Source organism: Actinoalloteichus sp. GBA129-24 (assembly GCF_001941645.1).
GTDB classification, from domain to species: Bacteria; Actinomycetota; Actinomycetes; order Mycobacteriales; family Pseudonocardiaceae; genus Actinoalloteichus_A; species Actinoalloteichus_A fjordicus.
In genome coordinates, this window is sequence record NZ_CP016077.1 from 7,142,380 (window position 1) to 7,200,050 (window position 57,671).

General features: G+C 69.0%; 49 protein-coding genes (2 of these 49 only partly in view). 27 read left to right on the forward strand and 22 right to left on the reverse strand.

Going from position 1 to position 57,671, the window contains the following annotated elements; genetic code table 11:
* A protein-coding gene (locus tag UA75_RS30705; protein ID WP_075743186.1) for a deoxyribonuclease IV crosses the window boundary here: on the reverse strand, positions 1-513 show its 5' portion. 258 nt of this gene lie to the left of the window's left edge; 513 of the gene's 771 nt are visible here — the first part of the coding sequence; its start codon is at positions 511-513; the stop codon falls past the left edge of the window.
* Between the two features lie 182 nt (positions 514-695).
* Here UA75_RS30705 and rpsF point away from each other — a divergent pair, with 182 nt between their 5' ends.
* The 11 genes from rpsF to UA75_RS30760 all read left to right on the forward strand — a co-directional run bounded on the left by rpsF (position 696) and on the right by UA75_RS30760 (position 10,674).
* Positions 696-992 carry a 30S ribosomal protein S6 gene (rpsF, locus tag UA75_RS30710; protein ID WP_083683848.1) on the forward strand — a complete coding sequence of 99 codons (297 nt, stop codon included), beginning with the start codon at positions 696-698 and terminating at the stop codon, positions 990-992.
* A gap of 18 nt (positions 993-1,010) precedes the next feature.
* Positions 1,011-1,517 carry a single-stranded DNA-binding protein gene (locus UA75_RS30715; RefSeq protein WP_075743188.1) on the forward strand — a complete coding sequence of 169 codons (507 nt, stop codon included), beginning with the start codon at positions 1,011-1,013 and terminating at the stop codon, positions 1,515-1,517.
* A 77-nt stretch (positions 1,518-1,594) separates the two neighbouring features.
* Positions 1,595-1,843, forward strand: a complete 249-nt coding sequence (gene rpsR / locus UA75_RS30720; RefSeq protein ID WP_069853009.1) for a 30S ribosomal protein S18 — start codon at positions 1,595-1,597, stop codon at positions 1,841-1,843.
* 17 nt (positions 1,844-1,860) lie between these two features.
* A complete protein-coding gene (rplI, locus tag UA75_RS30725; RefSeq protein ID WP_075743189.1) occupies positions 1,861-2,316 on the forward strand; it encodes a 50S ribosomal protein L9 in 456 nt (151 codons plus the stop codon).
* A gap of 706 nt (positions 2,317-3,022) precedes the next feature.
* Positions 3,023-4,387: a replicative DNA helicase gene (gene dnaB, locus UA75_RS30730; RefSeq protein WP_075743190.1), complete on the forward strand. Its 1,365-nt coding sequence runs from the start codon at positions 3,023-3,025 to the stop codon at positions 4,385-4,387.
* A gap of 175 nt (positions 4,388-4,562) precedes the next feature.
* Positions 4,563-5,081, forward strand: a complete 519-nt coding sequence (locus tag UA75_RS30735; RefSeq protein WP_075743191.1) for a YlcI/YnfO family protein — start codon at positions 4,563-4,565, stop codon at positions 5,079-5,081.
* Between the two features lie 72 nt (positions 5,082-5,153).
* Positions 5,154-5,999, forward strand: a complete 846-nt coding sequence (locus tag UA75_RS30740; protein WP_075743192.1) for a DUF4097 family beta strand repeat-containing protein — start codon at positions 5,154-5,156, stop codon at positions 5,997-5,999.
* 8 nt (positions 6,000-6,007) lie between these two features.
* Entirely contained in the window at positions 6,008-6,967 is a 960-nt protein-coding gene (locus UA75_RS30745) for an ATP-binding cassette domain-containing protein (protein WP_075743193.1), read from the forward strand.
* A complete protein-coding gene (locus UA75_RS30750; protein WP_075743194.1) occupies positions 6,964-7,794 on the forward strand; it encodes an ABC transporter permease in 831 nt (276 codons plus the stop codon). Before UA75_RS30745 ends, UA75_RS30750 begins: the two co-directional genes overlap by 4 nt.
* A 334-nt stretch (positions 7,795-8,128) precedes the next feature.
* Entirely contained in the window at positions 8,129-9,355 is a 1,227-nt protein-coding gene (locus UA75_RS30755; protein ID WP_075743195.1) for a cytochrome P450, read from the forward strand.
* A 281-nt stretch (positions 9,356-9,636) separates the two neighbouring features.
* On the forward strand, positions 9,637-10,674 hold the full coding sequence (locus tag UA75_RS30760) for a MerR family transcriptional regulator (RefSeq protein ID WP_232237568.1): 1,038 nt from the start codon (positions 9,637-9,639) through the stop codon (positions 10,672-10,674).
* A gap of 284 nt (positions 10,675-10,958) precedes the next feature.
* Here the strand turns inward: UA75_RS30760 and UA75_RS30765 are convergent, their stop codons facing one another.
* Positions 10,959-11,912 (reverse strand): oxidoreductase, encoded by a 954-nt coding sequence (locus UA75_RS30765; protein WP_075743197.1) that lies wholly within the window; start codon positions 11,910-11,912, stop codon positions 10,959-10,961.
* Between the two features lie 53 nt (positions 11,913-11,965).
* On the opposite strand from UA75_RS30765, the gene UA75_RS30770 reads away from it, so the two are divergent.
* Both UA75_RS30770 and UA75_RS30775 read left to right on the forward strand, forming a co-directional pair.
* Positions 11,966-12,385, forward strand: a complete 420-nt coding sequence (locus tag UA75_RS30770; RefSeq protein ID WP_075743198.1) for a MerR family transcriptional regulator — start codon at positions 11,966-11,968, stop codon at positions 12,383-12,385.
* A 280-nt stretch (positions 12,386-12,665) separates the two neighbouring features.
* The gene (locus UA75_RS30775; RefSeq protein WP_075743199.1) at positions 12,666-13,709 is read left to right on the forward strand and encodes a fatty acid desaturase family protein; all 1,044 of its coding nucleotides are present in this window, start codon (positions 12,666-12,668) and stop codon (positions 13,707-13,709) included.
* A 34-nt stretch (positions 13,710-13,743) separates the two neighbouring features.
* Here UA75_RS30775 and UA75_RS30780 read toward each other — a convergent pair whose 3' ends face one another.
* The 3 genes from UA75_RS30780 to UA75_RS30790 form a co-directional block, all read right to left on the reverse strand.
* A complete protein-coding gene (locus tag UA75_RS30780; RefSeq protein WP_075744415.1) occupies positions 13,744-14,544 on the reverse strand; it encodes an alpha/beta fold hydrolase in 801 nt (266 codons plus the stop codon).
* A 64-nt stretch (positions 14,545-14,608) separates the two neighbouring features.
* Positions 14,609-15,868 (reverse strand): MFS transporter, encoded by a 1,260-nt coding sequence (locus UA75_RS30785; RefSeq protein WP_198042884.1) that lies wholly within the window; start codon positions 15,866-15,868, stop codon positions 14,609-14,611.
* Between the two features lie 219 nt (positions 15,869-16,087).
* Positions 16,088-17,161, reverse strand: coding sequence for a hypothetical protein (locus UA75_RS30790; RefSeq protein WP_075743200.1), 1,074 nt, complete (start codon positions 17,159-17,161; stop codon positions 16,088-16,090).
* A 376-nt stretch (positions 17,162-17,537) separates the two neighbouring features.
* Here UA75_RS30790 and UA75_RS30795 point away from each other — a divergent pair, with 376 nt between their 5' ends.
* Complete coding sequence (locus UA75_RS30795; RefSeq protein WP_075743201.1) at positions 17,538-18,395, forward strand: GGDEF domain-containing protein; 858 nt, start codon at positions 17,538-17,540, stop codon at positions 18,393-18,395.
* 485 nt (positions 18,396-18,880) lie between these two features.
* Here UA75_RS30795 and UA75_RS30800 read toward each other — a convergent pair whose 3' ends face one another.
* From UA75_RS30800 to UA75_RS30810, 3 genes are all read right to left on the reverse strand, one after another.
* Positions 18,881-20,698, reverse strand: coding sequence for a hypothetical protein (locus UA75_RS30800; RefSeq protein ID WP_157434527.1), 1,818 nt, complete (start codon positions 20,696-20,698; stop codon positions 18,881-18,883).
* A gap of 507 nt (positions 20,699-21,205) precedes the next feature.
* Positions 21,206-22,207 carry a hypothetical protein gene (locus UA75_RS30805; RefSeq protein ID WP_075743203.1) on the reverse strand — a complete coding sequence of 334 codons (1,002 nt, stop codon included), beginning with the start codon at positions 22,205-22,207 and terminating at the stop codon, positions 21,206-21,208.
* A 287-nt stretch (positions 22,208-22,494) separates the two neighbouring features.
* Positions 22,495-24,765, reverse strand: a complete 2,271-nt coding sequence (locus UA75_RS30810) for a hypothetical protein (RefSeq protein WP_075743204.1) — start codon at positions 24,763-24,765, stop codon at positions 22,495-22,497.
* Positions 24,766-24,841: 76 nt separating this feature from the next.
* Between UA75_RS30810 and UA75_RS30815 the strand changes: the two genes are divergently transcribed.
* Complete coding sequence (locus UA75_RS30815; RefSeq protein ID WP_083690961.1) at positions 24,842-26,059, forward strand: AI-2E family transporter; 1,218 nt, start codon at positions 24,842-24,844, stop codon at positions 26,057-26,059.
* Between the two features lie 106 nt (positions 26,060-26,165).
* Here the strand turns inward: UA75_RS30815 and UA75_RS30820 are convergent, their stop codons facing one another.
* Positions 26,166-27,362, reverse strand: coding sequence for a diguanylate cyclase (locus tag UA75_RS30820; protein WP_075743206.1), 1,197 nt, complete (start codon positions 27,360-27,362; stop codon positions 26,166-26,168).
* Positions 27,363-27,573: 211 nt separating this feature from the next.
* Between UA75_RS30820 and macS the strand changes: the two genes are divergently transcribed.
* From macS to UA75_RS30835, 3 genes are all read left to right on the forward strand, one after another.
* Entirely contained in the window at positions 27,574-28,773 is a 1,200-nt protein-coding gene (macS, locus tag UA75_RS30825; protein ID WP_075743207.1) for a MacS family sensor histidine kinase, read from the forward strand.
* Positions 28,770-29,426 (forward strand): response regulator, encoded by a 657-nt coding sequence (locus UA75_RS30830; protein WP_075743208.1) that lies wholly within the window; start codon positions 28,770-28,772, stop codon positions 29,424-29,426. Before macS ends, UA75_RS30830 begins: the two co-directional genes overlap by 4 nt.
* Before the next feature lie 67 nt (positions 29,427-29,493).
* Positions 29,494-30,057, forward strand: a complete 564-nt coding sequence (locus UA75_RS30835) for a DUF1707 domain-containing protein (protein WP_198042885.1) — start codon at positions 29,494-29,496, stop codon at positions 30,055-30,057.
* Here the strand turns inward: UA75_RS30835 and UA75_RS30840 are convergent.
* On the reverse strand, positions 30,054-31,754 hold the full coding sequence (locus UA75_RS30840) for a putative PEP-binding protein (RefSeq protein ID WP_083683853.1): 1,701 nt from the start codon (positions 31,752-31,754) through the stop codon (positions 30,054-30,056). The two genes, UA75_RS30835 and UA75_RS30840, sit on opposite strands and share 4 nt — an antisense overlap.
* Here UA75_RS30840 and UA75_RS35010 point away from each other — a divergent pair.
* Entirely contained in the window at positions 31,753-31,884 is a 132-nt protein-coding gene (locus UA75_RS35010) for a hypothetical protein (protein ID WP_257787492.1), read from the forward strand. The genes UA75_RS30840 and UA75_RS35010 overlap by 2 nt on opposite strands.
* A 2-nt stretch (positions 31,885-31,886) precedes the next feature.
* Here UA75_RS35010 and rbsD read toward each other — a convergent pair whose 3' ends face one another.
* The 8 genes from rbsD to UA75_RS30875 form a co-directional block, all read right to left on the reverse strand.
* Positions 31,887-32,276: a D-ribose pyranase gene (gene rbsD / locus UA75_RS30845; protein WP_075743210.1), complete on the reverse strand. Its 390-nt coding sequence runs from the start codon at positions 32,274-32,276 to the stop codon at positions 31,887-31,889.
* Positions 32,273-33,292 carry a ribokinase gene (locus UA75_RS30850; protein WP_075743211.1) on the reverse strand — a complete coding sequence of 340 codons (1,020 nt, stop codon included), beginning with the start codon at positions 33,290-33,292 and terminating at the stop codon, positions 32,273-32,275. The genes rbsD and UA75_RS30850 overlap by 4 nt, the downstream gene beginning before the upstream one ends.
* Positions 33,293-33,299: 7 nt before the next feature.
* Complete coding sequence (locus UA75_RS32325) at positions 33,300-34,250, reverse strand: substrate-binding domain-containing protein (protein ID WP_083683855.1); 951 nt, start codon at positions 34,248-34,250, stop codon at positions 33,300-33,302.
* Positions 34,251-34,311: 61 nt separating this feature from the next.
* On the reverse strand, positions 34,312-35,295 hold the full coding sequence (locus UA75_RS32330) for an ABC transporter permease (RefSeq protein WP_083690963.1): 984 nt from the start codon (positions 35,293-35,295) through the stop codon (positions 34,312-34,314).
* On the reverse strand, positions 35,292-36,827 hold the full coding sequence (locus UA75_RS30860) for a sugar ABC transporter ATP-binding protein (RefSeq protein WP_157434528.1): 1,536 nt from the start codon (positions 36,825-36,827) through the stop codon (positions 35,292-35,294). Before UA75_RS30860 ends, UA75_RS32330 begins: the two co-directional genes overlap by 4 nt.
* Positions 36,824-37,795, reverse strand: a complete 972-nt coding sequence (locus UA75_RS30865; RefSeq protein WP_232251140.1) for a LacI family DNA-binding transcriptional regulator — start codon at positions 37,793-37,795, stop codon at positions 36,824-36,826. Before UA75_RS30865 ends, UA75_RS30860 begins: the two co-directional genes overlap by 4 nt.
* Positions 37,796-38,517: 722 nt before the next feature.
* Positions 38,518-38,781 carry a glutaredoxin family protein gene (locus tag UA75_RS30870; protein WP_075743212.1) on the reverse strand — a complete coding sequence of 88 codons (264 nt, stop codon included), beginning with the start codon at positions 38,779-38,781 and terminating at the stop codon, positions 38,518-38,520.
* Complete coding sequence (locus UA75_RS30875) at positions 38,778-41,048, reverse strand: MMPL family transporter (protein ID WP_083683858.1); 2,271 nt, start codon at positions 41,046-41,048, stop codon at positions 38,778-38,780. The genes UA75_RS30870 and UA75_RS30875 overlap by 4 nt, the downstream gene beginning before the upstream one ends.
* A gap of 141 nt (positions 41,049-41,189) precedes the next feature.
* Here UA75_RS30875 and UA75_RS30880 point away from each other — a divergent pair, with 141 nt between their 5' ends.
* On the forward strand, positions 41,190-41,918 hold the full coding sequence (locus tag UA75_RS30880; protein WP_075743214.1) for a TetR/AcrR family transcriptional regulator: 729 nt from the start codon (positions 41,190-41,192) through the stop codon (positions 41,916-41,918).
* Between the two features lie 144 nt (positions 41,919-42,062).
* Entirely contained in the window at positions 42,063-42,275 is a 213-nt protein-coding gene (locus tag UA75_RS30885) for a hypothetical protein (protein WP_075743215.1), read from the forward strand.
* 258 nt (positions 42,276-42,533) lie between these two features.
* Here the strand turns inward: UA75_RS30885 and leuS are convergent, their stop codons facing one another.
* Positions 42,534-45,425, reverse strand: coding sequence for a leucine--tRNA ligase (gene leuS, locus UA75_RS30890; protein WP_075743216.1), 2,892 nt, complete (start codon positions 45,423-45,425; stop codon positions 42,534-42,536).
* A gap of 287 nt (positions 45,426-45,712) precedes the next feature.
* On the opposite strand from leuS, the gene UA75_RS30895 reads away from it, so the two are divergent.
* Positions 45,713-46,222 carry an SdpI family protein gene (locus UA75_RS30895; RefSeq protein ID WP_232237570.1) on the forward strand — a complete coding sequence of 170 codons (510 nt, stop codon included), beginning with the start codon at positions 45,713-45,715 and terminating at the stop codon, positions 46,220-46,222.
* Between the two features lie 90 nt (positions 46,223-46,312).
* Here UA75_RS30895 and UA75_RS30900 read toward each other — a convergent pair whose 3' ends face one another.
* The 3 genes from UA75_RS30900 to UA75_RS30910 all read right to left on the reverse strand — a co-directional run bounded on the left by UA75_RS30900 (position 46,313) and on the right by UA75_RS30910 (position 49,358).
* Positions 46,313-46,894, reverse strand: a complete 582-nt coding sequence (locus UA75_RS30900) for a YqgE/AlgH family protein (RefSeq protein ID WP_075743217.1) — start codon at positions 46,892-46,894, stop codon at positions 46,313-46,315.
* 227 nt (positions 46,895-47,121) lie between these two features.
* Positions 47,122-47,772, reverse strand: coding sequence for a hypothetical protein (locus tag UA75_RS30905; RefSeq protein ID WP_157434529.1), 651 nt, complete (start codon positions 47,770-47,772; stop codon positions 47,122-47,124).
* Between the two features lie 59 nt (positions 47,773-47,831).
* Positions 47,832-49,358: a CCA tRNA nucleotidyltransferase gene (locus tag UA75_RS30910; RefSeq protein ID WP_075743218.1), complete on the reverse strand. Its 1,527-nt coding sequence runs from the start codon at positions 49,356-49,358 to the stop codon at positions 47,832-47,834.
* A 122-nt stretch (positions 49,359-49,480) separates the two neighbouring features.
* Between UA75_RS30910 and UA75_RS30915 the strand changes: the two genes are divergently transcribed.
* The 5 genes from UA75_RS30915 to sigM all read left to right on the forward strand — a co-directional run.
* The gene (locus UA75_RS30915) at positions 49,481-50,029 is read left to right on the forward strand and encodes an NUDIX hydrolase (protein ID WP_075744421.1); all 549 of its coding nucleotides are present in this window, start codon (positions 49,481-49,483) and stop codon (positions 50,027-50,029) included.
* Positions 50,026-52,803, forward strand: a complete 2,778-nt coding sequence (locus tag UA75_RS30920; RefSeq protein WP_075743219.1) for a DUF6049 family protein — start codon at positions 50,026-50,028, stop codon at positions 52,801-52,803. Before UA75_RS30915 ends, UA75_RS30920 begins: the two co-directional genes overlap by 4 nt.
* 102 nt (positions 52,804-52,905) lie before the next feature.
* The gene (gene murJ / locus UA75_RS30925) at positions 52,906-55,149 is read left to right on the forward strand and encodes a murein biosynthesis integral membrane protein MurJ (protein ID WP_232251142.1); all 2,244 of its coding nucleotides are present in this window, start codon (positions 52,906-52,908) and stop codon (positions 55,147-55,149) included.
* A gap of 233 nt (positions 55,150-55,382) precedes the next feature.
* Positions 55,383-56,999, forward strand: coding sequence for a protein kinase family protein (locus UA75_RS30930; RefSeq protein WP_075744423.1), 1,617 nt, complete (start codon positions 55,383-55,385; stop codon positions 56,997-56,999).
* A 112-nt stretch (positions 57,000-57,111) separates the two neighbouring features.
* A protein-coding gene (gene sigM / locus UA75_RS30935) for an RNA polymerase sigma factor SigM (RefSeq protein ID WP_075743220.1) crosses the window boundary here: on the forward strand, positions 57,112-57,671 show its 5' portion. It continues 58 nt past the right edge of the window; 560 of the gene's 618 nt are visible here — the first part of the coding sequence; the start codon lies at positions 57,112-57,114; its stop codon lies beyond the right edge, outside the window.

Here is a 57,671-nt window from a genome sequence, read left to right on the forward strand (position 1 = left end):
GAAGGCATGGCAGGTGTCCAGGCAGAAGCCGGGGTCGAACTCGCCGATGGCGTCCCACAGCCGGTCGAGTGCGTCCAGGCCTCGGGCCATCGCGCCGTCGCCGCCTGCGGTGTTCTCGATCAGCACCGGCACGCCGAAGCCGCCCTCGGCGGCCTGCCGGGAGAGGAACTTGTGCCAGTTGGCCACGCCGACCGCCGGGTCCTCGCCCTGCCGGACGTGACCACCGTGCACGATCAGCCCGAGAGCGTTCGTCTCGGCGGCGGCCTTCGCCTGCGCGATCACGGCCTTGCGCGACGGGATGCGAATCCGGTTGTTGGTGGATGCCACGTTGAGCACGTAAGGGGCATGGATGAAGACCGCGACGCCCGCCGCACGCAGTTCTGCCGCCTGCGGATGGGGGGTGGGGGACTTCCAGGTCTGCGGGTCGGACAGGAAGAACTGCACGACCTCCGCCCCTCGTTCACGGGCGGTGCCGAGCGGATCGTCGGCGTCGACGTGCGCACCGATAGGCATAGCGGTGAGGGTAACCAACAGACGGCGTGCAAGTGAGGTCTGCGGTGGCCTCATGTGAGCTGGCGGCAGGGGCCGAACGGCGATCGGACCCGACGCTGCTAACGTAGTTCCGTTGTCGACGCGACGACCCTCCTGCCACGGACAGCCCGTGGCCGATGAGACCACAGGAGGTGAGGTCTGTCATGCGTCATTACGAGGTAATGGTCATCCTCGACCCCAGTCTCGACGAGCGCACCGTCGCTCCGTCCCTGGACACGTTCCTCAACGTCATCCGCACTGCGGGCGGCAATGTGGAGAACGTCGACGTCTGGGGCAGGCGCCGGTTGGCCTTCGAGATCGACAAGCACGCCGAGGGCATCTACGCCCTGCTCAACGTGCACGCCGAGCCGGACACGGTGAAGGAACTCGACCGTCAGCTCTCGCTGCAGGAGACGGTGCTGCGCACCAAGGTCCTGCGGCGCGACGCCGTCTCGAAGTGATCGGGCGGAGGTGCACTGATGGCTGGTGAGACGACAATCACCGTGGTCGGGAACCTGACCGCAGATCCAGACCTCCGCTTCACCTCATCAGGTGCGGCGGTGGCGAACTTCACCGTGGCCTCCACCCCACGCACCTTCGACAGGCAGTCGGGCGAGTGGAAGGACGGCGAAGCGCTGTTCCTTCGTTGCAGCCTCTGGCGTCAGGCGGCCGAGAACGCGGCCGAGTCCCTGAGCCGGGGTATGCGCGTCGTCGTGCAGGGCAGGCTGCGCCAGCGCTCCTTCAAGACCAAGGAAGGCGAGGACCGGACCGTCGTCGAGCTTGAGGTCGACGAGATCGGCCCCTCGCTGCGGTACGCGACCGCCAAGGTCAACAAGGTGAGCCGGGGCAGTGGCGGCGGAGGCGGCGGCTACGGAGCAGGCGGCGGTGGCGGCAGCGCTCCCGCCGACGACCCGTGGGGCTCCGCGCCCCCGGCGGGCCCGAGTGGCGGCTCCGGCGGCGGATACAGCGACGAGCCTCCGTTCTAGACGGCACGGCCACCGGCGGTTCCGGCCGACGAGGGACGATTCGCGGCCGATGAGGATGACAACCAGGAGTAAGACCAATGGCTAAGCCACCCGTACGCAAGCCGAAGAAGAAGGTCTGCGTCTTCTGCAAGGACGCCCGGAAGGGCCACCCGCAGAACATCGACTACAAGGACACCACGCTGCTTCGGAAGTACATCTCCGACCGCGGCAAGATCCGGGCTCGTCGAGTGACCGGCAACTGCAGCCAGCATCAGCGGGACGTCGCCGTCGCGGTGAAGAACTCGCGAGAGATGGCGCTGCTGCCCTACACCTCGACCGCTCGCTGAGAGGGTAAGGAGCGAAGATGAAGCTCATCCTCACCGCTGACGTCAGCGGTCTCGGCGGCCCCGGCGACATCGTCGAGGTCAAGGACGGCTACGGCCGCAACTTCCTGGTGCCGCGCGGCCTGGCCATCCTGGCCACGCGTGGCGCGGAGAAGCAGGTCGCCACGATCCGCCGCTCGCAAGAGGGCAGGCGGATCCGCGACCTCGACCACGCCAAGGAGATCAAGTCGAGCCTGGAGGGCCTCGGGGCCGTCCGGCACCGGGTCCGCGCCTCGCAGGACAGCGGCAAGCTGTTCGGCTCGGTGACCACGGCCGACGTGGTCACCGCGGTCAAGGCCGCAGGCGGCCCGCTGCTCGACAAGAGGGCGATCCAGCTTCCCGGTCACATCAAGAAGACCGGCAGGCACCCGGTGAACATCCGGCTCCACCCGGAGGTCACCGTCGCGATCAACCTTGAGGTCGCCCCGGCCGAGTGATCGGCTAAGACGACTGCTGCATTCGGCCGCGGCGTCGCTCCTGTCTCGACAGGGCGGCGCCGCGGCCGTCTGTTTCAGGCCCGATCGGAGCGTGAAGACCACGCGGAGCCGACACTCGGTCGCGTGATCCGCTGTGCCTCGTGCGGGTCGATCGCCTTGCCGAGGGTGACGAATCGAGTGCCGAACAGCCCGCCCCAGGCGGGTCGCTCGGCTCAGTGTTATCACTCAGAAGCACTAGTGGACAGCTGGCCCGGTCCCTGTGGATCATTTCGCCCGACCGGCTCGAACGACACGCCGAAGGGGCGCTTTTCGCGACACGCCGAAGGGTGTCGCGAGTAGTTTCCACACATTTTGTCCACAAGGCCTGACCTGCTCTTCTCATCAAGCCTACCCAAGTTATCCACAGGTTGTCCCCAGGCTTGCCGCAGGCTGTGGTCAGTTCACCACCCACATCCCCAGGTTATCCACAGGCACGTCCACAGGAGTGTTTGCCTGCTCCAGAAGAGGGATCTAGCGTTCGGTCTCCAGGAGCCGGTGTCGACGGCCCGGCAGACGGCAGAATCGGCCGGATCAAGCGGGCAGGCGGGACGTCCTCGGGCATATCGGCCCAGACGCATCGGCCAGGCGATTCGGCTCGGTCGAACCCGGCTCGGTCGAGTCGAGAAGCGGCGGCAGTGAATCGCGGAGCAAGGACCGGAGGGAACAGGTGGCTCTGACCGACGATCGCGGAGCGGCGACGGAGAACGCGTTCGACCGCCAGCCGCCGCAGGATCTGGCCGCCGAGCAGTCCGTTCTCGGCGGGATGCTGCTCAGCAAGGACGCCATCGCCGATGTCGTCGAGGTGGTCCGCCCGGACGACTTCTACCGACCGGCGCACCAGGCGATCTACGACTGCATCCTGGACCTGTACGGCCGAGGCGAGCCCGCCGACGCCATCACGGTGTCGGCCGAGCTGGAGCGACGCTCCGAGCTGCCTCGGATCGGCGGGGCCCCGTACATGCACACCCTGATCGCCACCGTGCCCACGGCGGCCAACGCCGGGTACTACGCCGAGATCGTCGCGGAGAAGGCGGTGCTGCGACGCCTCGTCGAGGCGGGCACCCGGATCGTCCAGCTCGGCTACCACGGCTCGGAGGGTGCCGCGATCGATGAGGTCGTCGACCGGGCGCAGGCAGCCATCTACGAGGTCACCGAGCGCCGGACGAGCGAAGACTACGTCGCCCTCGAACATCTGCTCCAACCGACGATGGACGAGATCGACGCCATCGCCTCCCGTGACGGCCAGTCGCTGGGCGTGCCGACCGGCTTCGTCGATCTCGACGCCGTCACCAACGGCCTGCATCCGGGCCAGATGATCATCGTCGCGGCGCGGCCGGGTGTCGGCAAGTCGACCCTCGGACTGGACTTCGCGCGCTCGTGCTCGATCAAGCACGGGTTCAGCAGCGTCATCTTCTCGCTGGAGATGAGCAAGACCGAGATCGTGATGCGGATGCTCTCGGCCGAGGCACGCATCCGCCTCGGCGACATGCGCGGCGGGAAGATGACCGACGACGACTGGACCAGACTGGCCAGACGAATGGGCGAGGTCAGCGAGGCCCCGTTGTTCGTCGACGACTCGCCGAACCTCACGATGATGGAGATCCGTGCCAAGGCGAGAAGGCTCAAGCAGCGCAACGACCTCAAGCTCGTGGTGGTCGACTACCTCCAGCTGATGAGCTCCGGCAAGCGCGTCGAGTCACGCCAGCAGGAGGTCTCCGAGTTCTCCCGGCACCTCAAGCTCCTCGCCAAGGAGCTGGAGGTGCCGGTGGTGGCGATCAGCCAGCTGAACCGAGGCCCGGAACAGCGCACCGACAAGCGGCCGATGCTCTCCGACCTTCGTGAGTCCGGCTCGCTGGAGCAGGACGCGGACATGGTGCTGCTGATCCACCGACCGGATGCCTTCGAGCGCGACGACCCCAGGATGGGCGAGGCGGACCTGATCCTGGCCAAGCATCGTGCGGGACCCACCGCGACCGTCACGCTGGCCCATCAGCTCCACTACAGCCGCTTCGTCGACATGGCCCAGAGCTGAGATGAAGCCGTAGGTCTCGCTGCTGACTTCGGCTTCGCACCGCCGACTTCCTCCCGACTTCCGACGCGAGGCTGACCAGCACTTTTCCACCAACGACGGCATGCTGAGCCAACTTGGCATCACGTGTGAGCCAGTTTTCCTTGTACTGGAGCCACTTTAGTGTCATTGTTGTGCCATGGACTTGACCTCGCAGGTGAGCAACCTCGGACGGGAATTCGCCGCGCTGGCCGAAGTAGGCGGCGACGAGGCTCGTGCGCTGGTCGAGCGCCTGAGCGGGCCACTCGAGTCGGCCATCCGGATGACGTTGCTGGACGCGCTGTCCGCAGCCGCCGACGAGATCACCAGCGACCTGGCCCCCGGCTCGGTGGAGCTGCGCCTGCGCGGCCGCGATCCGAACTTCGTCGTGACCGCACCGCCCGCCGAGCCGCCGCCCGCCGCCGCCCAGGACGATCCGGCGGCCGACGGCGGCGCGCTGATCGCCGAGGACGGCCCCAGCTCGCGGATCAACGTGCGACTCCCGGAGCAGCTCAAGGCCGCGATCGAGGAGGCCGCAGCCAAGGAGGGCCGCTCGGTCAACGCCTGGCTGGTCCGCGCGGCCTCGACCGCCCTACAGCGTTCCGACCGCGACCAGTTCGCCGAGCAGCACACCGGCGGCCGACGGAGCAGGCAGCACCTCACCGGCTGGGTGCGCTGACGCACCACCTTCCACCACATCACGCCCCTGAACTGCGGGGATGCTTCACCGATCCATGACGAGGGGACAGCCATGCCTGAATTCGCCACACCCGAACCGATCTCCGCCACGCTCGAACTGGGCGTCGGCACCGTGCGGATCAGCGCGAGCGACCGCGCCGACACCATCGTCGACGTGCGTCCGAGCGATGAATCCGATGAGTCGGACGTGCAGGCCGCCCGCGACGTCCGGGTGGACTACGCGAACGGCGTGCTCCGCATCACCGGGCCGAAAGCGCCCCTCTTCGACTTCTCCCGCAAGACCAGGTCGGTGGACGTGTCCATCGTGCTGCCCAGCGGCTCGCAGCTCTCCGGTGACGTCCAGGTGGGCAGCCTCAACGGCACCGGTCTGCTGGGGAAGTGCCGGTTCAAGACCTCCGCCGGAGACGTCCGGCTGGAGCGGACCGGTCCGCTGCGGGTGGACACCGCAGCCGGTCACGTCACCGCAACCCGCGTCGCGGGCGACGTCGAGATCCACACCGGATCAGGGAAGGTCCGCATCGGCAAGGTCGAAGGCTCCGTGGCCGTCAAGAACTCCAACGGCGATACCGAGATCGAGGCCGCCGACGGCGACGTGCGGGTGCGCTCGGCCAACGGCGGCATCTCCATCGAGCGGGCAGGCGGGGGTGTCGATGCGAAGACGTCCAACGGCAGCGTTCGCGTCGGCGAGGTGGCCCGAGGCTCCGTCGAACTCGGCTCCGCGATGGGCGATCTGGACATCGGCATCGCCGAGGGCACCGCCGCGTGGCTCGAGGTGCACACCAAGTTCGGGCAGGTGCACAACCTGCTGGACACCGCCGCCCGGCCCGAGGAGTCCGACGAGACCGTCGAGGTGCGCGCGCGTACCTCGTTCGGCGGCATCACGATCCGACGTTCGTAAGGAGAGCCATGACCACCACACGATCTACGCCTGCAATCGTGGTGACCGGGTTGCGCAAGTCGTTCGGCGACCAGGTCGTACTCGACGGCATCGACCTCACCATCCCACCGGGAACGGTCTACGCACTGCTCGGGGCGAACGGCGCAGGGAAGACCACCACGGTCAAGATCCTGGCCACGTTGATCAGTGCCGATGCCGGTGACGTCCGCATCGCAGGCCACGACCTGGCAGGCGAACCCGGTGCGGTGCGCGCCGCTATCGGTGTCACCGGCCAGTTCTCGGCGGTGGACAACCTGCTCACCGGCCGGGAGAACCTGCTCCTGATGGCGGACCTGCACCACCTCGCCAAAGGCGAGGGCAGGCAGCGCGTCGCCGGACTGCTGGAACGGTTCGACCTGGTCGGGGCGGCAGAGAAGCCGGTCTCGACGTACTCCGGGGGGATGCGGCGTCGGCTCGACCTGGCGATGACCCTGGTCGGCAGCCCGCGAGTGATCTTCCTCGATGAGCCGACGACCGGCCTGGATCCGCGCAGCCGCCTGGGCATGTGGCAGATCGTCCGAGAGCTGGTGGCCGAGGGCGTCACCATCTTCCTGACCACGCAGTACCTGGCGGAGGCCGATGAGCTGGCCGATCGGATCGCGGTCCTCGACCACGGTCGGCTGGTCGCCGAGGGCACCCCGGACGAGTTGAAGCGTCGCATCCCCGGCAGCCATGTCCGTCTGCGGTTCGGCGATCAGCGCAGCCTCGACGCAGCCGCACGCATGCTGGGTCAGGTCTCTCCCGACGGCGACCCGCTCAGCCTGCGGGTCCCCGGCGACGGCAGCCTGCGCTCGCTGCAGACCCTGATCGACCAACTAGCAGCCGGTGCGGTCGAGGTCGACGAACTGTCGGTGCACACCACCGATCTCGACGACGTTTTCCTCGCCCTCACCAGCGACTCCTCCGACACGAAGGCGACCTCCCGATGAGCGACTCCGCCCATGCCCTCACCGGGCAGGCACCGGCGAGCATCCGTCTCCATCCGCTGCGCGACTCGGCGACGATGCTGCGCCGCAACCTCAAGCATCTGCTGCGATACCCGTCGATGACCGTGCTGCTCATCGGGATGCCGATCGTCATGCTGCTGCTGTTCGTGTCCGTGTTCGGCGGAACGCTGGGCGCCGGGCTCAGCGGCGGATCGGGCGGACGCGCCGAGTACCTCGAGTACGTCACCCCCGCGATCATCCTGCTGACCGTCACGGCCACGGTGCAGGGGACCGCGATATCGATTGCCATGGACATGGCCGAGGGCATCATCGCCCGATTCCGCACCATGCACATCGCCCGGGTCTCGGTGCTCACCGGGCACGTGTTGGGCAGCGTCATCCAGGCCATGCTCAGCGTGGCGGTCCTGATCGGCGTGGCAATGCTGATCGGCTTCCGATCCACTGCGGGAGTGGTCGAGTGGCTGGCCACAGCCGGGCTTCTCCTGGCGTTGACGTTCGCGCTCGTCTGGCTCTGCGTCGCACTGGGCCAGGTGAGCAAGAGCGTGGAGACCGCGAGCAACCTGCCCATGCCGCTGATGCTCCTGCCATTCTTCGGCAGTGGCTTCGTCCCCACTGACTCCATGCCCGACGGGCTGCGCTGGTTCGCCGAATATCAGCCGTTCACGTCGATCATCGAGACCCTACGCGGCCTGCTGACGGGCGGACCGATCGGCAACAATGCGTGGATCGCCCTCGCCTGGTGCGCGGTCATCGCATTCGGCGGATACCTGTGGTCGAAGAAGCTGTTCAATCGCGAGGATTCGCGTTGATCCCGTAACCGAATGAACGATGCGGCACAGACTTTCGGTGATCACCCCCGAGAGGACAGCTGTCCCGGCAGTAGGAAAAACGACCTTTCCCAGTTCATGGTGATCACCATGTGCTGATCGCGCACGGGTCATCACGAATGACCCCGATCGGCGACGGCTGCATCATCATCGGCCGCGCGACATTTATCGCCCCATCCCGGCATTCCTGCCGATATCAACCATCGCCACAACGCGCCCTGATCAACCATGCCTCCGGCATCGCCGTTGTCCGAGTCAGTCGGCGAGCAGAAACGACAGCGATTACGCCTGGCACCATCGCCACGAGAGGAAATTCATGAACCACCCGATCTCCATTCCGCACGGCCTCCCCATGGAACGCGATGCGGGCCCCTTCGATCCGCCCCGCGCCATCACCCGACTCCGGGAGGCTCGTCCCGTCAGCCCCATGGTCTTCCCCGACGGTCACGAGGGCTGGCTCATCACCGGTTACGACGCCGTCCGCAAGGCCATGGCCGACACCCGATTCAGCTCCCGCCAGGACATCGGCGTCCTCCACGTACCGTGGGAGATCCCCGGCATGCCCACCTTCACCGAACCGTCCCCGCAGCCGCCGGGCATGTTCATCGCCATGGACCCGCCGGACCACACCCGACTGCGACGCAGGCTCACCGGAGCCTTCACCGTCAGACGGATGAAGCAGCTCGAAGCACACATCGCCGAAATCGTCGAGCATCGGCTGGCCGCGATGGCTCGCCTTACTCCGCCGGTCGACCTGGTGGCGGAATTCGCGGTTCCGGTGCCGTTGCTGGTGATCTGTGAGCTCCTCGGCGTCCCCTACGCGGACCGGCAGGAATTTCAGGCCCGCTCCGCGAGATTCCTCGTCAAGGACCTGCCGCTCGAGGAGAAGATGGCCGTGCACGGCGCACTCAACACCTACCTGACCGAACTGATCACGCGCACTCGCACCGCTCCCGGCGAGAACATCCTGTCCGACCTGGCCCGCCAGGAGGACCTCACCATCGACGAACTGACCGGCATCGCCTTCCTGCTGCTGCTCGCGGGCCACGAGACCACCGCCAACATGCTGGGGCTGGGCACCTTCGCACTCTTAGAAGATCCCGAGCAGGCCGACGAACTGCGGGCCCGTCCCGAGCTGTTACCCGATGCCGTCGAGGAACTCCTGCGCTCGCTGTCCGTCGTCGACATCCTTCTCCGCTATGCCACGGAGGACATCGAGCTCGGCGGGGAGACGATCAGCAGAGGATCGAGCGTCATCATCTCGATGCTGGCCGCCAACCGGGACCCCCGACGCTTCGAAGACCCCGACGCCCTGGACATCCGCCGCCGGGCCCGCGGTCATCTCTCCTTCGGCCACGGCATCCACCAGTGTCTCGGCCAACAGCTGGCCCGCATCGAGATGCGCGCCGGTTTCGAGGGACTCCTGCATCGCTTCCCGACCTTGAAACTCGCCGTCCCCGCCGATGCGGTGCGGCTCAAGACCGACATGAACATCTACGGCGTCCATGAACTGCCGGTCACCTGGGATCAGGGGAGGGGATGAAACCCGGCTAGACCATTCGCTCGGACATTCGACCGCTTCTCGGCGACGGCAGGCCGTCGGCACCGAGGGGACGAGGGGACGCGGGAGTCCTCTGCTGATTCCGGCTGGCCTCGACTCGACGACGACGTCGGCAGAAGAAGAACACGCTGCGGGACGACGTCGACATGTCGTCGGAGGGGGACACCGCACGCGGTGCGGCCCGAGTTCGCCCGCCGCAACTGGTCCGAGGGCCGCAAAACGGGCTTGAGTCTCACGCTGCTTGAGGCGCCATAGTGGGCGCCGTGGACGACAAGGAGCTGTACCCCATCGGGGATGTGGCCCGGCGGACTGGCCTGAGCGTCAGCGCCGTCCGGTTCTACTCCGATGCCGGGCTCGTTCCGCCCGACGGCCATACGAGCGTGGGCTACCGGCTGTACGACGTCGGCTCCATCGCCCGACTGGAACTCGTCCGCACGCTCCGCGAACTGGGCGCCAGCCTGAATGACATCCGGAGTCTGCTCGCCGAGGAGACCACGCTGCACGAGTTGGCCAGGACGCATCTGGCGCTCGTCGAGCGCCAGACGCGTCGGCTCCAGGCCAGACGGGCCGTCCTCCGCACCATCGTGAGACAAGACAGCGCGACCGAACGGATTGCTCTCATGCACAAGCTCGCGGCCATGTCCGACGACGACCGAGATCAGCTCATCGACGAGTTCTGGGATGAGGTCAGTGACGGCCTCCCGGTACACCCCGCCTACACCAGGCTGCTGCATCAGATGCGCCCGAAGCTTCCGGAGGAACCCACCACTGAACAACTCGAAGCCTGGATCGAATTGGCCGACATGGTCCGGGACGCCGACTTCCGACGCGAGGTCCGCCGGTTCTTCCACGACAGCTTCGCCGGTGACAAGGCACTACAGGTGACCTCGCCGGAGATGCTGAAGCGGCTGGAGGAACAGGGGGCGATCGAGCAGGAGATCGGGGCAGCCCGCACGTCCGGGCTCCCGGTGGACTCGCCCCGCGCCCGTGAGCTCGCCGAGCGGCTCGTGAAAGCCACGACCGAGTTCACTGCCGAGATCACCGGCGAGTACGACGCCGACGAGACGCGCCGCTACCTGGCTTCGGGGCCGGACACCACGACCGAGTCATACGAACGCGCCCAGGAGTTCGTCTCCCGCTTCACCGGTGTACTCGACCGGTATCTGGCGCTGACCGCGACGATCAGCGGATCGCCGCAGCCGGACCCGACGGACGCCGACGCGAATGAGGCGTGGATCTCTGCCGTACTCACGCACTTCGCGTCGCCCCAGCCGCGTACGGAACTCGCCCCAGAGCGGTGAGGAGGAGTCTGCGTCACAGGTGGCCGGTTGACCTACAGGCCTGCCGGTCGTGACAGGCGCGCCTATGCCACGACGAGGACGCCGCTGGTGACGGTGAGTCGGTACGCGCTGGAGTCGGCGGCGGCGTTCGTCTCGCCGCCGCCGTGCAGTCACACCAACGCCGGGCGAGGGATCCCAGGTCGTGGGCACGGTGCCCGCCGGCACCAGGCGGTCCTTGTCGAGCGAGGTGACCTCCGTGATCGCTCAGCACGCTGCTCCAGCGCCATGCCCGACAGCCGTCCTGATCAGAAGGCGTCCAGCCCGGTGAGCTCGCTGGAGAGCGTCCAGAGCCGCTCCGCCGCAGCCGGGTCGATCGCCCACGGCTTGACGCCGCCGACCAGCATGTCGTCCGAGGTGGCGGGCTCGGCGACATCGCAGTCCTGGCAGTAGGCACCGCCCCGGTCGCCCAGCAGGGGTGACGTCGCCGCCCACACGGCGGTCGCCGCGCCCTGTTCGGGGGTCTTGAAGCCTGCGACGGGCTCGCCGTCGGACGTCACCCAGCCCTGCTCGAACCATTGCGAGCGAGGGATGTGGCGTTGCAACGGCGTCAGGATGCTGCCCGGGTGCACGGCGAAGGAGTTCAGGCCCAGGTCGCTGCCGAGGCGGTCGAGATGCACGGCGAACAGGGCGTTGGCGGTCTTGGACTGGGCGTATGCCAGCCACCGGTCGTAGCCGGCACGGAAGTGGAGGTCCGTCCAGCGGATGTCGGACAGGAAGTGCCCGGACGAGGCCACCGTGACCACCCGCGACCCGGATGAGGTCAGCGCGGGCCGCAGGCGGTTGACGAGAGCGAAGTGCCCCAGGTGATTGATCGCGAAGTGTGCCTCCCAGCCGGCGCCGACGCTCGACTGCGGACAGGCCATCACGCCCGCGCCGTTGATGAGCAGGTCCAACGGACGACCGGACTCGAGGACTCGCTCAGCGAAGACTCGCACGCTGTCCAGGTCTGCCAGATCGAGTGCGTGCACCTCGGTTCTGGGCAGGTCGCGCAGCGCGGCCTCGGCCGCAGCCGGTCGACGAGCGGGAACGATGACGTGTGCTCCGGCGCGGACCAGCGCACGGCTGGTCGCCAGGCCGAGCCCGGAATACCCGCCGGTGACCAGCGCGGTGGTGCCGGTCAGGTCGATCTGGGCGAGGACGTCGTCGGCCGTGCTGTGGGCACCGAGGCCGGTGCCGATCTTCTGCTGTCTCGTGGTCACAGCGCGACGCTAGGATCTAGAGTGCACCCTAGGTCAAGGTATCGTTCGGTCCCGTGAGCGGAGAGTCGAGCGGCCTGTCCATCGGGACGGTCGCCGAACGGACCGGGCTGGGCGTGCACGCGCTGCGGTACTTCGAGCGTGAAGGGCTGTTCCTGCGGGAGATCCCCCGCACCAACGGCGGGCAGCGGGTCTATGACCAGGCGGATGTGGACTGGCTGATGTTGTGCGGCAGGCTGCGCGACTCCGGCATGTCGATCGCCACGCTCAGGAAGTTCGCCGGGCTCGTCCGGTCCGGCCCGGGTAACGAGCAGGCTCGCCTGGCGCTGTTGCAGGAGCATGAACGCAGCGTGCAGGCCAGGATCGACGCCCTGACCGCAAGCCTGGGGATCATCCACGGCAAGGTGGTCACCTACGAACGGCATGTTCGCGAGGGAACGGCCGTGGGACTCTGGTCCCCGAACTCGGCGGACTGACCCGCCGGGCATTCGATGAACCGGGTCATCTGACCGAGGACTCTTCCGAGGGCATCGGCTTCGCGGCGAGCCGGGGCCTCATAGTGGGAGGAAACGGACTTTCCGCCGGTGACCTCGGTCTCTCCGAGCGGTGATGCATGAATCCGCGCAGAAGTCCAGACGCCTACCACGACTGTATCCGCCTGGCATCTCCGTAGAATCAGCCCACATGAATAACGCAGCCCCTTCTGGCGGGGCAGCCGCGCGGAGCGACTCGAACGACGGGTCCTCGACAGCCCTGATGGCGGCCCGACCGGAGGCGCAGGAGTCGACCGAGGAGAAGTCGGCCAACGACTTCGCCCAGCTCGCTCGGCGGATCAACGACGCGGGCCTGCTCGATCGACGGCCCGTCTACTACGCCATCCGCCTGAGCATCGTCGCGACGTTGCTCATCGGCGGTTGGGTCGCGTTCTTCCTCGTCGGCGACTCCTGGTGGCAGATCGCCATCGCGGTCTACCTCGCGATCGTGTTCGGTCAGGTGGCGTTGGTCGCCCATGACCTCGCGCATCGTCAGGTCTTCCGGAAGCGGAAGATCAGCGCGTTCAGCGGCCGACTCGCGGGCAATCTCGGCATCGGGATGAGCTACGGCTGGTGGATGGACAAGCACACCCGCCACCACGCCAACCCCAACCACGAGGAGCTGGACCCGGACGTCTCGCCGGAGCTGCTCATCTGGTCGAAGCGCCAGGCGCGGGTGAGCAGCGGGATCGCCAAGTTCATCGGCCGCAGGCAGGCCTTCCTCTTCTTCCCGCTGCTCACGCTGGAGGGCTTCAACCTCCACGTCTCCAGCGTCCGCGCCCTCTTCCGCCGTGACCTGCGCGGTCGAGGCCTGGAGGCGGTGACCCTGATCAGTCACTTCGTGCTCTACCTCGCGGCGCTGTTCACCGTGCTGCCGGTGGGCAAGGCGATCGTCTTCATGCTCGTCCACCAGGCCCTGTTCGGCGTCTACCTCGGCAGCATCTTCGCGCCCAACCACAAGGGAATGCCGACCCTCACCAAGGAGGACGAGCTCGACTTCCTCCGTCGCCAGGTGCTCACCTCGCGCAACGTCACCGGTGGCCTGGTGACCGACGTGGCGCTGGGCGGTCTGAACTATCAGATCGAGCATCATCTGTTCCCGCATATGCCGAGCCCGAATCTGCGCAAGGCCAAGCCGATCGTTCAGGACTACTGCCGGGAACTCGGCGTCTCTTACCAGGAGACCAGTCTGATCACCTCGTATGTGATGGCGCTGAAGCACATGCACGAGATCGGCGAGCCGATCCGCTCCGCCGCCAAGGCATAGTTCTGGGCTCGACGGGCGTAACGTGCATCGCCGCTCAGCGGCGATGCACCTCGCCGAGGAACCCGTGGATCAGCTTCGACCACTGCTCGGGCTGCTCGACGAACGGCAGGTGCCCGGTGTCGATGTCGACCAGCCGGGCGGCGGGGATGCCCTCGGCGAGTTCGCGCTGACTCGCCGGGGTCGCCAGCAGGTCCTCGGTGGTCGAGATGACCAGCGTGGGCACCGCGATGTGGGGCAGGTCCGCCCGGACGTCCATCCGACCGGCCAGGTCGACATGCTCGGGCGTCCCTGACGGGACGGTGCGCGCCGTGTGTGCCGCGATCCCGTCGATCTGCTCCCCGGACAACCCGTCCAGGTAGGGGACGCCGCCCGCGATGATCGTCAGGAAGCTGCCGAGAAGGGCCTCGTCACCGTGCTCCAGCAGGCCCTTCCACAGCCGTACGGCGTGCCGCAGGCGAGGCCCGGCCACCGCGAAGCCTGCGGTCAGCACGAGAGCCCGCACTCGATCCGGATGCCTGCGTGCCGCTCGGACCGCCAACGGCGCACCCATCGAGTAGCCGACGACGGCGAAGGTGTCCAGGCCCTCCTCGACGGCGGCGGCGACCAGCTGATCGGCCAGGACGTCGATGTCCAGTGGTCGAGTCGACCTCGGCGTCCGCCCCGCACCGGGGTAGTCGGGGCCGACGACCGTGTACTCCGCAGCCAGGCCGTCGAGAAGCGGGCCGAAGTTGGCCTCGGCGCCGCCGCCCCCTCCGTGGGCGAGAAGCACACCGGGGCCGGTGCCGCGCACGAGCCGGGTCAGCGCGGGGGTGTCCGATCGGGAGATGGACGTCATCTGCACTCCTTCTGCTGGCGAGAAATGTTCCGTCACGACGACGGCTGCCGGTGATCGCGGCAGGTCAAGGGTTTTCGATCGATCCGGCCGGTGACGACGCCGACGGTGCTCCTGCTGCCGGGCGACGTGGAGGGCCGATCGGCACCTCAGTGGATCGGGCCCGCATTCGACGGGCGAGCAGACACGCGAGAACGAGTCCGCCCATGACCAGCAGTGCCGCCGTCACGGGCAGGCTGATCAGCCCGAAGCCCGCGTCCAGCTGCCTGCCGCCGAGCCAGGAGCCCGCGGCAATGCCCAGGTTGAAGCCGGAGGTGTTGGTCGCGATCGCGAGCGTCGGTGCCGAGGCGGCCAGCGCGGCGACCCGAGTCTGCAGAACCGGGACCAACGCGAACGCCGCCGTTCCGAGCAGCACCAAGGCCACGGTGACGCCCGGCCGGCTGGTGGCGGTCACGAGGAAGACCGCCGAGGTCGCCGCAAGCGCGGCGATCAGCGCGACGAGAGAGCCCCATGGACTTCGGTCGGCCAGGCTGCCGCCGAACAGATTCCCGACGAGCGCGCCCGCGCCGAAGAGCATGAGCAGCGGAGCCACCGTCTGCCCGTCGAATCCGCTGACCTCGGTGAGCAGCGGAGCGATATAGGTGTACAGCGTGAACAGCCCGGCCTGGGTGAGAACGGTGATCGCCAACATGGTCGCGACTCGACCGTCGAGGAGGGCACGGACCTCACTGCGAAGGCCGGGCGAGGACGACACCGTGCCCCGGACCGCGAGCGGAAGCGCGATCGCCACCGTCACGGCGAGGATCGTGATCGCCCAGAATGTGGCGCGCCAACCGTGAACCGCGCCGAGCCAGGTCCCCGCCGGAGCACCGAGGACGGTGGCGAGGTTGAAACCGGCCGACACCATGGCTACGGCGAGACCACGGCGGTGGGCAGGCACCAGCGCCACGGCGGTGACCAGCGCGACGGCGAAGAAGGTGCTGTGCGTCAACGCCGTCACCACCCGCGCTGCGACCAGCAGGCCGTACGTGTCCGCCGTCGCCGCGACGAGATTGCCGAGCGCGAAGAGGAGTGCGGCGCAGGACAGCAACAGACGCCGTGGCAGCCGGAGTGTCGCGAGGGTGATGAGCGGCCCGCCCACCGTGACGGTGAGCGCGTACCAGGTGATGAGCATTCCTGCCGTCGGTACCGAGACGTCGAGATCGACGGAGAGCTGGGGAAGCAGCCCCACGACGACGTACTCCGCCGTGCCGATGACGAACACGCCCGCCGTGAGCACCAGCAACGGCACCGTCCGCCCGACTCCCGCCGTGTGCTGCCCGAGCATCCGCACCATCCCGTCGGCGATCGCGCGCCTCGGTGAGCCACCTTTGTTTATCGATCGCTAAATAAAGCTAGCACGGCGGGCCGGTCGATCCGCAGCAGTCTGCGACTCGCGATGCCCGGCCTGACTGTCTCGTCGCGGACCTGCGACGATCGCCGCAGGCCGAGGATCACCTCGCATCCGGCATCCGGCATCCGGCATCCGGCATCCGGGGAGCGTCTATCACCAAGGGCGTCGGATGATCCGCTCCCAGCCGTCGAAGAGTCGTCGGGCGGATCCACCAACCGGTCCCACCACGTCGCGACGGGTCGACGCGTCGACCGGCTGCGCCTGCTCGACCGAGGTCACGATGTCCGCCGGATCACGAATGATCGACGAGCACACGCGCAACAGATGCTCCGGTACCGCCAGCGCGGGATCGACACAGCCGACAAGGGGTGTTCCTACGGCGGCGACCAGGGGAAACACCGAGCCGGGGATACCGACGGCCGTCTCGACCAGTGCGGAGGCGTCAACGGAAGGCAACGGGGTGATCTCGTAGTCGTCCCATAACGCCGGGTCTTCACGCGGATGCAGCCCGACGATGATCCGCTTCCCAGACTCGGCCAACCGCGCAGCGGAACCAGCCAGCAGCTCGGCACCCGGCGCGGCACCGCCGGTCTCGTCCGCGTGCGTGACGCTCGTCAGAATGAGCACCGTGTCAGGTTCAGGCCGCCGGACGGGCAGGTCATCAGTCTGCGGCGACCCGACCGGCCAGACCCATCCCCGATACCCCAGGTACTCCCGGAACGCCCGCGCCTCGGCAGGGGAGCCGGCCGAAGCCCACCGCACTCGCCCACGCAGTTCGCGTGCGCGGGCCGTCTCCTCGGCAGGCAGATAGGCGAGGGAGGCGGCTGCCAGCGGCAGTCGACGCAGTCGACGGGCGCAGTCAGCCGGCCAGTCCTCCGCCCCGTTGACCACCAAAAGGTCTGCGTCGGGCGCGTTCTCCAGTGTGACGGCCTCGACCGGATCGTCCGGCGCGATGTTCGACAGGTCCGGCACCAGCTGAGTCAGTTCCCAGCCGCGTCGACGCGCCTCGGTGAGCAGCGGTTTCACGTGATACGTGCCCCACGGTTCGTTCGTTGCGAACAACACGCGTCGGCGACGGGAGCCCGGCGGTCTCCACGGCCCGAAGGAGGCCGGATCGGGATCGGCTGTCGCGGCGGCCCCGCTGAGCAGGATGGCACCGGTGCCGAGCGCAGCGCCGAGTACCGCCCGGCGAGAGGCCTGGCGAAGGTGAGTAGGCAGGCTGTCCATGGGCGGACGTTAACGACGCAAGTCGACGAGGACGTGAACGCGGGATGCCGTTCCAACCATCGTCGAAGGAAGGTCGCTGCGACCGCGCTCCTTGCCGAGGAGGTCATCTGACTGCGAGAGACCTCCGCTTCTACTCGCGGGCCCCGTCCACGGCTGCGGCACGGCCGCTCGCATACCGGCGGATCGCACTTGGCGGCCTCCGCTCCGAAGGAGTCCCACCACCGGGTCGGGCCTACTCGGTCACTGGCCACTTCACTCAGCGTTCATAGATCGATAGAGAAACCACCCATCTGAGGCCCCCGGTGGACTTGAACTGGGGCGAACCGCAGGGGAGGCTCAGCTCCAGTGCTCCGTTCGGCGGAAGGTATGGGGCCAAATGAGTGCCGTGGGGACGGCGGCACGACGAGAAACCGGCTCGGTCTGGGGCGATGTCGTCGCGGAGCTGCCGGTCGGAGTGCTGCTACAGAATGCGGGCGGCGAGGTGCTCGCCGCGAACGAACTCGCAGCGATGCTGCTCGGCCTGTCCAGGGCGGAGCTGCTCGCGGGCGGCCTGCGGGTCGAACGGGTACTGCGAGACGAGTCCGGCGCGCCGCTGCCCGGAACGAACGAGCTCATCGACCAGCTGACCCGCCGGGCGGGTGTCCTCCAGCTTCCCGTGCTCCGAGTCGACGCAAGCCACGTCGAGACTAGGCTGTGGGTCGGCTTCCATGTGACCAGCCTGCACGGAGCGCCCGCGCTGCTGTCGATCCTGCAACCTGTGGACGGCGAACCCGCGCGCCGGGCTGGCGTGATCGATCCACTGACCGGCCTGCCGAACCGGGTGCTGCTGCTCGACCGACTCCAGGAGAGCCTCGTCCGGGCGGACACCAGGGGCACCATGGTCACCCTGGTGTTGATGGACATCTGTCGCCTCGCCCAGGTGAACGCCGTTCATGGCTTCGAGCGCGGCGACGAACTGCTCATGACGCTGGCCGACCGTCTCAAGGTCGGTCTCCGTGCTGACTACACCGTCGCCCGCTACGGCAGCGACGAGTTCGCGGTCGTCGCGGAGCATCCCAGGGGGAGCGGCTGCGCCATCGCCGCGAAGGTGAACGAGGTCGCCGGCCGACCCGTGCTCCTCGGCCGCGTCAGGCTGCGGCCCGAACTGCGGACCGCATGGGTGACCAACGACGGGACCGCGCCGTCGGTCGCGATGCTCGACCGCGCCGAGGCGATCCTGCGTCGCCGCGGCTGATCGGTAATCAGTCCGCATCCCCTGGATCGACCCGCCGTGATTCACACCGAGTTCGGGCCGGACTCGACCACCGAACCACCGATCACGGCGGTCCGCCACGCGCCGAGGTGCGGTGCGATCCCGGCGAAGGTCTGCCGACCGCGCCGAGCCCGGCCGCAGGCCACACGGGCCCGCGACTCGTCCGACGACCACACCACCAGCGAGAGGGACCAGCCGGTTCGGCGTCGACGAGAGGGACCGGAGTGCCCCGCCGGCCGGTGCGTCAAGGCTTCGACGGGTCGGTCGGCGGAACACGCCGATCTCCGCTCCGGCCTTGGCCCCTCCGCGCACTTCCCACCCGGCAGTCCGGGCCTCGCCCACCGGCACCTCAGCTGGCAGCCGCACCGATACTCAGACCGCGGGCCTCGACGACGAGAGCGGGTCGACGGAGGCTCTCGCCGCCGTCGACCCGCTCCTGGTCCAGCTGATCTGACCCGTTCAGTCGCTCAATTCCGGGCTGCGAGGTCTCCGGTCTCCTCACTGGTGACAGCGCGCAGCAGCACAGCGGTGTCCAGCGTGCTCAGGGCGGGAACCTCGGGACGGCCGAGCAGCGGAAGTCCGTTCATGTCGTTGAGCGCGTCGAACTGCAGCGAGCCCGTCGGCCCGTCGAGCGGCAGGCCGCCGCCGAGGCCGAGCCCTTCGAGACCACGCTGCCGAGCGACCGAGCCGCCTGCAACCGCCGCAGTCGACGCGCCCTGCGGCAGCGGCTCCGCCTGCTCGTCGTCGGCGCGCTGTTCGGCGGCGACCAGAACACGGGGCTCGGTCACGCCTGCCTCGGAGACATCCGCCTGCGGAGCATCGGCCCCGGCGGCATCGGTCGAGGTGGTGCTCGCGGGCAGGCTCACCACGACGACGCCGTGCTCGGCCGTCGTGCCTGCTCCCTGCGCCGTCGGCGTGGGCAGGCTGACCATCACCACGGCCGGGTCGCTCAGCGACACCGCGCCGAAGGCGTCGGCCAGCTCGGGGATCTCCGGCAGATCGGTAGCGCCGAGCAGTCCCCACGACTTGGACTGAATCGCGGGAAGCATGGGCAGGTCGGCGGGGTCCTCGGCGATCGCCCACACCCTGGGCAGCTCCACCGTCGGACGGTCGTCGCCCTCGACCCGCTGGAAGGCAGCGGACTCGACCTCGGAGCCTGCCGCGACGTCGGAACCTGCCGACTCGGAGCCGGGAGCAGGCAGTGCGACCGGCAGGGGCACGGCCACGCCGAGGCCGCCGAGCCTGCCCATCTCCGGCAGCACGCTCGCGGGAGAGAGCGCCGCGCTGCGGACGACTGCGGTCAGTTCCGGGATGCGTGGCAGTTCGCCCGCGCCGGGCAGGAACTCGCCCCACACGGCAAGCGGGTCGACGTCCTCGGCAGTAGGAGCGCTCGGCAGCGGACCTCGGCTCAGGCTCGCGCGAATCACCTCGGTGGGCACGGATGCCAGCCGGAGCATCGACCCGTCGGGCAGGACGCTCTCGGTGTATCCGGGCACCTGCACCTGGTCCGTCGACCGAGCGGTGTGGGAACTCTCCGCCGTCGTCGCGAATTCGCCGTCCTGGGCGGTGTCCGCGTCCTTTGTGAGCTCCGTGATCCTCGGCAGCTCCGCCGTCACCGAGGCGTCGAGAACCGAGGGCGACGTGGGCACCGCGAGCTTCGGACCGACGTTCGAGGCATCGGTCTTCGCCTGGTGCAGCCGACCGTTCAACTCGCCGAGGGAGAACTCGGCCGTCACCGCCGTCGGGTCCACGACCCGGTGCGCCGACTGGACGGGCTCGGTGAGGATCTGCCCCGTCATCACCCGGTGCAGGCCGTGGAAGAGCGGGCCGGCGGGGAGCCGATCGAGGGCCTCGGCCGACAGCGTCCGAGTGGAGGAGTTGACGTCCGCCCAGACATCCCAGTACTCGGCGATCTCACGGTGCTGGCTGTATCGAGGCTGGTCGTATGTGGGAAGCGCCGCGTCGTCGGCCGCAGGCATCGTCATGGTGTTCCTGCTTTCCTGCTGAACGGGGAGGTCGGGGGAGCCGCTGGTACGGGGGAGGGCGGCGGTCGATCTGGTCTCGGAACCGGGCACCTCGGCGGTGGCTCCGGCGGACGGTGCGGTGGAGGGGACAAGGAATCCGGTGAAGAAGCCGGACGACTCGGAGCGGGCGGACTCCGCCGGACGCTCCGGGCAGCATTCGAGTGGGCCGGAGACCGTCTCGGTGACGGGGGGTTCGATCTCCGCCGACGCCATTCCCGGACCGGCGATCAGCAGCCCGCCGGTCATGAGTGCGGCCCGCACGCCTCGATGAATTCCGTGACGGAAGGAGAATGCGTCGCGGTACGGACTCGCCTCCGCGCCGCGACCGGAGAAGGAGTCGCGGCGGGAATGGGCGCCGATGGGGGGCTGTTCATCACGCCGGGCGTGAGTGCCGGTGGAGCGGGAACGGTCTTCGCGCCGAGTGCGGCACTCGTCCGATACGGGAAGAGCGTCGGGAGCGGCCTGGCTGTGGTCTCCGCCTGCACCTCCGGCGGGAAGCTCATCTCTGCGGTGCTTCGCCCAAGTCTGCATGGGAGTTCTCCTTCCGTCTTTCATGGCCCGAGAGCGATGAGGAGGGGATGGCCGAGCCGGTCCGAGTGGAAGCGGACTGATCACGCTGCGGACCCGACCACCCTGTTCAGGGACGGGCGGCCGCGCTGAAGCGGCGACACCCGAGGATGGGCAGGAACGGCATCGGCGAAGAGAACTCAGGCACGCAGGGGAATCACCCGCAGCGACGAGCCCGAAGGCCGATACCGCGCGCGGGATTCAGTCAGGAGTGGTGCCGGGCTGCTCGGCGAATTCAGCCGAGGCGCCGACGGCGGCGGACCGCACAGCCGAACCGGCCGTGCGCAGCGGGGAGTGCGCGGCTGGAACCACGTAACCGGGAATGACCCCGCCCGCGAGGTTGGCGCCGGAATGCGCTGATGAAGCGGAATGCGGCGCGATGCCCGCACTCGGCAGGCGACCCACAGCAGACGTCCCGTGCGGGGTCGCGTCGGAGGCGGCGTCGATCGAGGCCGTGTCGACGGCGGGCAGCGGAACCGACTGCGGGATCACGACGAAGATCGGGGTGGGACCACCGGCGGCGACCTCGTCCGACGCGTCATCCCGTTCTGCCTCGGCCGCCGAGTCCTCCTCGTCGGATTCCGGTCCGTGTTCGCCCTGCTCATCCGACGACTGCCCGGTGGGCCGGTCGAAGGGCCGCAGCGGGCCCGAGGCGGGAGGGCTTCCGATGAGACCGGGATCGGTCGCCGCGTCGCCACCGCCTCCCGAGCCGCCGAGACCGATCAGCGGAAGCAGGGAGGGCGACTCCGGCAGCAGCCCGCCGTCGGATTCCGAATCCGATCGCACCAGTCCGGTGATGCCGTCGGCAGCCTCGCCGATCGGCCGGATGACGGTGCGAAGCGGGCCGTCTTCCCTGTCGTTCCCCGACTCCTGCGCGACGGGCTCGTCCTCGTGCGGGACGGAGAGGAGCCGACCGGCGCCCTCGAGAGGAACCTCGACGACCTGATCGACCGTGTCGATCAGCTCCAGCTCGGTGAGTCGAGAGACGCCGCCGTCGGTGAGACCGCCCAGCAGGCCAGCAGGCCTGCCCGACTCCGGGTAAGACGAAGGGTGCGACGAGGTGGTGTCCGCACTGGCCGCGCCGGAGAAGCTCCACGCTGCCGCAGTACAGGCTGCGGTGCCGCCCAGGACCAGCAGGGCACGAGACAGGACATGCCGCAGACGGCGTGCTCCTGTCTGTGGCTGCCGATCTGATCCGGACACCGGTTCACCTCTCGCAATCAGCGAAATCCCTGCGCACAACGGATTCTCGTGAATCCAGGGAACGTCTGCTCCCGTGCTGTGGTGATCACAGTACCCAGCAGGAAAGCCTCGGCGTTAGGCCCAGCGGAGAAGATCACCGGACCGGATGAACGGCAAGCAGTAGAGATCACCTGATGTTCGCGTTATCGGGAAAGAATGTGTCCGCAAGCACCCCTGGATGAGTGGCGCACCCGGTTGTTGTGACTCGTAGCCGACATCCTGGCAGCCAGACCTGCTCGATCATCATGTCAGCCGCGCTTCAACACTCGGGTGGTTCCCGCCGCGGCGGTGGAGGCGAGAATCCACCCGGCGGCGGTCAACACACCCGCTATCCACTGGGAGGACTCGTCTATCCGCCAGACACCGTCATGTCCCAGATTCACCACGGGTAACAGCAGATCCGCCGACAACAGCCACGGATTCCACACCGGATTCTGCCCGTCGTCGAGATTCTGCATCTCGTGGCCTCGGAACCACCAGGCACCGCCTAGCCAGAACAGCACCAGCCAGCAGCCCGCCAGCCAAGGCCGATAGCCGTACCCGACGGTGAACTCCTGCAGCCTGCCCCACACGCGGCCGATCGGCCCCAGCGCGGCGAATCGACGCTTCTGCTTGGCAAGCAGCACCCGGTCGGCCTGTTCGTCGTCCCCGGCCTCCCGATAGGCCCTGGCCAGCTGTTCATAAGGCCAGGGCAGGTAGTTGGGCAGCACCCGGCGCAGCCATCGAAGCCGGGTCCGGACCATCACGGGCGGGGCGGCGGCGATGCTCTCGAAGGCGAAGTCCTCCAGCTCCACCCCGCCCTCGGCCTCCCACAACTCGGCGGCGTCGGAAACCGAGGCGGCCTTGGCCCTGGTCAGGACGACCGACCCCTTCGGCGGCACGCCGAAACGGAACACGAACCTCGGTGCGGAGAGGCCGTAGGCGTTCAGAGCGGGCGTCGCGGTGCCTGCACCGCCCCGATCCGAGGCACCGCCCAACGTCGCCTCATGAAAGCTGACCAGCTTGCCAGCCTCGACGAGACGAACCCGAACGCCGCCGGTCGCGACGAAGCCTCGGCTGCACAACAGGTCCTTGCCCACCACGGCGACCCTGGCGTCCAGCGACGGCTTGATCGTGCCGTCCTGCCTGCATCGGGGCATGGTCAGCCGTGCGCCGGTGCAGTCGAGGCTCGAACCGATCTGCGCGTTCTGCAGTCGCAGCGAGCCCTCCGCCACGAGGTACTGCAAGAACAGGGTGCCGCCGACGTGAATGCGGTCGGCCAACAGCACATCCAGTCCCCGCCCGTGCAGCCGACCGCCGGTGAGCCTGGCGTTGCCCCTGATGCTCGCGTCGACGAGTCGGACCTGGCCGTAGGCCGTGAGCGGCGCCTCGTTGCCGTTCCGCGCGCCGACGCGGGCCCTGGCCTCCAGGTCGCCGCCGATGTGCGCTCCGTCGGCCAGCAGGGCCACCGGGATGCGGGGCGAGTCGGCCGCCGCGCCGACAACGGGCAGCGTGGACACGCTGGCCGGACGTCCCAGCGTGGCACCGGAGAGATGCAGGTGCCCCCCGATCTGTGCGGAGGGGAGCCGAATGGAGCCGATCACTCGCAGGTCGTCGTCCAACTCCAGGTTGCCCTCGATCCGGATTCGATCGGCGATCAGCGCCGCGTTCGTGTCCAGCACCCCGCTGGGAATGACCGTCGTGTGCCGATCCGGGACCGCCGGAATCTCCATCCTCGCGCCGGAGAACACCGCGTCGCCGCCGATGCGGGCCCCGGGCAAGAGGATCCGGCCGTGAGAGAAGAAGCGGATCCGTCCGCTGTCGCCCCGTCCGGAGACTCCTCGTCCGGAGACCAACGGTCCGGAGTCGCAGAACAGGTTGCCCGCCACCACCAGTCCCGACGCCTCCAACGCATTGCCGCCTGCATTGCCGATCCGAGCACCGGTCAGATGCAGACTGCCTCCGATCTCGGCGCCGCGCAGTCGGACCTCGCCGAGGGCGCGCAGTCCGGTGGCCTGTACCGAGCCGGAGACCTTCAGCCTGCCTGCGAGGAGAGCGTGATCGGGATTGCCGCGGAGGACTGCGTTCGTCAGCCGCAGGGTGCCGCGCACCTCCCCGTCGGTGAGATCGACCACGCCGTCGCTGCGAAAACCGCCCTCCAGCACGAGATCGCTGTCGACGCACAGATTCCGGCCCGACAGCGCGGGCACTCGGCAGCCGGTCATCCGCAGACCGGTGATCTTCGACATCTGGAGTTCGACGGGTTCGTCGAAGTGACAGTCGCGCAGGTCGACGAGATGCTTGACCTCCGCCGCCTCCAGGTTCAGCCGCCCGGTCACCCGCGCGCCGATCAGCCGTAGGGCCGGGATTCCCCTCGGCCTGACCCGATAGAGTCCGGTGAGCAGCCCGCTGAGGAACCCGCCGCGAAGCGAGCGGGCGCCGTCGGCGTCCGGCAGCCGGTGGACGTCACCGCCCGCGAAGCAGTTCAGCACTGCCAGTTCCGAATCGGTGAGATCAGCGTGCCTGACGTGATCCGCCATCGAGCCCCCATCGCGGCGAGATGCCGATCCGTGCGGGACGCCCGGATCGGCGAGCTACCGTAAGTATGTGACTGAGATGAAGCAGACCAGCCAAGATCCGGTGGATTCGTCGGTACCACGCGGTCTGCAGGTTGCCAGTGCGGTGTGTTGGCGACTGCTCATCATCGCGGCAGCACTGTGGGTGTTGACGTTGATCGTGGTGGCGACCAGAGTGGTCGTGATCCCGATCGCGGTGGCACTGCTGCTCTCCGCGTTAATGGCGCCCGCAGTCAATCGACTGACCAAGTCAGGAGTGCCCCGGGGCTTGGCGGCGGGTTTCGTGCTGATCGCGGGTCTCGCGATCGTGGCAGGCGTGCTGACATTCGTGATCAGCGCCTTCACCAACGGCCTCCCCGAGATGGTCGTCCGGCTGACGACGAGCGTGGAGACGATCCGCAACTGGCTGATCAACGGACCGCTCAGCCTGGAACAGGATCAGATCGACCAGTTCCTGGCCGGGTTCATCGACATGCTTCAGGAGAACCAGGAGATCATCACCTCCGGTGCGCTGTCGACCGCGGCCACCGTGGGCGAGCTGCTGGCAGGCATCCTGCTGACGCTGTTCACCCTGATCTTCTTCCTCTACGACGGTGAGAAGATCTGGTCCTTCCTGGTCAAGATCGTGCCCGCGAACGTCCGCACCCGCGTGCACACGGCGGGCACCCGTTCGTTCCGCACGCTGGTCGGCTACGTGCGGGCGACCGCGCTGGTCGCCGTCGTCGACGCGCTGGGCATCGGCATCGGCCTGTTGATCCTCGACGTCCCGCTGGCGATCCCGCTGGCGGCGCTGGTGTTCCTCGCCGCCTTCGTGCCGATCATCGGCGCCGTGCTCTCCGGTTCGGTTGCCGTGCTGGTCGCACTGGTGACGGTGAACCCGGTGACCGCGCTGTTGGTGCTGCTGGTCGTCCTGCTGGTGCAGCAGCTCGAAGGCCACGTGCTTCAGCCGCTCCTGCTCGGCAGGGCCGTCCGGCTGCATCCCCTCGCGGTGGTCCTCGCCATCGCCGTCGGCGTCGTGCAGGCGGGCATCGCGGGCGCACTGCTGGTGGTGCCGCTGCTCGCCGTGCTCAACGCCGCCGTCAAGTCGCTGCGGCAGGACGCGGCGAACGAACCGGAGGAGGAGCCGCAGCGTCCTCGGCTCAGCCTGCCCAAACTGAACCGGCTGAATCCGGGCAAGGCACGCGCCGTGCTGCCCAAGATCCGCAAGCCCGGCGCCCGACGCAGGCAGCCCAAGAACGTCGAGCCGGACGCGGGCTGACCGATGATCGTGTTCGGCGGGGTCCGGCCGTCCCGGCCCGCCGAACACCGTCGGGATCCCCGGCTGGGCGCCGAACCCGCGCTCGTCGAGCCGCCGTCGGCCCCGGTCAGGCCATGGTGACGAGGTTGCGGCCGGACCCCTTGGCCGCCAGCAGCGCGGAGTCCGCTGCGGCCAGCAGATCCGGCAGCTCATAGCCGAAGCGCTGCGTGGTCGCGACGCCGATGCTCACCGTCAGACCGACGAGTTCGTGCGGGCTGCCGTCCGCCGTCGTCAGCGGCACCCGGAGGGCGGCGACGGAGCGACGGACGCGCTGCGCGATGGCCTCGGCCTCCGAGGAGCCGGTGGCGGGGAGCAGGATCACGAACTCCTCGCCACCGAATCGGCCGACGAGATCGCCGCGTCGGATGTTGGTACGCAGCAGGAGCGCGACGGCGGCCAGCACCGAGTCCCCGGCCAGGTGCCCGAGATCGTCGTTGACCCGTTTGAAGTGATCGAGGTCCAGCAGGAGCACGGCGGTCGGGTTCTTCCTGCTCTCGGCGCGACGCAGCTCGTCGACGGCGAGCCGGTCCCAGTGCATCGAGTTGGCCAGCCCGGTCTTGGCGTCGCGCTGTGCGGAACGCCGCCACTGCGGCAGGTGCCCGACCTGTTCGAGCAGCACCATCGGCGCTCCCGCCAGCAGCGCCATCACCGGCTCATCGACGACGACCCGGGCCATCAGCACGCCCACGCTGACGGCGACGATGCCCAGGGTGACGTCGATCGGATCGCCGAGGATCTCCGAGCCCGTCGCCTTCGGTCTGCGCAGCCGCAGGCCCAGCGCGATGATCGCGGCTCTGGCCAGCACGAGCACGGCGCCTGCCGCCAGCAGCATGGCGGGATGCCAGCTCGGCGTCTCCCAGCCGAGGATCAGCCGCGCGGCGAGCGTGGCCAGCACGGTGCCCGCCGTGGTGAAGACCCAGCGATGCGGCTGCATCCTCGCACCGATCACGCCGTAGAGAGCCGGTCCGAGCAGCAGCAGGATCAGCAGATTCGGCGGCAGCACCATGATCCCGGCGACCAGATAGCACGCGTGCACCGACCACGGGTTTCGCTTGGTGTCTCGAGACAGGTGGATGAAGACCGAGGTTCCGACGATGACGGCGGTGGCCGTGACGGCGATGCCCGCGAATCGCGCGATGTCCAGATCAAACGGCGGTTCCGCGTTGATGACCACGACGGCCGAGGTGGTCAGGGCCGCCGCATCGATGACCAGCCAGTAGCACAGGGCACTCAGAGGGAGCGTCCACAAGGACCACTGCCGCACGCTGCCTCCCCGCGTGTACGGGTTGAGGGCCGACGCGAAACCGTCCGAGGCGGCGCTCTGCCGAGAGCGACATCACCTCAGAAATCCCTCTCCGACGGACTGCTCCCCACTCCGTCGGCCCTCCCCCTGGTCTTCAAGTCAGCCTGACACACCAGACGAGACAGCAGAAGACCGCCACCTGGGGGTCGACACAAACACGAACGGAACAACAATGGCACCGGAGGAGGAATACGTGGAGCGATCAGATACACCCGATTCAGTTACCCGAAGTCGAATAGACACGACGACTCCGCTCTGGAGAGGCGCTGTCGTCCTACGGATCGTCACTCTGCTGTTCGCTGCAGTCGGGGTGCTGGTGAATATCGATCGATACAGTCGGCCGGAACTGGGGCTGGCCGTCCTCCTCGTGATGACGGCGTGGACCGCGCTCACCTCCGTCCTCTACCTCCAGCCCGCCAGGCGCGGGAACGGCCTGGTACTCGGCGATCTCGTCCTCACCCAGGTGCTGGTGCTCGCCTCCGAATACGTGCTCAGCCCTAGCCAGCTCGACGTCTCGACCACCCCCCTGGTGACGACGATCTGGGCGCCGGGAGCGGTGATCGTCGTCGCCGTGCAGCGCGGCCCGGTGGCGGGCGTGCTCGCGGGATTCGTCGCCTCGGTGACCAACATCCTGCCCAGGGGTTATCTCAACGTCGACCTCGCCAGGGACGCGGTGCTGCTGATCGGCGTCGGCCTGGTCCTCGGGCTGGTCGCCGTCACGGCACGGCATTCCGAGGAACAGCTTCGCAGGGCGGTCCGCCTCGACGCCGCGACCACGGAGCGGGAGCGGCTCGCCAGGATGGTCCACGACAGCGTGCTCCAGGTGTTGGCGCGGGTCCGCAGACGGGGTGCGGAGCTAGGTGGTGAGGCGGCGGAGCTGGCCAGGATGGCGGGCGAACAGGAGATCGCCCTGCGCACCCTGGTCAGCACCGCGCCGCAGGAGCCCGCCGAGTCCGACGAGATCGACCTCGGCGTCGGCCTCCGACTGCTCGCGACGTCCCGCGTCGAGGTCTCCGTGCCCGCCACCCCGGTGCCGCTGCCCTCGGCGATGGCGATCGAACTCCTGGCGGTGGCAAAGGAGGCTTTGGCCAATGTGGACGAACATGCCGGCCCGTCGGCCTCGGCATGGGTCCTGCTGGAAGACCTCGGCGACGCCGTGATCCTCAGCGTGCGCGATGACGGCGACGGCATTCCGGCGGGCAGGCTCGCGGAGGCCGAGGCCGCAGGCCGAATGGGGGTGTGTCTGTCGATGCGGGCCCGCGTGACTGCCCTCGGTGGCACCCTCACCCTGGAGACGGCGCCCGGCGCAGGTACCGAATGGGAGGCACGCGTGCCCAGAACGGTCGAGCGAGAAAGGAGACGACGGCGATGAATGAGCCAGCCATCTCGGTGATGGTCGTCGACGACCACCCGATCTGGCGGGACGGTGTGGCCCGCGATCTGTCCGAACGCGGCTATTCCGTGGTGGCGACCGCATCGGATGCCGAGAGCGCAGTGCGCATCGCCTCGACGGTGCGTCCCGACGTCGTGTTGATGGACCTCCATCTGGGCGAGGTCTCCGGAGTACAGGCGATCATCGGGCTCGGTGCCGCGCTGCCGCGAACCCGCGTGCTGGTGCTCTCCGCCAGCGGCGCACACGCCGACGTCCTGGAGGCGGTGAAGGCGGGCGCCTCCGGCTACCTGTTGAAGTCGGCGTCGGTGACGGAACTGGTGGACGCGGTGCGGCAGACCGCGGCAGGCGATGCGGTGTTCACCGCAGGCCTGGCAGGCCTGGTGCTCGGAGAGTTCCGGCGGATGGCGTCGGTGTCCGAGGGAGCGGCCGACACCCCGAGGATCACCGAGCGGGAGACCGAGGTGCTCCGGCTGGTCGCGAAGGGTCTGTCGGCACGGATGATCGCCACTCGGCTGTCGCTCTCGCATCGGACCGTCGAGAACCATGTCCAGTCCACGCTGCGAAAACTCCAGTTGCACAATCGCGTGGAGCTGACCAGATACGCCATCGAACACGGCCTCGACGACGACTGACGGGCGTCGGGGTGGAAAGGCGTCGAATCGCTCTCATCGACGGCCGGGATGTCTTACCGTGGACGTCGTGACAGCCGCAGATCCGGTACCGCCACGGCGTCTCCGTGTGTCCCACGCAGAACGTGAGCATGTCATCGGACTGCTGCAGAAGGCGATCGGGCTCGGCCTCATCGACCTCGACGAGTTCAGCGAACGTACCGATCAGGCCCTGGCCTCCCGGACCAGGGAAGAGCTGAACGTCCTTCTGATCGACCTGCCCGGGCTGGTCGTCACCCCGCTGCCTGCTCGTCGACCGCTGCATCTGAAGGTCTCTCGCTCCAGCCTCGTGCGCAACGGCCCGTGGGCCGTGCCCTCGGCGATCTGCATCGACGCGCTCGCGGGCGACGTCCGGCTGGACTTCAGCGAGGCCGAGTTCGCCTCGCGGACCGTCGAGATCGAGTTCGACGTCAAAGGGTCCAATGTGGAGATCACCGTGTCGCGGACGACGCTGGTCGAGTCGATCGATCTCGACAACCGCTTCGGCTTCTTCCGGGATCAGACGCGATCACCGAGCGCGGAGCCGGAACGGCGGCTGCGGCTCGACGGGACGGCCAAGGCCAGTTCCATCCGGGTCCGCAACTCCCGACGTTAGCGCTCTGCCGCGGGCCGATCCCCCTCGTGCCTCGGCGCGCCGTCGAACGCTGCGCTGATCGACTCGACGACGGCAGCCCGGACCGAGGCCGGATCAGTCCCGAGGAGCGCCGCCTGCCCTGCCGCGATGCAGTGCGCCCTGCTGATCGACGCCAGTCGATTGCCGACCGAGGCCAACGACCCTGCCGCCATGGAGAGGCTGGTGGCGCCCAGCCCCACCAACACCGCAGCAAGCAGCGGATCGCCTGCCGCCTCGCCGCAGACGCCCACCGGGGTGCCGGTCTCCCGCGCGGCCCGCCCCAACAGGGCGAGCAGCCGCAGCAGGGCGGGCTGCCACGGATCGTTGAGCCCGGCCAGCGAGCCCAGCATCCGATCCGCCGCGAAGACGTACTGCGCCAGATCGTTGGTCCCCACGCTGACGAAGTCGACCGAACCGAAGACCTCCTGTGCGGTCAGCACCGCGGCAGGAACCTCGATCATGACGCCGACGCGATTCAGGCCCGCCGCCCGCGCCCGCGTCGCGAACCAGTCGGCCTCCTCGGCGGTGGCCACCATCGGCGCCATGACCGAGACCGATGCCCCGGAGTCGGCCTGGGCGCCCGCGATGGCCGCGAGCTGCCGATCGAGCACGCCGACCTCCTCGCGGCCGATCCGCAGGCCGCGCACGCCGAGAGCCGGGTTCGGCTCGGCCGAGGAGCCCGACAGGAAGGGCAGTGGCTTGTCCGATCCGGCATCGAGGGTGCGGACCACCACGGGCAGGCCTGCGAACGCCGCCAGCACCTCCGCGTAGGCGGCTCGCTGGGCCGCCTCGGTCGGCTCGGTCTCCGCGTCGAGGTAGCAGAACTCGGTGCGGAACAGGCCGACGCCCTCCGCGCCTGCCGCGACGGCAGTGGCGGCATCCGTCACGGAGCCGACGTTGGCCAGCAACGGGATCGGATCGCCGTCCGAGGTGTGCCCCGGTCCGGTCCAGGACGGCTCTGCCGCCCGATCGACCGCCTGCACCGAGATCTCGCCGGTCTGCACCTGGACCAGACCCGTGTCGCCGTCGACGATCAGTCCGACCGGCTCGGCGAGTTCCAGGGCGCCCCGGCAGCCGACGACGGCGGGGATGCGCAGTGCCCTGGCCAGGATCGCGGTGTGGCTGGTGGGGCCGCCCTCCTCGGTGACCAGCGCCAAGACCAGCGCGGGATCGAGGTCTGCGGTGTCGGCCGGGGCCAGGTCGCGGGCCACCAGCACGCCGGGCGCCTCGAGGACGGGCACGCCGGGCGGCCGCACCCCGGACAGCTCGGCCACCAGCCGATCTCGGACGTCGAGCACGTCGCGCGCCCGCTCGCCGAGATAGCCGCCCAGCGCACGCAGGTCGTCGGCGAACGTGCCTGCCGCCTCGTACACCGCACGAGGGGCGGGCAGCCCGCGCTGCACGACCAGTGTCTCCGCCGAGGCGATGAGCGCCGGGTCGGCGGCCATGGCCGCCGTGGTCTCCAGCACCGCTCTCGGCTCGCCGTCGGCCCGGCCTGCGCGGGCGGACAGCTCGGCCGCCACCGCCTCGGCGACGGGGCGGATCCGGGCGGCCTCCTCGGCAGGATCAGCAGGGGCGGGGCCGGACTCCGGCGGCGGCAGCGGATCGGCCACCCGCACCATCGGCCCGGCCGCTCGCCCGGCGCTGACCCCTACCCCTTGCAGACCCGTGACCGCCATGGTCTTGAGACCCTACTGGGGCACCGACCAGGTCGTCACGACTGCGAGGAACACGGTCGGCGTGCCGACCGCTGCGGCGGGCGAGGTCGGCATGGGCGTGCCGACCGTGTTCGTTCGGCTGTCCTGGTGAGTTCAGAACGGGACTCCACAGCGAAGGATGACGTTCGCATAGGGCGTCGCCTCGCCGGTGCGGATCACCAGACGCGAGTCCGCGACCAGGCTCTTGAACTCCTCGTGCTGCACTCGTTCCGGCTCGCCCAGCCGCTCGATCAGCGCCTTGGCGATCATCGGATTCCCGCTGTCCATCTCGCCTGCCACCAGCGCGCTCTCGAAGACCGCCTCGGCGAGCAGCCCGTCTACGACCTCGAGGAAAGACGGCACACCGAAACGGAAGGCCAGGTCGATCAGTTCTGGTCCGTCGGGAATGGGCAGCCCACAGTCGGCCACCACGACCCGATCGGTGTGTCCGAGCCGGGCGAGCGCTCCGCTCAGTCCGGCATGAAGAATGCCGTCTCGCTTCACGAGATCACCTCATTCGACGTCGGATACGAGGGCTGCGCGCCCACTCTCGTCACGGCGGTCGCCGCGACCCGTGCCGCGAAGGCAGCCGCGTCCGCCAGCGGCCGGTCCGCCGCCAGTCCCACCGCGAGGGCACCGGCGAAGGCGTCACCGGCGCCGGTGCTGTCCACCGCCCGCACCTCGGGTGCGGCGATCACCGTCGTTCCGTTCTCGTCGGAGGTCACCGCTCCCTTGGCGCCCAACGTGACCACCACCGAGCGCGGGCCGAGCGCCCGCAGCCTGCGTGCGATCTCCACGTAGCGCGCGGCGTCAGCGGAGTCCTGCGCCGAGACCTCCCGCGCCGAGTCCTGCGCTAAGTCCTCCTGCGCCGAGTCCTGCGCTGAGTCCTCCTGCGCCGAGTCCTGCGCTGAGTCCTCCTGCGCCGAGTCCCGCGCGGTGAGCAGCCACGCCGCCTCGTGCTCGTTCACCACCAGCGGATCGAGGCGGCCCAGCGTCTCCTCGTCGAGCGAGGCGACCGGCGAGAGGTTCAGCAACACCCGGACTCCCGCCGAGGAGGCCGCCTCGACGGCATGACGCACCGTCTCCAGCGGGATCTCCAACGACAGGACGACCACCTTGGCGGCGGCGACCTCAGAAGAGGCCGCCGCCACATCGGCGGGCAGCACCGAGGCGTTCGCCCCCGGCGAGACCACGATGGTGTTCTCGCCGTCGGGCGTCAGCGTGATGAAGGCGTTCCCGGTGGGACGATCCGCCGTGCGCAGCAGGCCGGTGTCGACGTTCGCCGACCGCAGCGACTCGCGAAGAAGCTCGCCGTACTGATCGGCACCGACGGCACCCAGCAGGGCGACCGAAGCGCCGAGCCTGCCTGCCGCCACCGCCTGATTCGCGCCCTTACCACCGGGGATCGTGGTCACGTCGTCACCCAGCACCGTCTCGCCCGCCGAGGGTCGCCGGGCGACCGTGACCACGAGATCGGCGTTGGCCGACCCGACCACCACCACGTCTGCTCGCCTGTTCATCACCGGATCAGGAGGTGTACTGCTCGACGTTCTGCGGCGTGACCGCCTGAACCTCGACCTGGATGACGGGCTCGATCTCGCCGCCGTCGAGCAGCTCGAGGGCCTGCTCCACCGCCTGACGGCCCATCTCCTCCGGCTGCTGGGCGATGGTGCCCGCCAGCGTCCCGGAGACGATCGCGTCGAGCCCGTCCGGCGTGCCGTCGAAGCCGAAGACGAGCACGTCCTCGCCCGCCCGGTCGCCGAGCGCCCGGATCGCGCCCAGTGCCATCTCGTCGTTCTCCGCGAACACGCCCGCGATGTCGCCGTTGGACTGCAGGATGTTCTCCATCACATCCATGCCCTCGGTCCGGTCGAAGTTCGCGGGCTGCTCGGCGACGACATTCAGCGCGGAGTTCGCCTCGACGCCGTTGCCGAAGCCCTCGCCGCGGTCCCGGCTGGCCGAGGAGCCGGGGATGCCCTGGATCACGACGACGTCGCCGTCGACGCCCGCCTCCACCAGCGCATCCGCAGCCAGCTCGCCGCCCTGGACGTTGTCGGAGACGATCTCCTGCGCCACCTCGGCGTCAGTGATCGACCGGTCGAGCGCGATCACCGGAATGTTCGCGTTGGCTGCTGCGGCGGCGGCCGGAGTCGCCTGGTCGGAGTCGACCGCGTTGATGATGATCAGGTCGACGCCCTGAGTGACGAAGGTGTCGACGTGGTTGATCTGGGTCGCCGGGTCGTTCTGGGCGTCCTGCACGATGAGGTCGACGCCGAGTTCGGCAGCCGCCTCCTGTGCGCCGTCCTGAATGTCGACGAAGAACGGGTTGTTCAACGTGGAGACCGACAGTCCGATGGTGAACTCCGCGTCGCCGTTGCCGCCTCCGCCGTTGGTCTCGTCGGCGCTGCCGCAACCTGCGGCGAACCCGAGAGCGGCGACGGCGAGGACGGTCGTGCCCGTCCTGTATACCCCTCGCATCTGTACTTCTCTCCTTCCTCGGGTCGCCCCGAGTTCCCCGCCCGGCACGAGCCGGGACGACTCACTTGCCGCGTCTGCGGACGGTGTCCACCAGTACTGCCAGCGCGATCACGACACCGATCACGACCTGCTGCCAGAACGGCGAGACCTGCAGCTGGTTCAGGCCGTTGCGCAGGACGGCCAGCACCAGCGAGCCCACCAGAGTCCCGGTGGCCCGTCCGATCCCGCCGGACAGCGAAGCCCCGCCGATGACGACCGCGGCGATCGCATCGAGTTCGTATCCCACGGCGGCCTGCGGGCCTGCCGAGGACAGGCGGCCGGCGAGCATCATGCCCGCCATCGCCGCGAACAGACCGGACAGGGCGTAGACCACCAGCTTCTGGTTGCGCACGCTGATCCCGGACAGTCGCGCGGCCTCCTCGTTGCCGCCGATCGCGTACATCGCCCGGCCCGAGTAGGTGCGGGTGAGGATGAACCCCGTCACGAGGAACATCCCGACCAGGATGAGGACCGGCATCGGAAGCTGGATCGGCCCCGCTTCGATGGTCGATCCGAAGAAGCTGATCTCGTCCGGCGTGGCGGCGGGCCTCCCCTGCGAGACGACCAGCGTCAAGCCCCTGGCGATGCTCAGCATGGCGAGGGTGGCGATGAAGGCGGGCAGCTTGCCGAAGCTCACCATCAGCCCGTTGACGAGTCCGGCCGCGACGCCGGTGAGCAGGCCCACGATCAGGGCGAGTCCGCCGGGCAGCCCGAGATCGGCGGCCGACCAGGCTCCGACCATCGCGGACAGCGCCGCGACGCTGCCCACCGACAGGTCGATGCCGCCGGAGATGATCACGAACGTGACGCCGAAGGCCATCACGGCGACGACGGCGGCCTGCACGCCGATGTTGAGGAGGTTCTGCGGCGAGCCGAAGCTCGGCACCATGATCCACAGCGCCACGGAGAGCACGACGAGGCCCAGCAGGGCGCCGTTCTCCCCGAGCAGCTTGTTCATGTCGAAACCGCCTCGGGAACGGCGTCCGGTCTTCTCGACACTGGTCATGACGCCAGGTCCTCCTCTTCCCTGGCCGCCACCGCGAGCGCCATCACCTGTTCCTGGGTGACGCCGTCGGTGGACAGCTCGCCCGTGATGCGTCCATGCGCCATCACGAGAATCCGGTCACTCATGCCGATGACCTCGGGCAGTTCGCTGGAGACCAGCAGGACCGCATGGCCAGACTCGGTGAGCTGATTGATGAGTTCGTAGATCTCGACCTTGGCGCCGACGTCGATTCCCCTGGTCGGCTCGTCGAGCATCAGCACCTTGGGGTCGGCCAGCAGCCATTTGCCGATGGCGACCTTCTGCTGGTTGCCGCCGGAGAGCTCGCGGATGGTCTGGCCCGCGTCGGAGTGCTTGACGCGCAGCCTGCCTGCCATCTCCGCCGCCCGGCGCGCCTGGCCTCGGCGATCCACGAGTCCGCCGGATGTGGCGGACCGCAGCGTCACCAGGCCCATGTTCTCCCCGACCGAGGAGTTCAGCACCAGCCCTTGTCCCTTGCGATCCTCCGGGACCAGGCCGATCCCCGCGCGCATCGCGGCGGAGATGTCGCCGCCGCGCACGACGCGGCCCGCGACCTCGACCGTTCCCGAGTCGTAGGGGTCGGCGCCGAACACGGCCCGCACCACCTCGGTGCGACCGGAGCCGACGAGGCCGGAGATGCCGACCACCTCGCCCGCGCGGACCTCGAAGCCGATGTCGGAGAAGACGCCCTTACGGGTCAGTCCGGACACGCGCAACAGCGGCTCGCCCGTCCTGGTGCGATGCCTCGGGAACTGGTCGTCGATGTCACGGCCGACCATGGTGCGCACCATCTCGTCGATCGAGGCGCGGCCGGGCAGAATGCCCGCGCCTCGTCCGTCCCGCAGCACCGTGATCCGATCCGCGATGCGCTGGATCTCGTCGAGGTGATGGGTGATGAAGACCAGTCCGACCTGCTGTTCCCGCAGGTCGTCCATGATCTCCAACAACCGATCGGTCTCGGTCCCGGTGAGCGCCGAGGTCGGCTCGTCGAGCACCAGCACCGTCGCGTCCTCGTCCAGCGCCCTGGCGATCTCCACCATCTGCTGCTGGGCGATGCCCAAGGAGTCGACCGGAGCGCTGGGATCGACCCGCAGGCCGACCCGGTCGAGAAGCGGGACCGCCTCCCGCAGCATCCTGGCTCGATCGACCATACCCAGCCGTCGCGGCGCCCGGCCGAGGAAGAGGTTCTCCGCGACCGAGAGCCGGGGCACCAGGGTCAACTCCTGGTGGATGACGGCGATGCCGTGCTGGCGCGCCTGTCGAGGCGAACGGATCGTCGCCGGTCTGCCGTCGACGAGGATCTGGCCGCGATCCGGGCTGTGCACTCCGCCGAGGACCTTGACGAGGGTGCTCTTGCCCGCGCCGTTCTCACCGAGCAGGACGTGCACCTCACCGGCACGCACCTGGAGGCTCACCTGGTCCAGCGCCAGCGCTCCGGTGAACCGCTTGCTGATGTCGCGCACTTCGAGCAGGACTCGGCCTGCCGGGTGCTGCATGGGGTCGTGCGAGGTCATACACCTTCTCCTCGGCCGGATTCGGCCCGTTCTCCGCAGGAACTGCGGATGACCAATTCCGCGTTCAGCACCACGTTCTCCGCGTTGCCCTGCCCGATGAGGTCGAGCAGGGCTCGAACCGCCGCACGCCCGAGGTCGTCGGTGGGCTGGGCGATGGCGGTGATCGCCGGTTCGAGCAGCGAGAACCAGGGCAGATCGTCGTACACGGCCAGCCCGACGTCACCGGGCACCGAGAAGCCCATGGCGCGAAGCTGTTCCAGCGCACCGAGTCCCATCAGGTTGTCCATCGCCACCAGCGCCGTCGGCCGGTTCGCTCCGGACATCAGGGTCCGGGCCGCAGTGGCGCCGCTCTGCTGTTGGAAGTCGCCGTAGACGACCATCCGCTCGGCGAGCGGTGCGCCTCGGGAGCCCAGCGCCGCGGCGAACGCATCCAGCCGTTCCCGGCCGGTGCTGGCCTCGGCGGGGCCTGCGATCACGCCGATGCGGCGGTGCCCTAACTCGACCAGGTGCGCGGCGAGGCACTCCAACGCCGCCGTGCCGTCGACGCGCACCACGGGGACCTTGACCGAGCCCGCTATCCGTCGGTCGAGGAGCACCAGCGGGACTCCGGTCTCCGCCGCCTCGCCCAGCCAGCTGCCCTCGTCGGTCGCCGGGCACACCAGCAGGCCGTCCACCTGCCGGTCGAGCAGGGTGTGGACGTATCGCCGCTGCTGCTCGACGCTCTCGTTGGCGTTGCCGACGATGACGGAGTAGTCGTGTTCCCTGGCCTCGTTCTCGACGGCGCGGGCGACCTCGGCGAAGAACGGATTGGTCAGGTCGGAGATGACCAGTCCGAGGGTGTGGGTCGTGTGCAGCCGCAGAGAACGGGCCAGGGTGTTGGGCCGGTAGCCGAGCGCGTCGATCGCGGCGAGGACCCGCTCACGGGTCTGCTCGGTGGGGGCGGGATGCCCGTTGAGGACGCGCGACACGTGGCGGTGGACACGCCCGCCGCCTGCGCCACGTCCTTCATGGTGGCCACCGCGCACTCCCCGTTCCACGTCGCCAACGAACTCAAGAGATCAACTGTCGGGTCGAGACGTCCGCACGGTGTGTCATGGCTCCGTCGCCCTGGTAACGATTACAGGGGATGGTTAATCGAATACACAAGCCCTTCCGGATGCTTGATCGGTCAAGTATCGGGACGTTTACCGGGCGAAGACCAATCCGTCATCCGAAGTTCGATCACAGCGTTGATCGACAACGCTAGCCGAGTCGATCTTCGGGACCGGCCGGGACCGGCATCCTCGATGATCTCTGCGTGAGCGGAAACGCGCAGACGTGATCTCCCCGACGAGTGGTTGCATCGCCGTGACACAGAACTCGCCCGATCAACGAAGTTGTTTGCAATAGAAGGGATCCGGACGACCGTTCGCCGCGTCGGTTCCTTCGACCGGTGCACTTCTCGCCCTCGGGCGAGCAGGCCTGGTCGGCGGTGCCGGTCGTGGAGCCCCCCGACGCGGTCGGCACCGTCCCTCGCCCGATTCCCCTCGGCGCAGGACGCCCGCCCGGCTCGCCCGCACGTCCGCGCACACCGAGCACCCGCTCGCTGCGGCCCGGCGCACGAAGCAGGCCGGTCCGAGGCGAGGACCGAGAAAGCGGGGCCAGGGAAGACTCCCCGACCCCGCTCACGAGCACTCACGGCCCGGCCGCGCTATCCCTTCGGCAACAGCTCCGGCGCCTGCTCGGCCACCGCCGCCAGCACGTCCTCGGCAGGCGGGTTGACCATCCAGCGGGAACCGACGTTCACCGTGGGAACGGTCTCGTTCCCCCCTGCCGCCGCCCGGACCGCAGCGGCGGCCTCCGGGTCCTTCCAGATGTCTCGCTCGCGGAAGGGCAGGCCCCGACGTTGCAGATCGGCCCGCAGCATCGTGCAGAACGGACAACCAGGCCGAGCGTAGAAGACGACTTCACTCATGGCGTCGAGGATCCTCGCTCCGTCGACTTATTCCCACCGGCGGCCACCGCCGCTCGCTCCTGGGCTTCCCCCTCCGACTCGGGAGGAGTCGAATCGGACCCCGACTCCGACTCGGGAGGAGTCGAATCGGACCCCGACTCCGGCTTCTCCACCTCGGAGAGGCCGACCCGCTCCTGCAGCCTGCGCAGCGGACCGGGCGCCCACCAGATCGCGTCGCCGAAGAGCTTCATCACCGCAGGCACGAGGAGCATCCGGACGATCGTCGCGTCCAGGATCAGCGCGATGATCATGCCGACGCCGATGAACCGCATCATCTGGATGCCGGAGAAGGCGAACGCGCCCGTCACCACGACCAGCAGCAGCGCGGCGGCGCTGATGACCCGGCCGGTCCGCACGAGTCCGGTGCGCACCGCCTCCTCGGTCGTGGCGCCGCCCGCCCGCGCCTCCACCATCCGGGAGAGCAGGAAGACCTCGTAGTCGGTGGAGAGGCCGAACACGATCGCGGCGATCAGGACGATGATCCCCGCCTCCATCGGCATCGGCGTCACGCCCAACAGCCCTGAACCGTGCCCGTCGACGAACAGCCAGGTCAGCGCGCCGAAGGTCGCGGAGAGGCTGAGGAAGCTCAGGATCACCGCCTTGATCGGCAGCAGCACGGAGCCGAAGGCGAGGAAGATCAGGATCAGGGTGGCCCCGACCAGCAGCACCGCCATCCACGGCAGCATCTCGGCCGTCGCGTCGAGACTGTCCAGGTTGGCTGCAGTGACTCCGCCGACGAGCACCTCGGTGTCCGCCGGTGCGTCCAGTGCCCGGATGTCTCGAACGGTCTGGTTGGCGACGTCGCCGAACGGATCACCGTCGACCTGTGCCTCCAGGACGACCACGTCGTCCGCCCCGCCGGTCGGCGCGACGGAGTCGACGCCTGCCAGCTGGTCCACCTCGGCGAGGTAACCACCGAGGGCGGCCTCGTCCGGCGGGGTGCCGTCACCCTGGAGCACGATCTGGATGCCGTCGCCGCCCATCTCCGGGAAGTCGGCCTTCAACGCCTCGGTCGCGATGCGAGCGGGATCGTCGGCGGGCAGTACCCGTTCATCCGGCATGCCGAACTGGGCGCTGAGGAAGGGGGAGCCAAGCAGTACCAGTCCCGCGATGATCGGCAGCGCGATCAGGCCGGGCCGCTTCATCACGCCGTCGGCCAGCCGTCGCCAGCCCTCGCCGGTCGCCCGCTGCCGACGACGACGCAGCCAGGGCAGGGACAGCTTGTCCACCCGGTGGCCGAGCAGGCCGAGCAGCGCGGGCAGCACGGTGAGCGACAGCAGCGCGGCCAGGCCGACCGCGCTCATCCCGCCGTAGGCCAGCGAGCGCAGGAACTCCTGCGGGAACAGCATCAGCCCGGACAGCGCGATGATCAGCAGCACGGCGGAGAAAGCGACGGTCCGGCCCGCCGTGGCGACACTGCGCCGCACTGCGGAGGCGGGGTCGCGACCCGAGTCCATCTCCTCGCGGAAGCGGCCCACCACGAAGAGTCCGTAGTCGATCGCCAACCCGAGCCCGAGCATGCTGGCGACGTTCACCGCGAAGACGTTCACCGTGGTGAACAGGGCGATCAGGTGCAGCAGCCCCAGGGCGCCGAAGACGGCGAGCCCGCCGACCACCACGGGCAGCGATGCGGCGACCAGTCCGCCGAAGATGACCACCAGCAGGATGAGCACGATCGGCAGCGACACGATCTCGGCCGCGATGAGGTCCTGCTCGGCACGGTGACCGATGGCGTGCTCGGCGACGACACCGCCCGCGACCTGCGTCGAGACGCCGTCGATGATCAGGTCGTCCGCGATCTCGTCGTAGGCGGTCAGCTTCTCGTCGTCGCCGTCGCCCACCAGCCCGATCACCGCGAGTCCCACGGTGCCGTCGTCCGAGACGAACTCCGGCATTCCCGTGTGCCAGTACGAGATGGCGCTCTCGACCTGCTCCGCAGGCAGGGCCGCGAGGTTCTCGGTGACCGCGGCCGCCAGCTCGGGGTCGTCCAGCGACTGACCCTCCGAGGCGCGGTACATCACCACGACGTCGCCCGCCTGGCCCTCCATGGCGCCTGCGGCGACCTCCGCGGCGGCGGCGGCCTCACTGTTGGGATCGTCGTAGCCGCCCTGGGTGAGGCGGTCGAAGACGCCGATGCCCCAGAAGCCGCCGAGGATCGTGAGCACGAGCGTTGAGATGAGCACGGTCCACCGAGCACGGTGTACCGCGGCCCCCCATCTGGCGAACACCTGGCGGCCTCCACATCTTGGTCACCGGCGACGGCCGGGCTAGGTTGTGTGAACAACGTGAACCGAGGTGAATATCGTTCACCCGCAGCCGGATACTGTACGAGCCAGTAAACGGCGTTTACAACCCTTGAAGAGGGAGGCATGACAGAGATCACGCGCCGAGAACGGCTACGGGCTGCCACTGAGTTGGAGATCCGCGAACACGCAAGGCAGCTCCTTGTTGAACAGGGGCAACACGCGGTCACTCTCCGTGCAATAGCCCGAGAACTCGGCGTGACCGCTCCCGCGCTATACCGGTATTACGACTCGCGCGAGGACCTACTGCGTCACGTCGGCGACGACATCTGCATGCGACTGGCGGCGGAGCTGACCGGCGCGACGGCCGAACTCGATCAGGCGGACCTGCCGGGCAGGGTGTTCACCGTCTGCAGGCGGCTGCGCACCTGGGCGCTGGACCATCCGAACGAGTTCGAACTCGTCTTCGCATCGCGTGACGTCCGGGAACGCCCGGGCCGGGACGGCCCGCTCCCGGACCGCTTCGGGCAGATCTTCCTCGCGCTGCTCGGCGACATCCTCGCCAAGGACACGCCGATGCCGCAGGCCGAGGCCTTCCCGCCCGACCTGGAGGCCGATCTGGTCGCCGCCCGCGATGCCCTGGTCGCCAGCATGTCCTCGCTCGACATCATCCTGCCGCCGCAGCTGCTCCAGCTGGAGGCTCTGCACTCGCTGCTGCGCTGGTGGGTGCGGGTGTACGGACACATCGCCCTGGAGGTGTTCGGCCGGTTCCCCTTCGACGTGCGCAACGCCGAGCGGCTGTACGAGGCGATGCTGGCCGAGCTCGCCGAGGACACGGGCGTCTGCGGGCACTGAGCCGGTGCGACCCGCCCGCACAGTCTCGGCTCCTGACCCGCCACACCGGGACGGGCCGCAGCCGATCGGGGTGCGGCCCGTACCAGAACACCTACTCTTGACGGCGCACGAGCTCATCGAGCCGCCGAGGCCTGGAGGTGCGCGATGGCGACGCCGGACGCCCCCGAGCCGACCGAGTTCCCCCAGCGGATCGGCAAGACCGCGCGTCGCGTCTTGGCGCTGAACGGCTACACCCGCTATGCGCAGCTGACCGGCGTGACGCGGGCGGAACTGCTCAGACTCCACGGCATCGGCCCCAAGGGAATCCGAATCCTGGACGAGGAGCTGACCCTGCGAGGTCTCGCGTTCGCCGACTAGCGGCGGGTCGGGTCCTGCGCTGTGCCGAGCTTGCGACGGCCTCGACCAGACCGGATCGTCTCGACTCTGGACGCGCCCCGCCGATCACCCGGCCGCCCGCAATGTGTCACGTGAACCGCAATGTGTCACGTGAACCGCAATGTTTCACGTGAAACATTGCGCAGTCATGCACGACGCCTCGCCGCCACCCCGATGCGGGGTGAGGGCGAGGCGTCGTGTGTCGGTTCGACCGGCGCGTCATCCGCCGCCCGCAGGGCTTTAGACGACCACGTTGACCAGCCTGCCGGGAACGACGATTACCTTGCGCGGTTCCCGCCCCTCCAGCGCGGCGACGATCTTCTCCTCCGCCAGCGCGGCCGCCTTCACCACGTCGCCCGCCGCGTCGGCCGCGACGGTGATCCGCGAACGGACCTTGCCGTTGACCTGGATCGGGTACTCCACGGTGTCGTCGACCAGGTAGGCCTCGTCGGCGACCGGGAAGGGCCCGTGCGCCAGCGACTCGCCGTGTTCCAGCCGCGACCACAGCTCCTCGGCGATGTGCGGACACAGGGGTGCCAGCAGCTGGACCAGCGGCTCGACCACCGACCGAGGTGTGCCGGACTCGTTCGCGTAGGTCTTGGTCAGGTGGTTGTTCAGCTCGATCAGCTTCGCGGCGGCGGTGTTGTAGCGGAAGGACGCGTAGTCCTCATGCACTCCCGCGATCGTCCGGTGCAGCAGCTTCAGCGTCTGCTCCGACGGGGCGTCCTCGCTGATCCGCAGTTCACCGGTGGTCTCGTCGACCACGTTGCGCCACAGCCGCTGAAGGAACCGGTATGCGCCGACGACGTCCTTGGTCGCCCAGGGGCGGGAGACGTCCATCGGACCCATCGACATCTCGTACAGCCGGAGGGTGTCCGCGCCGTACTCGTCACAGATCTCGTCCGGGGCGACGGAGTTCTTCAGGCTCTTGCCCATCTTCCCGTACTCCTGGACGACCTCTTCGTCGTTGAAGAAGAACTTCCCGTCCCGCTCCTCGACCTCGGCCGCAGGCACGTAGACGCCGCGCGCGTCCTTGTAGGCGAAGGCCTGGATGTAGCCCTGGTTGAAGAGCCGTCGATACGGCTCCGCCGCCGAGAGCTCGCCGAGGTCGTACAGCACCTTCTGCCAGAACCGGCTGTACAGCAGGTGCAGCACGCCGTGCTCGACGCCGCCGATGTACAGGTCCAGCCCGCCGGGGTCGGACTCGCCGTGGATCTCGGGCCTCGGACCCATCCAGTACCGCTCGTTCTCCGGGTCGACGAACGCCTTGTCGTTGGTCGGGTCCACGTAGCGGAGCTGGTACCAACATGAACCGGCCCACTGCGGCATCGTGTTCGTGTCGCGGCGGTAGGTCTTGACGCCGTCGCCCAGGTCGAGCTCGACCGTCAGCCAGTCCTCGGCGCGGCCGAGGGGAGCGAACGGCTCGGTCTCGGCGTCGTCGGGGTCGAAGGTCTTCGGCGAATAGTCGTCGACCTCCGGCAGCTCGACCGGGAGCTGGTCGTCGGGCAGCGCGATCGGCTGGTCGTCGGAGTCGTAGACGATCGGGAAGGGCTCGCCCCAGTAGCGCTGTCGCGAGAACAGCCAGTCGCGCAGCTTGTACTGGACGGTGCCCTCGCCTCGGCCGTTGGCCTCCAGCCAGTCGATGGTCGTCTTCTTCGCCTCGGCGATGTCCATCCCGTCCAGGTTCACCGAGAACAGGTTGGCGGAGTTGATCGCGGGGCCCTCGCCCGCGAACGCCTCGCCCTCGAATCCCTCAGGCGGCTGGACCGTCCTGATGACGGGCAGGCCGAACGCGGTGGCGAAGTCCCAGTCACGCTGGTCCTGGCCGGGGACCGCCATGATGGCGCCGGTGCCGTAGCCCATCAGCACGTAGTCCGCGATGAACACCGGAATCCGTTCGCCGTTCACCGGGTTCGTGGCATGGGCGCCGATGAAGACGCCGGTCTTGTCCTTGCTCTCCTGGCGGTCCATCTCCGACTTCCGCGCGGTCCGCGCGCGGTACTCGGCGACCGCCTCGGCGGGAGTCGCCGCACCGCCGGTCCACCGGGAGTCGACGTCCGGTGCCCAGCTCCGCGAGCCCAGCACGTCCACGAGCGGGTGCTCGGGCGCCAGCACCATGTACGTCGCGCCGAACAGCGTGTCCGGTCGGGTCGTGAAGACCTCGACGACCTCCTCGGAACCGTCGGCCACCGGCACGGGGAACCGGACCCGAGCGCCGTGCGACCGCCCGATCCAGTTGCGCTGCATGGTCTTGATCTTGTCCGGCCAGTCGAGCCGGTCCAGATCGTCGATCAACCGGTCGGAGTACGCGGTGATCCGCATCATCCACTGCCGCAGATTGCGACGGAAGACCGGGAAGTTGCCCCGCTCGCTGCGTCCGTCGGGAGTGACCTCCTCGTTCGCCAGCACGGTGCCCAGCCCGGGACACCAGTTCACCGGCGCCTCGGACAGGTACACGAGCCGATGATCGTTGATCACGCCACGCTGCTCGCTGCTGCTCAGCTCGGACCAGGACCTGCCGTCCGGTGTGGCCCGGTCGCCCGAGGTGAACTGCTCGATCAGCTCGTCGATCGGACGGGCCCCGCCCTGGCCGTCCCGCGCGGAGGGGTCGTACCAGGAGTTGAAGATGCGCAGGAAGATCCACTGCGTCCAGCGGTAGTACTCGACGTCGATCGTCCTGGCCCGGCGGCGCTCGTCATGCCCGAGACCCAGCCTGCGGATCTGATCCAGATACCGCTCGATGTTCTTCTCGGTGGTGATCCTCGGATGCTGGCCGGTCTGGACGGCGTACTGCTCCGCAGGCAGCCCGAATGCATCGAAGCCCATCGTGTGCAGCACGTTCCGGCCCTGCATACGGTGATAGCGGGCGAAGACGTCGGTGCCGATGAAGCCGAGCGGGTGGCCGACGTGCAGCCCCTCACCGGAGGGGTAGGGGAACATGTCCTGCACGAAGAGCTTGTCCGACGGGAGCGTCTCCTCGGCCAGCGTGCCGACCGGGTTCGGCGCGTGGAACGTGCCGTGCTGCTCCCAGTGCGTCCGCCAGCGGCTCTCGACCTGCGCGGCCAGTTCCGCCGTGTAGCGGAACGGCGGGGTCTCGTCCTGCGTGACGGGATGGGGATTGCCCTCACCCATGGGTCCGTTCCTTCCTCTTGGTCGCCTCGGCAGCCACGTGTGCGCCCCGAACAAGACGAAACCCCTCCGCCCAGATGGGACGAGAGGGGCTGCCGCGTCGACCCTTCCTAGCTGGTCAACGCGGCGTACTAAGGAGCAGGCGACCCGTGCTCATCGGCCAAGCATACCGGGGCCGCCCCGGTGCCGACGAGCCGTGTCGGTCGCTGGACACCGCGCGCGCGTGACGGCGACCACGGCATGACGAGGGTGACCTCCGGCGTGCTCCGATCAGCGCTTACCCTGCTGGAGTGACGAATGCGGAGTCCATCCACGGGTCGATCCAGCGGTCTGTCCAGGGTGCTGCCCGAGAGTTCGCGCAGGCGACGACAGCCGAGCCGAGCGCACTGCCGCTCGCGGTCGCCGTCGTGCTGTCCGTGGTGCTTCTGCTGGCAGGTGCTGCCCTGCTGGTCATCGGCTGGCGCGGAATGAAGGAGACACTGCCCAGGAACCGCTTCGCCGGGGTGCGCACCGCGGCGACGCTGCGCAGCGACGAGGCCTTCCGGGTCGGCAACCGTGCCGCAGGCCTGCCGACGCTGGTGTCCGGCGCGATCGGCGTGCTGACGGCCGTCGGGCTCCTCGGCCTGTCCGGACCCGCCCAGTTGATCGCCCTCGGCGTCGGCGTCGTCGGCCTTCTCGGCCTGACCGTCGCGGGCGGCGTGCTCGGCACCCGGGCTGCGGCGACAGTGAAGGACAAACCCGCCCGCACTCTCGGCTGCGCGGGCCAGTGCTGCGGCAACGGGGCCTGCGGCATCGCCTGAGAACGCGCAGGCCGATGAACACAGCCTGCGGAGAAGCCGTTCTTCGCCCCCAATCAATGACGGCGAATAAGCACGAGTGTGCTGCGTGAACTAATTTCTTCGCAGGTCAAGCGGGTGAGTCGCCAATAACGCCAGGGGCAGCGGCTGTCTGCGCAACACCAGTCCCCACAGGTCGGTTCCCGGCGGGCACACCACGTCGTCCGGCAGCCCCGGAACCACGAACCAGTCGCCGCGCTCGATCTCGCCTGCCAGCTGTCGCCGATCCCAGCCCGAATAGCCGACAAACACCCGCAGTCCCCGAAGTCGCGGCGCCAGCAGCTCGGGATCGGTGTCCAACGCGATGATCGCGATCGGATTGCGGACGCCGACGACACCGGCCAGGTCGGTGGTGTCCACTCCGGTGCGGAGGGCTGCCAGGCACAGCGCCACCTTCTGCTCGACCGGTCCGCCGACGAACACCGCCTGCGGGCTGCTCGCGTACGGGCCCCATTCGGGCAGCACGTCTTCTACCGCGGTCTCGCCTGGCCGGTTGAGCACGACTCCCAGCGTCCCCTCGTCCCGGTGCTCGATGATGTAGACCACCGTGCGACGGAAATTGGGGTCAGCCAGCCCAGGCGACGCCACCAGCAGGCTGCCCGGTCCCACCTCGACGTCGGGTTGCACGCCGGACATGATCCCATTCGCGCCCGCATTCGAATCCGCCACCGGTCCCAAGGCGCCCGGATGCCGGTGCGCGCCGCCGAATTCGCCGTTCCAGGCGCTCGGACGTCCCTACCGCTCTGGCGGACACCGGACCTGCGGGTTCACGTCGGGACGCCGACGCGGCGGGCGAACGACGCGTGTGACGAACACGGCCGCGCGTTGCGCGGAACACCTCGCGGGGCGGGCTGCCTGCCCGGCTAGAAGCCCGGCTCGCCTCGCCTGATCACCTCGTCCAGCTCGCCGTCGCCGTCGGTGTCGACCAGCCGCACGTCCATCACCCCGTCGCCGTCCAGGTCCAGCAGCATGCCGCCCAGGATGCCGTGGTCACCGTCGAGATAGACCTCGTCGACGACGCCGTCGCCGTCGGTGTCCACGATCACCTCGCCCGCGTCCCCGTCGCCGTCGTAGTCCGCCCACGCCGTGTCGAGCACCCCGTCACCGTCCACGTCGATCTCGGCGACGCTGACCTGTTCGTCACCCCGTGCGTCCGTCCAGTGCAGCTCCACCGCCGCGGACCGGTCCTCGTCCTCGGCCTCCGCCGTCGCGGGAAGCTCTCCCGGCGCATTCCAGACACCGAGCCCCTCGGGATCGGTGAAGGCGGCGTCCACGACGCCGTCCCCGTCGAGATCCAGCAGCGCCGTGTCGGCGATCCCGTCGGCATCGGAGTCCCAGAGCAGGTCGACGGCACGGCCGTCACCCGTGAAGTCGAGGCGCACCGCGTCCGGCGCCCCGTGCCCGCTCACGGTCACGTCGGCGGCGCTCGTCCAGACCGTCGGCGGACCGGTTCCCGTCCCGAAGGAGTACTGCACCGCACCATCGGGAACCACGCCCCACTCCGCCTCGGACACACCTCACCATCGACACCACGGGCCGGTCGCCCGACCGCCCGGTGGAGTGATCATCGGAGTCAGGGGCGCGCGGGCGGGTGGATGTCCTGGTCCGCTGCCCAGCGCAACAGCTCTGCCTCGGCGTCTGCCCTGCTCAGCGGCCCGCGATCGAGTCGAAGCTCCTTGAGGTGCTTCCACGCCCTGCCCACCACGGGACCCGGCGGCACGCCGAGCAGCTCCATGATCGCGTTGCCGTCGAGATCCGGCCGGACCCGTTTGAGGTCCTCCTCGGCGAGCAGCCGGGCGATCCGGGCCTCCAGATCGTCGTAGGACCGCTGCAGAGCATTGGCCTTGCGTCGATTCCGGGTCGTGCAGTCGGCTCGGACCAGCTTGTGCAGCCGGGACAGCATCGGGCCTGCGTCGGTCACATAGCGACGCACCGCGGAATCGGTCCACTCGCCGGTGCCGTAGCCGTGGAAGCGCAGGTGGAGGTAGACGAGCTGGGAGACCTGCTCGACGACGTCCTTGGGAAACCGCAGCTCCCGAAGCCGCCGCCTGGTCATCTTGGCCCCGACGACCTCATGGTGATGGAAGCTCACCCCGCCGCCGGACTCGAATCGACGCGTGTCCGGCTTGCCGATGTCGTGGAGCAGGGCCGCGAGCCGCAGCACGAGGTCGGCCTTCGCGTCCGGGGCGTCGGCGCGTTCCAGCTCCACGGCCTGGTCGAGCACGACCAGCGAATGCTGGTAGACGTCCTTGTGCTGGTGATGCTCGTCGATCTCCAGCCGCATCGCGGGAACCTCCGGCAGCACGCGATCGGCGAGCCCGGTGTCCACCAGCAGCTCGATCCCCTGTCGTGGCGTGGCGCCGCACATCAGCTTGGCGAGTTCGGCCTGGACCCGCTCGACGGTGATCCGCTCGATCTCGACCGCCATCGTCGTCATCGCCTCGACCACCCTCGGCGCGGGCGTGAACTCGAGCTGGGCGACGAACCGGGCGGCACGCAGCATCCGCAGCGGATCGTCGGCGAACGACTCCTGCGGCGTGGCGGGAGTGTCCAGCCTGCGAGTGACCAGTGCATCCAGTCCGCCGTGTGGATCGACGAACCACTCCACCGGATCGACGGCGTCCCGGTCGCCGTCGAGGGAGCCTGCGGCGACGAGGTCGACGGCCATCGCGTTGACGGTGAAGTCCCGACGGATGAGATCGCCCTCGATGTCGTCGCCGTAGACGACCTCGGGGTTGCGACCCACCCTGTCGTACCGATCGGCACGGAAGGTCGTGATCTCCAGCATCGCGCCGTGCCGGGTGGCGCCGATCGTGCCGAACTCGATGCCGGTGTCCCAGACCGCCTCCGCCCAGCCTCTGACCAGCTGCATCACCTCGGCCGGGCGTGCGTCGGTGGTGAAGTCGAGATCGGTGCCGAGCCTGCCGAGCAGCGCATCGCGGACGCTGCCGCCGACCAGGTACAGCCGGTGCCCCGCCTCGGCGAAGCGAGCGGCGAGCTCGGCGGCGACCGGGGTCGTTCGCAGCAGCGTCGCCACGGCGTCCTGTGGGACGACGCGGGCGGCGTCGACGGCGGCGGTCAGCGGCTGGGGGTCGGGCACGGAACGAGACACGGTGAGCGAGGGTATCGCCTCCCGAAGACCCGCACGTCGGGCTCGTCGGTGGGTCGGTGATGTGGCAACAGAACCAGACGGGCATCGACCAGTCGGATTACCATCCAGGTATGCCCACGTCATCCGGTCGTTCCGGCGGTGCGAAGCCGCGACGCCGGAACCGGAGGCGACGTCGGCGCCTCCATACCGTGGACGAGACGTCCGCAGGCGGGCTGGTGCTCGACGCGGCGAAAGCGAACGCTGCGATCATTGGACGGCTGGATCGACGGGGCAGACTGCTCTGGTCGCTTCCCAAGGGGCATCTTGAGGCGGGCGAGACCTCGCAACAGGCCGCCATCCGGGAAGTGGCCGAGGAGACGGGCATCCGTGGCACGGTCCTGGCTCCGCTGGGGACGATCGACTACTGGTTCGTCGCCGAGGATCGACGCGTGCACAAGACGGTGCATCACTTCGTGATCGAGGCCGTCGGTGGTGAGCTTTCCGACGAGGACGTGGAGGTCACCGAGGTGGCATGGGTGCCGCTTGGTGAGCTGAATGAACGACTGGCATACGCCGATGAGCGCAAGCTGGTCCGCAGGCTCGACCAGGTACTGACCGAGCTGGACGCCGCGACCGACCGGTCGTGGTCGATCCGTCCGGCAGGCACGGAGCAAGGGTGAGACGACACATCGACCACCGCAGAGGCGGGACTCGACTCCTGCGCGCCGCGTTGGCCGCGCTCGTCACGGCGCCGCTGGTGTTGGCAGGCGCCGTGCGCCCCGCAGCGGCTCAGCCCGACGAGACGCTCGCCGAACTCCACATCGACGCGCTGGAGCCCCGAGTGGTCGTCGAGGACGGCGACCAGCTGCTCCGGATCACCGGAACCCTCACGAACACCAGTGACCGAAGCATCGCGGAGATCTCGGTCCGGGCACAGCGCGGTGAACCGCTGCGCACGACCGACGAGACGCTGGCCTCGCTCCGAGGCGGTTCCGAGACCAACAGCGGCTCCTCGGAGTTCATGCCCGTCGCCTCGCCGTTGGATTCAGGAGAGAGCACCGAGTTCACCGTGAGCGTCCCCGTCAGCGGAGCGGACGGGCTGCAGATCAGCGAACCCGGCGTCTATCCGCTGCTGATGAACGTCAACGGGATGCCGGACTATGGGAATCAGGCCCGCATCGCGACCGCTGATCTGCTGCTGCCCGTGCTGGGCGTGCCCGGCGGTGCGTCGGCGGAGCCGTCGGTGCAGCCTGCGACGACGCTGATCTGGCCACTGGCCGACGAGCCGAGGGTGATTCGCAACGGCGCCGACGGCGAGACGGTTCTCACCGACGACGAGCTCGCCTCCTCGCTGGTCGGGGACGGCAGGCTCGCCATGCTGCTGAACGCGATGAGCGACTCCGTCCCACCCGCCTCCGAGCTGTCGCGATCGATCTGTTTCGCGGTCGACCCCGACCTGCTGGTGACGGTCGACGCCATGCAGGACGGGTATCAGGTCCGCTCGGGCACGGGCGAGCTGGTGGACGGCGTGGGGGCCGCTGCGGCAGGCGTCTGGCTGCATCGCCTGCGGGACGTCGCACAGGGCCGATGCCTGGTGGCGATGCCCTACGCCGACGCCGATCTGGTCGCCCTGTCCAGGGCCGACCGTCCCGACCTGATCGAGCTGGCGTTGGACCGAGGCGCGACCGTGGTGGAAGAGGTCGTGGGCACCCGGCCGATGGAGAACCTCGTCTGGCCTGCCGACGGCGTGTTGGACGAGCAGACCCTCGACACGCTGGTCGAGGCGGGCGTCACCTCGACGCTGCTGCATCCGCGCAGCCTCGCCGAGGCACCACCGCAGCTCACCAGCACGAGCGTCCAGACGACGGTCGAGACGGAGACCCCGCCCGTCGCGATACAGCTCGATCCCCTCGTCGGCGACGTGCTCGCGGGCTCGACCACCACGGGGTGGCGTCCGCAGAGCATGGTGGCGGCAGCCGGTTCCACCGTGCCGCCCGGCGTGCGCGATCCGCTTCAGGACGTGCTGAGCATGCTGGCGTTCCGCGCCATCGGCGACAGCAGCGCAGCACCCGCGACCCGCATGGTGATCGCACCGCCACGTCGCTGGCAACCGGAGGCCGAGGATCTGTCGATCCTGATCGGCGAGCTGGGCAGGCTGTTCGAGTCGGGACTGGCGGTGCCCGCACCGCTGGCCGAGGGCCTCGACGCCCCGGAGGGCACCAGTGCGCTGAGCTACCCGCCGGAGGCGGGCGCAGCGGAGCTTCAGCCGTCGGTGTCGGCCGAGGTGTCCCGCGCGGCGACGCTGGTCCAGGAGTTCGAGTCGGCGATGAGCGCGGACCCCTCCGTCCCGCCGGAGTCCCGCACCGAGCCGGTGGACCTCGTGCAACCCGTCGAACTCGGCCTGCTGCGCGGCATGTCCAGCAGCCTGCGCGGCAACGAGCAGGCTGCGATGAACGTCGTGAATCGTGCGGTCGACGAGCTGAGCAGGCTGCGGGACCGGGTCCAGGTCAACGACCCCGGCATCCCGCTGTCCCTCGCCGCCTCCGACAGTCCGCTGCCGTTGTCGGTCACCAACGACCTGCCGGTGGACATCCGGGTCCAGGTGACGCTGGAGAACTCGCCGGGACTTCGCGCGGCGAGCGTGCAGGAATTCGCCGTCCCCGCGCACAACTCCCGGGCCATCCGGGTCCCCGCCGAGGTCAGCCGCTCCGGGCAGTTCACCACCGACGTCGCGCTGCGCACCCCCGACGGCACCGAACTGGGCAGCCCGGTGCGCTTCGTCGTCATGTCGACCGCCTACGGCACGCTGACGCTGATCCTCACCATCGTCGCGGGCGCCACGCTGATCCTCCTGGTCACCTACCGTCTCGTCCGTCGCATCCGCGCCGGTCGAGCAGGAGGCCCGGTCGACACGGAGGACGCGAACGCCCGAAAGCCGCCAGAAGGGGCCGAGGAGTCTGCGGGGTCCGAGAGCGACCGCGGACCTTCGGAGTCCGGGACGTCATCGGACACCGACGATGCACGTCCCGACGGATCGGATGCCCACGAGTCGGATGCCCGGGGATCGGATGCCGATGGATCGGCCGCTCCCCGGTCGCACAGCGACGGATCGGCCGCCGATGAGTCAGACACCAAGGGATTAGACACCGAGGGATTAGACACCGGCGGATCAGCCGAGGAGACGTCCGATGGGAGGCACCAGGGACGATCGGCAGACGCCGGGTCGTCCGTGAGCAGGCCGTCCGAGCCGGGATCGGCAGGCGTCCACTCGGCTGACGCGACCTCATCGGATCCGCAGGCATCGGATGCCGCGTCCGCCGACTCGGCCGCAGCGAACGAGGACGAGTCGCGCTCGACGACCGAGACCTGGCTCTCGGCCGAACGGGCCGGGGTCGGTTCGGACGAGCCGGGCACGCGGCGCGGGGCGACGAGCGGCAAGAGATCCGGTGAGTGACCACGCCGATCGACTGGTTCTCCTGACCGCCGAGCGCGAGCATGGTGAACTGACGGCTCGCGACGGCAGACGGGCCGCCGGGCCGTCCGGCGAGGAGACGTGGTGAACCAGGACGACGAGGAGACCACCCGGTTCGACGGTCCGCTGTATCCGCCGGGTGGTCCTCGGCGGCGAGGCAGGCCGGGCCCGCCGCCGGAGCACTCCTCGCGACCTGACCTGCGGGCGACGCCGCCCGAACCGTTCAGAAGTCAGCGACGACCACCACCTGTACCCCCGTCGCAGCCTCGGCTGCGACCCGACCACGCATCGGAGCCCGCTTTGCGGCCGGAGCACCAGGGGCGCCCGGCGCCTGGACCAGCACAGCCGACCTCGGCATCGGCGCACCATGCGCCGGGATCACAGCCGAACATCCGTCGTGATCTGCCGCCGGGCACGCACGCTCGACAGGACCCGGCGACGACCCACGACCTCGGGCAGGCGGGCGGTCTCGACCAGGAGCGCACGCGACAGGCCGCCTCTGACGCCGCTCGTCGGGCCGCTGCGGGCGCGGCACGCGCTGCCGCACCCGGCGGCCCGCGCGGTGCCCGAGGCGCCGACCTGGACCGAACCAGGGCGATTCCGGTGGTCGATCCGGTCGACCCCGTCGACCCGGAGCAGACGACGCAGATGTCGCCGGTCGCGGTGGTCGCGGATCGGGAGGCGGGCGAAGCCGTCACGGACGTGACCGCGACCGACGAGCCGCAGAAGAAGGCCGGGAAGTCGCTGCTCAAGGCAAGCGGCACGATGGCGATCGCCACCCTGATCAGCCGGATCACCGGCTTCCTGTGGAAGGCGATGCTGGCGTGGGTCGTCGGCCTCGGTCTGATCAACGACTCGTTCACCGTGGCCAACAACCTGCCGACCATCATCACCGAGCTGCTGCTCGGCGGGGTGCTGACCAGCATCGTCGTGCCGGTGCTGGTGCGGGCGCAGAAGGAGGACTCGGACGGCGGACTGGCCTACACCCAGCGGCTGGTGACACTGGCGACCGTCATCCTGGGCGTCGGCACCCTGCTCTCGGTGATCGCCGCGCCCCTGCTGACCGCCGTCTACGTCAGCGGCGGCGAGACCCAGGCCAACCGTGCCCTGGTCACGGCGTTCGCCTACCTGCTGCTGCCCCAGATCCTGTTCTACGGGCTGAGCGCGCTGCTGATGGCGATCCTCCAGTCCAAGCAGGTGTTCGGACCGCCTGCCTGGGCCCCGGTGGTGAACAACGTCGTGATCATCGGAACCATCCTGGTGTACTGGATGCTGCCCGGTGACATCGTGGTCAATCCGGTTCGGATGACCGACGCGCATCTGCTCGTGCTGGGCATCGGCGTCACCCTGGGCGTGGTCGCACAGGCCGCCATCCTGATCCCCGCGCTCCGCCGCAGCGGCTTCCGGCCCGCGTGGCGGTGGGGCTGGGACTCTCGGCTCAGCGAGTTCGGCGGCCTGGCGGCCTGGGTGATCGGCTACGCGCTGGTCGGGATGCTCGGCGTCATCGCGCTGACCAGGGTGGCCACCGCCTACGAGGGCAGCCTGGCGATCTACCAGAACGCGTGGCTGCTGTTGCAGCTGCCCTACGGCGTCATCGGGTTCTCGATCATGACGGCGGTGCTGCCCAGAATGAGCAGGGCCGCCGCCGACGAGGACTACGACCGACTCAAGGCAGACCTCTCGCTGGGCGCCCGGCTCTGCACGCTGATCCTGCTGCCGATGAGCGTCTTGATGACGGTGTTCGGCACCCAGATCGGCATCTCGCTGTTCTCGCTCGGCGAGGGAGCCGGCGGTGCGGGCAGGCTGGGGCAGGCCCTGGTCGTCTCGGCGTTCGGCCTGCTGCCCTACGCGATCACGATGCTCCAGCTTCGGGTGTTCTACGCGATGAAGGACTCGCGAACCCCCACCCTGATCCTCGCCATCATGACGGCGATCAAGGTGCCGCTGCTCTATCTCTGCCCGGTGCTGCTGGACGACGAACAGGTCGTCCTCGGCATCACCTTCGTCAACTCCTTCACCTTCGTCATCGGCTGGGTCATCGGCGAGATCTGGCTGCGCAGCAGGATCGGCAAGCTGGGCAACCGGGCGTTGTGGATCACGCTGGGCAAGGCGGCGATGGCATCGATCTGGGGCGGCGGCGCCGCGCTGCTCGCCGCGCAGGGCGTCGGCGCGCTGATGCCGCAGGCGGACGGCGCAGGCACGGCCTGGGTTCAGCTCATCGCCGGTTCCGTGCTCTGTCTGATCGTCACCGTCGGCTTCATGCTGTTGCTGAAGGTGCGGGAACTCGATCCGCTGATGACGCGAGTACGAAGGATGGCAGGACGGTAACGATTGACCTGCCTCACACGTATATGGGACGGGGAAGCAACCTCGCACCCCCTTCAGTACGTCCCTCCCAGTGTTGGAACCGCCCTTCGCCACACGGGTGTACTCCGAACAATGACGTGCTGGTGGCAACTCGATGACAGCCGACTTCCCGTACTCTCGGACGCGAGTCTCTCCAAGGCGCGCCTGCCGAGGCCTCCGCTGTCCGGGGAGTGGGTGGACCAGGAGAAATGACCGTGAGCGGCAAGCCGACGGAGTACATCGCACCGAACCGGAAGGACATCGGTCAGGGCGTTGAGGATGCTGGGCTGGCCCCGGGCACCGTGCTCGGCGACGGCCGCTACCGCCTGATCGGCAACGTAGGGCAGGACGTGCGGGGTGGCGCGCAGCTGTGGCGGGCCAAGGACTCCGCGCTCGGCCGCGACGTCGCGCTGACCATCCTGGTCGGCGATCGAAGTGACACGCAGGTCAACGCGCGGGCCAGACGGGCGTTGGAACGCGCGATGCATGCGGCGAGCTTCCACTGCGTCGGCGCGGCCCGCGTGCTCGACGTGATCAGCGCCAAACACGGACTCGCCGAGTCGGATCGCGTCCTCGGCATCGTGGTGGCCGAGTGGACGCACGGCACGGACCTCGCCGAGCTGGTCAAGGACAACCCCGTGCCGCCCGCCACCGCAGCCCGGCTGCTTCAGTCGCTGGCCGTGGCCGTGGAGACCGCGCATCACGTCGGCCTCGTGCTCGGCATCGACCACCCGCAGCGCATCCGGGTGAGCGCCGACGGCGAGCTGCGGTTCGCCTTCCCCGGCGTCCGGCCGGAGGCGAGCGCCACCGACGACGTCCGAGGTCTCGGCGCGGTGCTGTTCTACCTGCTCACCGGCCGGTGGCCGCTGGCAGAAGCGCCGGAAGGCGTCCCGACGGTGCAGATGCAGAAGGACGGCGTGCCCGTCACACCGCGGTCGCTGCGCCCGATCGTGCCGCTGGAGCTGTCGAACGCGGCGGTGAAGGCGCTGGCAGGCCCGGACAGCACGATCAACACCGGCGGCATCCGCACCGCAGCCGCGATGATCCCGGTCCTGGAGCGCGCCGCAGCGACCGAGGACTCCGGCACGAACGTGATGCACCAGTCGCCGATCGGCAACCCCGCTCCCGAGAACGACGTCTGGCGGGAGCGCGATCCCGAGCCGGACCAGGCCCGCAAACGCAAGCTGAGCGTGGGCATGGCGATTCTGGGCGTCGCCACGCTGCTGATCGTCGGCTGGCTCGGCTTCCAGGTCGCGCAGATGTTCGCCCCCGGCGGCAGCAGCAGCGCGCAGAACTCGATCCTCCCCAGTGGCGTCAGCGAGGACGGCGAGGGCGGGGACGACGAGGAGGAGCCGGACAGCGGTCCGCCGGTCGCGGCGGGGCCGATCACCCCGGCCGGTGCGGCGGAGTGGCAGCCGCCCGGTGCGACCCTGGACCATCCGAATCGAGCGGGCGATGCGATCGACGGCGACGCATCGACGGCGTGGACCACTTCGGCATACTTCGAATCCTTCGACAGCGACCGCGCCTATAAGCCGGGCGTTGGTCTGATGGTCTCCTTCTCTGAGGCCACTCGACTAGCTCAGGCGACCGTGAATTCCCCGAGTGCCGGCGGGGTCATCGAGATCCGCAGCTCACCGACCGCCACACCGGGCAGCGTCGACGAGACGACGCTGCTCGGCACGCTGAGCCTTTCCGGCGGCGACACCAGCCTCGACTTCGACGAGGTCGTCGAAGGTCAGCACATCTTGCTCTGGGTCACCGGGATCGTGCCGGTCGACGGCGGCTATCAGACGCGAATCAACGAGGTGACCTTCCAGACAGCCGAGTGAGTCGGTAGGCCTTCGGCGAACCGAGGGAAGAGGACAAGGATCGCCGCTGCGACGGAAATCGACCGACCGTGCGCACAAGGGGCCGTGAGGTGACTGCCGCTATCCTCGGCGTGTGACAGCCCCAGCAAGTTCGGACGCCGACCTCATAGCGGCCCACGCAAGCGGGGATCCACACGCATTCACTGAGCTGGTCCGGCGGCACCGTGACCGCCTGTGGGCGGTGGCGCTGCGCACCATGCGAGACCCGGAGGACGCCGCCGACGCCCTTCAGGACGCCCTGATCTCCGCCTTCCGGGCAGCATCCTCGTTCCGCGCCGAGTCCAAGGTGACCACGTGGTTACACCGCATCGTGGTGAATGCGTGTCTGGACCGCATCAGACGTAAACAGAGCAGACCGGTCGTCCCGCTGCCGGAGGCGGGCCCCAACGAGCCCGCCATCACACGGGACGCCATAGCCGAGCAGGAGACCAGGCTCGCGGTGAACGATGCCCTCGCCGAATTGCCCGTGGAGCAGCGCTCCGCGATCGTGCTGGTGGACGTGGAGGGTTACTCCGTGGCGGAGACCGCCCAGATCCTCGGGATCGCCGAGGGCACGGTGAAGAGCCGCTGTGCCCGGGGTCGCACCCGCCTGGCGAAACTTCTCGGGCATCTCAGGAACCCCGATGCAGTTGC

Coding starts and splice junctions, on each gene's coding strand:
- UA75_RS30880 (WP_075743214.1), top strand. CDS start 41,190: ATGACAGAGATCACGCGCCGAGAACGGCTACGGGCTGCCACTGAGTTG.
- UA75_RS30900 (WP_075743217.1), bottom strand. CDS start 46,894: ATGTCCGGCGTGCAACCCGACGTCGAGGTGGGACCGGGCAGCCTGCTG.
- UA75_RS35010 (WP_257787492.1), top strand. CDS start 31,753: ATGGTCTTGAGACCCTACTGGGGCACCGACCAGGTCGTCACGACTGCG.
- UA75_RS30795 (WP_075743201.1), top strand. CDS start 17,538: ATGAGTGCCGTGGGGACGGCGGCACGACGAGAAACCGGCTCGGTCTGG.
- UA75_RS30740 (WP_075743192.1), top strand. CDS start 5,154: ATGCCTGAATTCGCCACACCCGAACCGATCTCCGCCACGCTCGAACTG.
- UA75_RS30790 (WP_075743200.1), bottom strand. CDS start 17,161: ATGGACAGCCTGCCTACTCACCTTCGCCAGGCCTCTCGCCGGGCGGTA.
- UA75_RS30850 (WP_075743211.1), bottom strand. CDS start 33,292: ATGAACAGGCGAGCAGACGTGGTGGTGGTCGGGTCGGCCAACGCCGAT.
- macS (WP_075743207.1), top strand. CDS start 27,574: ATGGCACCGGAGGAGGAATACGTGGAGCGATCAGATACACCCGATTCA.
- UA75_RS30755 (WP_075743195.1), top strand. CDS start 8,129: ATGAACCACCCGATCTCCATTCCGCACGGCCTCCCCATGGAACGCGAT.
- UA75_RS30870 (WP_075743212.1), bottom strand. CDS start 38,781: ATGAGTGAAGTCGTCTTCTACGCTCGGCCTGGTTGTCCGTTCTGCACG.
- leuS (WP_075743216.1), bottom strand. CDS start 45,425: ATGGGTGAGGGCAATCCCCATCCCGTCACGCAGGACGAGACCCCGCCG.
- UA75_RS30885 (WP_075743215.1), top strand. CDS start 42,063: ATGGCGACGCCGGACGCCCCCGAGCCGACCGAGTTCCCCCAGCGGATC.
- UA75_RS30815 (WP_083690961.1), top strand. CDS start 24,842: ATGAAGCAGACCAGCCAAGATCCGGTGGATTCGTCGGTACCACGCGGT.
- UA75_RS30860 (WP_157434528.1), bottom strand. CDS start 36,827: ATGACCTCGCACGACCCCATGCAGCACCCGGCAGGCCGAGTCCTGCTC.
- UA75_RS30785 (WP_198042884.1), bottom strand. CDS start 15,868: ATGCTCGGGCAGCACACGGCGGGAGTCGGGCGGACGGTGCCGTTGCTG.
- UA75_RS30735 (WP_075743191.1), top strand. CDS start 4,563: ATGGACTTGACCTCGCAGGTGAGCAACCTCGGACGGGAATTCGCCGCG.
- UA75_RS30775 (WP_075743199.1), top strand. CDS start 12,666: ATGGCGGCCCGACCGGAGGCGCAGGAGTCGACCGAGGAGAAGTCGGCC.
- UA75_RS30715 (WP_075743188.1), top strand. CDS start 1,011: ATGGCTGGTGAGACGACAATCACCGTGGTCGGGAACCTGACCGCAGAT.
- UA75_RS30915 (WP_075744421.1), top strand. CDS start 49,481: ATGCCCACGTCATCCGGTCGTTCCGGCGGTGCGAAGCCGCGACGCCGG.
- UA75_RS30780 (WP_075744415.1), bottom strand. CDS start 14,544: ATGACGTCCATCTCCCGATCGGACACCCCCGCGCTGACCCGGCTCGTG.
- UA75_RS30750 (WP_075743194.1), top strand. CDS start 6,964: ATGAGCGACTCCGCCCATGCCCTCACCGGGCAGGCACCGGCGAGCATC.
- UA75_RS32325 (WP_083683855.1), bottom strand. CDS start 34,250: ATGCGAGGGGTATACAGGACGGGCACGACCGTCCTCGCCGTCGCCGCT.
- UA75_RS30745 (WP_075743193.1), top strand. CDS start 6,008: ATGACCACCACACGATCTACGCCTGCAATCGTGGTGACCGGGTTGCGC.
- rplI (WP_075743189.1), top strand. CDS start 1,861: ATGAAGCTCATCCTCACCGCTGACGTCAGCGGTCTCGGCGGCCCCGGC.
- UA75_RS32330 (WP_083690963.1), bottom strand. CDS start 35,295: ATGACCAGTGTCGAGAAGACCGGACGCCGTTCCCGAGGCGGTTTCGAC.
- UA75_RS30840 (WP_083683853.1), bottom strand. CDS start 31,754: ATGGCGGTCACGGGTCTGCAAGGGGTAGGGGTCAGCGCCGGGCGAGCG.
- UA75_RS30810 (WP_075743204.1), bottom strand. CDS start 24,765: ATGGCGGATCACGTCAGGCACGCTGATCTCACCGATTCGGAACTGGCA.
- UA75_RS30830 (WP_075743208.1), top strand. CDS start 28,770: ATGAATGAGCCAGCCATCTCGGTGATGGTCGTCGACGACCACCCGATC.
- rpsF (WP_083683848.1), top strand. CDS start 696: ATGCGTCATTACGAGGTAATGGTCATCCTCGACCCCAGTCTCGACGAG.
- rpsR (WP_069853009.1), top strand. CDS start 1,595: ATGGCTAAGCCACCCGTACGCAAGCCGAAGAAGAAGGTCTGCGTCTTC.